The organism is Nostoc sp. NOS(2021) (assembly GCF_017115025.1).
In the GTDB taxonomy this organism is placed as follows: domain Bacteria; phylum Cyanobacteriota; class Cyanobacteriia; order Cyanobacteriales; family Nostocaceae; genus Nostoc.
The window spans coordinates 1-57,671 of sequence record NZ_JABXKM010000340.1 but is presented as its reverse complement, the minus strand read 5'-3'; the positions used below and the strand labels follow the sequence as shown (position 1 = coordinate 57,671).

The following is a 57,671-nucleotide window of genomic DNA, read 5'->3' as shown; positions in this document are numbered from 1 at the left end:
GCTGGCGGTAGACAAAAATATTATTGATCCGGCGATCGCTAATTTAATTATCAGTTGTGCCAAACGGCAGTTCTTCAGTCAACGACATTTGAGCCAAGCAGTGGCTGATGCCGAGGTGCAGGGGGGCGATCGCCAGATTTTAGCCCAGTTTTGGGAATTTGTGCAAAATGGCGGGTATGTGGATCAGAAACAGTCAGATGCCATTGAACTGCTGAAACATCTGGCCGCTATGGTTGGAGAAAGTGGTGGTACTGCTGCCAATAAGCAGGTAAACTTTCAACTCAACAAGTCCATTTTCATAGAAGAACTTCAGGCTAGAGTTGCTATCCGTCCAATACGGACAGCATATTCCTGGTTGCCTCTGACTGAAAAAGTATCCCAAGAAGCCCGATTTCTAGGCAGGGTTTACATTCAATTGCGTAATCTCGCTGGGCTAATTCGTTGGTGTGATGCTGTAGCCCAACACCAAAATCTGCAACCCTCGGCTGCTGATTTAACTGACGTTTACAGTTCTCAAATATTGGGTTCGAGTTCTGATGTTAATGAACTAGAGTTAGATGTGGATGCATCAGCAATACCAGTCTTAGTTGAACGTTTGGGTCGTATTCAGGCATTGCTCAAACTTCATAGTGCATACGATACCTTTGCCAAAAAGGTTGAGCAATTGCATCAATTTATCTTGATGATTGTTGGTAAGAATATCTCCTCAGATCAGGAAGAGACAACTAACGCAGATACAGATATTGTTACTGCATTAGCGAGTTGTGAATGTAGATTGTATCGTCAGGTTGCCATCCTCTGGGCTTTAGCCGAACAGACAAACAGCCAATCGGAAGCGAGTTTGAGGATTAGCATTACTCAAAAAATTACGCAACATTTTTTCCAAGAAAGGGGAGTTACTAACGAGGCTGAATTTCCGGCTTGGCTATCCAGCAATTCCCTCACTCAAGGTGAATTTTCTCAGATGATGGAAGCGATCGCGCGGCTAGAGGGATTTGTCAATGTACCCCGATGGTGGGGGCGAGGTATGAGCAACTATTTCTCAGTGAGTGAGTGCTTTCTTGCCGATGCCTTAAGGCTGTCTGGATTTTATCCAATTTTAAGCAAAAGAGTTCAGTTATCTGAACAAACACAAAGCTATTCTTGGGAAGCTGATCTGAGAAACTGGCGTCAGGTAAATGCCTTTCCGCAGGCATGTAACATTACCCAAGTGGCTTTTTGGCTAGATTTTAGCGAACCAGAAGAATTTGTGAAAGAACTAAGTATAAGGTAAAAGACAGAGGGGCAGAAGGGAAAAGCCGGAACAGCAGCGGGTTTCTTTGGTTGAAATTTTACATTGTTTATCTAGGGAACTCCAAAAATGTTTAGCACTAACTTTGATTTTGAGAAATTAATTCAACCTATCGATACCGTAACCTTCTTCAAAGAATACTGGGAGCGGCAGTCCCTGGTTGTTTCACGAGGAGAAACAGATTACTATTCCGGTCTGTTTTCCATGAACGACCTTGACTCGCTCATTCGCTTTAGTGGCATTCGCTATTCTGACTTTAATGTATCGAAAGTGGCAGATGATTTGTCCAATCAAGCGAATAAATCAGGGGGGAAAGGCTCTATCGATCCCAATGCATCTCCTAGTATTTATCAATTTTATGATGCCTATCATCAAGGCAATACCTTATGTATATTTCATCTGCAACAGCACTGGGAAGCGATCGCCACACTTTGCAGAAATCTGGAACAATATCTCAATCATCCAGCGAATGTCAATCTTTACCTGACCCCTAAGACTGCTCAAGGATTTCCTCCCCACTTTGATACACACGATGTTTTTGTTCTTCAGCTTTCGGGAACTAAACTTTGGCGCACCTATGATTCCTACTGGGATTTGCCAATGCCAGAAGATGCTCGGCGATTACCACAAGAAGTACTACGGGAGCAACTGAACGCACCCACTCATGAAGTTGAACTCAAGCCAGGTGATCTGTTATATATCCCGCGTGGTTTTGTGCATGAAGCCAAGACGTTGGATACTTCCTCACTTCATATCACCGTAGGTATCCCTGTTTATCGCTGGATTGACCTGATTCAGGAAGCTCTCATATCGATTGTGCAGCAAAATGTCGAATTTCGCAAAGCAGTTCCCGTTAGCTTTTTGCGTGACAATGATGCCAAGACGCAGACCAAAAATCAATTGACAGATTTACTCAAAACCTTCGCTAGTAGCGCCGACATTGACGATGCGGTTGAACGACTGACTATTAAGTTCATTGGCTCACTGTCTCCACTCGCAGATAGCCATTTCAGTAAATTAGACGAGTTGCAACAGATTGACTTGGATACCCACGTTGTCAAACGCCAAGGAATGATTTGTACAACCGTCAGGAAAGGGGATGTGGTGATGATTCAATTTCCCCAAAACCGAGTTGAAGGGCCAGCCTATGTCGAGCCAGCTTTCCGCTTCATTGCTGAGTCGGAAGCCGCATTTGAGATCAAATCGCTGCCCGATTTTGCCAGCGACAATAGCAAGATCGTGTTGGTACGCCGTTTGCTCAAAGAAGGATTGTTAACGATTGTTTGAAAAGGAAATAGGGCGTTGCTGAATCAAGGGATAAAATTTTATGTATTGAAATTTAAAACTCCTAATACTCGAATGGCACTAAGTTAAGATACAGCCCTTGTCCTGACTGGTTAAGAGCCTCTAGGCTGGGAACCCATCCTGGGGGGCTGCCGCCTCCAGTGGCTTGACCAGAGGCAGCAGCCCTCTTTTGAATACATTCCCAGTCTTCAGACTGGGAACGAGGCTAGATAAGCCTTTGGGCTTTTCTTAGTGCCATTCCTCCTTATACTCCAATACGCTTGGGTTAAGGCTAAAACTCTTTGTCAAAATCAATTTTTTTTAACGAACCGCATTCGCGCAGCGTCTCGTTAGAGAAGGACGCAAAGAGAAGGAAGAAATGTTTAAGTGAACCGTATTGTCTTATACTCTCTGCGTCTGAGCGCCTCTGTGTGAGCTAAATCATCCCGCAAATATGCAAGCCAAGGTTTATTACTTTTGCCTTGTTGTACTAGGCAGGAAGCCAGGTGTGTAACCAACTATCTCGGCGCTTTACGAAGTCGTAAAGCAAATCTTGCCGTTTCTCACGCAAGCAGGAGAGGGCTTGATGTTGGGGCATCGCAGTGCTAGCCAGCCCTTTGAGAATTGCGAGTTGGCGTTGCCAAGTGGCTAAATCTTCGACGGGTTCCACAAAGCGGGCGGATACCTGTTGCCCAGCTAATAATGTGTCATAGGAGTGATCGTCAGAGAAAAACTCTGGCGGATGCAGTGTATAAAACAGGGAATTTCGATAAGATAAGGGCGCCCGCTCACTAAACAATGCTAATCGCTCTGCTGCGCCAGAGATATCTGTGTCTCTATTGGCTGCTTGCCAGAAGGGAGTAGATAGACGGCGATTGAACTTGTAGTGAATTCCCAGAAACCAACGCAGGGCATCCCAACGATCGCTAATTTTGCGGTTGAGTACAGATTTCACCCCCTCATCTTGCTTTGATGCGGGAAAGTTGGTCAGTAGGAGTTCCAATTCGAGAACGATCATGTGAATCGCTGTCGATTCTAATGGTTCGACAAACCCGTATGAATTGCCGATCGCCACAACGTTGCCTTTCCAAAAATGCTCATGCCGCCCAGAACGAAATTTCACAAGCCAAGGATCACCCATCCCCGGATTTTTGGCACGCATTTCCTCTAGGGCTTGGTCAACACTACAAAATGCTGAAGAAAATACATACCCCCGATGATCGGCATCCTCAAAAGGAATATTCCAGCACCAACCATTGTTCATGGTTTCGGCGAGAGTGTAAGGTTTAATGGTGCCATTATGAGGGACGGTAGCAGCGATCGCTTGATCGGTGCTGAGGGTATCTTGGTAACTCACGAATTTTGAGCCAAGTTTTTGCTCTAGCAACAACGAGCGAAAGCCTGAAGAATCAATATATAAATCGTAGGTTAGTTTACGCCCATCCTCAGTAATTAGATGGCTAATGGTTTCACCATCGGCAGACATCTGGGCATCAGAAATTTGCACATCAATATGCTGTATGCCGGCAGCGATCGCTTCCTCTTTTAGATAACGAACAAACCGCCGATTATCGAGGTGATACGCCCAGCGAATCTGGTGAAGTAGAGACAAGGGAGTACCATCGCCCCGATCAAAAATGGGAGCGCGATCGCCACTCATCAACATTGCCCCTAATGACTGATTGTTTAGCGTTGACTCATAGAGAAGCGATTCTAGCAAGCGTCCGCGCTGAAACGGAAACGTAAATTCATAATCATCGGGCAGTCCCCACTGAAACTTAATCCCCAACTTCCACGTAGGAAGCACGCGCTGATAAAAATCAACGATGTCTAGCCCTAAAAAGCGGGGACTATGGAGAAACTTGACGAGTTCTGGAGTAGTTGCCTCGCCCACACCAATCACCGGGATGGCACTCGATTCCAGCAAAGTCACCTTGATGTCTGGTCTGAAAGCGCGAAAGGCTAAAGCCGTCAGATAACCAGCTGTACCACCACCCAAAATGCCTACTGTTTGGTAAGGATCGGCTGCTGCACGGATTGTAGCATTGGGTGAGTTCGGCCAGATCCGACCGATTTCTTCCGCCGCCGCCGCGATCGCATTTCGTTGCAGCACTCCCAGCGGTTCATCTAATTGCGATGTACACTGCTGACATTCGCCACTAGGAAGCAGCCGCTTGACGGTGCGTAGGCATAGCCCGCCGTAGGCATCGCCTTGCCGGTTAATTTTCACAACGCTGGTGGCGCGAGTTGCTGTTAAGTTCAAACCTAAAATGGCAATCGCTTCTTCAATACAAGCCTGCGCTATGGAAGGCAAAAGTGGACTATCTGCCTGGGCAAGGATGGGGGTTGACAGTTGCGGCAATATATGATTTAAAACTGATGGAATAGCTTCCAAGGTGAGAACTCGACAACCAAAACAAGCGGTTGCACCCCGAATCACTGTTGGGCCGATGAGTGCTGTTTCTGGGGAGGCAGTGACAAATAAACACGGTGTGCCACTGGCTAGGGCTGACTTGTTGATATCGAATAGGGCTTGATATGGTACACCTTCCAAAGCACAGATTACAAAGTCGAATTCTTGAAAGAGTTCACATAGCCCAGAAACACTCACAGCGTCTAGACTATTTTCAGACACTTTGAAAGAACCATTGAGGAGTATCCGTTCTTGCTGGAGAGCGAGAAATTCCGGTGTTTGACAGGAAGCAAAATCTTTGAAGGAGAAAGTGCGGTGATTTTGAAAACCTGCGGTAGCAAAGGTTTTATTGAGAGTATCGAGTAACTGGTGATTGCCTAAAATAGCGATCGCCTTTTGGTGTACTTGCTCAGGGACGATTGGCAATTCCGAGTCATAATTTGAGGGCGCAGTTTCGGTTACTACTTCCTCTAAGACATGCAACTTAGTTAAAGCCAAGATGATCTCATGTAAGTAGTTGCGATCGTAAGAATCTGCAAGTTCAGCATAAATTGCCTGAAGCGATCGCCCGCCATCGATCAGCGCCAGCAGTTCGCGGATGGTGCCAGGGCCAATGCCTTCGAGTCCGAACACTTCGCTGCCCACCCAGCTACAAACTTCACCCGTCTCACTGAGGATTAAATGGGCATTGGGGTTAACGCGAAGCACCTGGGGAATGGTATTTATGAAGTCAGCCATTGACATTTTCTTTCTTTAACAACCTGAATCGCCTCATGGATTGATAAGGCGTTAGCACACTGCTTCGTGAAATAGTTTTTGACTTGTCGCCAATGATCTAAATCCCAGGTGTCATTGTAGCTTTGATACTTCGTAGCCACTCGTTGACCGATGAGCAGATTCAGATAACCGTTGTATCCAAAAACACTATTGGGGCGGAGCAGAATTTGACCAATGCTTGATGGGCCATTGTTTTGAAAAAAGTCTACTACTGCTTCTGCATCACCAATATCAGTTTGATGCCAGCAGTGTCGCCAGAATTCTGATTCTACTCGGCGATTGAATTTAAAGTGAATCGACAAAAAATCACGAATATCATCCCACTTTTGGGCGATCGCTCGATTCGCAAGATTAATTAATGCTGGGGTGGGTTGCTGGTCTGAATCAATCAACACATCGCACACAGATTTGATGGTTTCGCCAATCATGTGTAATCCTGTTGATTCTAGAGGTTCTACGAAACCGGAAGCGTTGCCCACAGCGACTACATTATTTACCCAAAATCGTTGATGTCGCCCTGACTTGAATCTTACAATACTATGGCGATCGCTCATCAAAGGATTGTGGCCTTTCATCTCTTGCAGAGCATCATCATCATTGATAAAAGCGGATGAATATACATAGCCACGGTTGACTTTATCCTGCAAATCAATTTGCCAACACCACCCACTCTGCATGGTTTGGGCAGTTGTGAATGGGTTGATTGCATCATCTCGCATCCATGTGCCTGTGACAGCAGAATCGCAAAACAAACTGTTGGCAAAACTGCAAAAGGGTTCTTGCAGAATCTCTCCTAGCAACGCCGAGCGAAAACCAGAACAATCGACAAACAGATCGCCAGCCAACATTGTGCCATCATCAAACTTCAGTTGGCGAATATAGCCATTTTCGGCGACTTCAATATTTACAACAGGTTGATCAATAATCTTGATATCAATTTCGGTTGCTCTTCTTTCTAAATAAGAAACGAAACTAACATTTTCAATATGGTATCCAAAGCGTTCATCAACTACGAAATCCCCATTTTCTCTACGGAAGCAAGGCGACTTGCACTGCTCCATCAACAGTGAGTAAATACTAGATTCTGTGGTTGAATCAAGACAATAGTAAGCAGTGCTTTTGCTCAAAACACTGAGTTTATCTGCCAGATGAGTCACAAAAGGATAGTTGAAGTGAGACTGACTAGAATCTCCCCAAATAAACTTAATTCCTAGTTTCCAAATAGGTTGTGTTTCTTCATAAAATTGCTCTCGATTTAATTCTAAGTACTTATGCAGAAACCAAGGTATCCAAGCGGTAGTCGCTTCACCCACTCCAATAATTGGAATGGTTGTGGAATGGACTACGACCACGTTCAAAGCTGGCATTTTCACCTTCAACGCTAAGGCAGAGAGAAATCCAGCACTCCCTCCGCCAAAAACTACAACATTGTGTATTGGCTTTTCCACACCTATGACTCAGAAATGTTAATGAAACTATCTAATCTCAGAGGATGTTTGAAAAGTCCTCTTGTCGGGATCAAAAGTTTTAGATCCCCCTAAATCCCCCGATAAATAGGGGGACTTTGATTCCGGTTCCCCCCTTTTTTCGGCTACGGTGTATACACAAGTCGTATTACCCCCCTTAATCCCCCCGATATATTGGGGGGAAACCCAAAATCTAGTTCCCTCCCCAATACATATGGGGAGGGTTAGGGTGGGGTAAAACCAGAGTCTAAACCCAGATTTCAAGAAGCTATTTCAGACTTGTGTATACACCGTAGCTTTTTAAGGGGGGTTAGGGGGGATCTAATCTAAAAGTGCCTAAAGTCACAGCGAAACACTTTTTAAACAACCTCTCAGTAATACTCTCTATTACAGTATGCAAGCCTAATGGAATTTAGGAATTATTTGCTACCAATCTTAGCAATTGATCTTTACTTCTTAAATTCTTTAAAGATTTCCATCTTTTGCTGTTTAAATCGGCTAGGATTTTCTGACAGTACCAGCTACGGAAAGAATTCTCATGCGTGTCACTATCTGTGGTCATGCTGCTTTATACATTGAAACTACCGATCAACGCATCTTGCTCGATCCATGCTTTTCGGATACACTCGTCGGGGGCACGCTTACGTACTATCCTGGTCGGGTATTTGAGTTGGACAAACTGCCAAACTTGACAGCTTTGGTGGTGACTCATGGGCACTTCGATCATTTTCATCTAGAAACGCTCCAGAAACTTCCGCGCGAACTGCCCGTAATTACTGCGGATGAACCGGCACTAGTCGAACAGCTGCAAAAGATTGGGTTCTCAAAAATAATCATCTGTCAACCTTGGCAAGCGATCGCTCTTGGACAAACTTACTTGCTCCCCACGCCTTCAGACCACGAAGAACCGGAGTTTGGGCTGTTAGTTCGAGATGCAACTGGCACATTCTGGCACATGGCAGATGCAGAAGTGACGGCGGAAATTGGCGAACGAATCACGCGAGAATACGGTGCTATCGATCTAATTTCAACCAAGTATCAGCCAGTAGTGCGTGCCAGCATGGGCTATCTGCACGGTATGGGAGCAACCTTTGACAGACAAGGGGTAGTTAGTTGGTTGGAAGCAGCATGTGCCTGCAACCCTGCTTTGGTTTTCCCTTACGCTTCCGGTCTGTGCTTTAGTGGTCGGCACGCCTGGTTTAACCGCTATGCGTTTCCCTTAAGTTCAGAGGAAACAGTTCGCTTGTTGCAACGTCGGCTTAGTTCCCCAGAGCGAGCGATAACGGTGCGTCCCGGTGATATGATTGAGCTTCGATCTGGGCAGTCCCCGCAGCGATATGAACAGTCATCCGATTTTGTCCGGGAAAAGCCATCTCCTGAGTTGCGTTGGGAACCAATCGATATCAGCACTCTTACAGGATTGTCCACACTTGAAGATCGGTATACCTTGCAACAAAAACTGGATACATTCCTGGCAGGATCTTTTATTTCCTGGCTCAAACAAAAGGTCAAACAAGCTGACAGCAGTTGGGCTAGTTTCCCTGCCGAGCAGGTTGTTTGGCAGTTGGTGGTTCATACCGGAGATGGAGAACGGCTAAATTATGCCATTGATTTTCGCTTACAGGATTTTTCCGTGTTAGCGGGTGAGCATCCAGAAGCAAACTTCTTTACCCACGTCGCCGGACAAGCTCTTGACGATGTGATGACGGGTAAAATGCCGGGGCTAATTTTTTGGCTGGCGGGTGAGGCTCGTAGTTATGAAAAGGTCATTTGTGTACGCAATGGTCGTTTCGAGTCTCCTAAGTGGCCGAAAACACCCGAAGATTTCCCATCAGACCCACTTACTTACTATCTCCGTCATTTTGGGACTGGAGAAACTTCTCCCGTTCAACCGGAATTAGCTGATGGCCAGTCGGAGAAAGCATCAAATTCCCCCGAAAGTAGCGATGATATTCAGATTCTCACCCGCTTAGGTGAGAACGAAGAAGTGATGAGTAAAAAAGTCCTACTGGCTTATTTGGCAGTTAAAGAAGCAGAGCGCTTGGGGCTGAAGATTTCTGATGCGGAAATTCAAACAATGTCTGACTCCTTTCGAGAGCAGTTTGATTTGCTCGATAACCAAGATACAGAGCAATGGTTAAGGGAAGCAGGATTGAGTCTTGAAGGATACTCAGCCGTGATGCGAGATTTCACCGCAGTAGTGAAGTTGGAGCAACATTACACTAGGGTGATTGAGCCACTGCTCACCAATCATCGCCGCGTGGCTACAGCTAGATATGCCCGCTCACCACGGGATATGAACGATTGATGAATTATCCCAGTAAACAATTTGAGCTTGCCCCCGTTGGGATCTTGCGGGCTGCTGCTTGGCCAATTGAGACTATTCAAGGTTTTGGCAATCAAGAACTCGCAAGCCTAGCGTTAGCAGCGAGTCATACAAACGATGCTCATATCTGGAAAGAATATACCACAGCCTATCAGCAGGTGCATGAAGACGATCGCGAACGGCTTTGGCAGATGACCGCAGCCGACTCATGGTTTATGAAAGCTCTGCTGTTATCTAATCCGTCCCTCGTCACGGAGGTGCAGTGTGGAGCTTTAGAAAGGCAGGGAAAACGAACTAAAAAAATTCGGCATCTGGAGACGGCGCTATATCGTTATCTAGCGCGGGCTGCGGGACGAACGACACCTTATGGTTTATGGGCTGGTGTGAGTTTAGTCGAGTTTGCCAAGACGGCGCAGCATGAGTCGGCAGCGGCTCAGTATTCATTTACACCTGACCTCCGTCCTTTTCAAACAATATTGCGATCGCTAGCTCAACGTTCAATTTATCGTCAAGGTGCAACTTGGCGATTGAATCCTACCTTGAGGCGACAAGCAGATGGTTCCTGGCGCTTTTGGGGTCGCACTCCAGAGGGGTTAGTTGAGCAGCGTGAAATCGAGTCTCAGGAAATTGTAGACATCCTCTTGGAAGAACTGACGAAATTGGATCTAGGGACATTAGACGAACTAGCCAAAACAGTGGCAGCCTCACCTCGCTGGAACCATGCAGCCGGACTAGAGGATATTCTACATCTCTTCATTGATGGAGGTGTGCTTTTAGGCGGACTCGACCTGCCCCAGCGATTTGAAAATTGTTGGGAAGCATTAGCAGTTGTGGCAGACAAGCTGATTGAGCCGGATCGCGGTCTTTGGAACAGTGCTATCCAAGAACTGCATTCCCTTTGCGATACTCTGGCAGCAAAGCTTGATTTCATCTCTCTGGATGCACTTGCGGATTATCTACAACAAGCAAAGACCTATATTCAAGAACTCGCCCAAGCCCTTGGTGTTTCACCCGTTGAGCTATCCGATCTAGTGCTGCACTGTGATTTGGGGCTACCGTTTCGGATTGGCATCAATGAGGCGCAGCAAAACATTTTGCTGCAAACACTTGCAGATTACGAGCGCTGCTGGATTCAGGGTGCGAGTCCAGCCTCGGCAATGCGGATGGCGTTTCGTGAGCGACTGAAACAGGAATTTGCGGCGGGTATTGCACTTGGCGATCTCAAATCCACCCTGGCTTCCGAAATGAGAACAGCTGATCGCCATCCTGAAGTCATCACCCGGTTGGAGGCGTGGGAGCGATCGCTGTCGCAAAATAAAGAGGTAGTCGTTCTCGAAACCAGCAGTAATTCGCCAAAGTCGGCTCTGTCCACAGCCCCTTTCGGTTGCTTGTTCGCAGGTCTATTTGAGTCTTTCCAACTAGTAGTTCACGGGATTAGTGACGATCCGGTGCCAATCTTTGCCCGATTTCAAGACTTATTCAATGGAAATAATTTACTACATTCTTGGTTTCAACAGAAGCTTGACTGTTTAGCAAGCCAACATCAAATTCAGGTTGCAGAATTACAAAGTCCCTTTGAGCCAAACCCAAATGTGCTAGCTCGTCCCAATTTCAACATTCTTCCCATTGAGTTGTGGGGCGCGAGTCAAGATAGTCTATCCCTAGTTGATGCAGAAATCTTTCTAGATCCCAAAACACAGCTGCCTTTTTTAAAACTGCGATCGGCTTCGCCCAACCCTGTTGCAGTGTTTTGGTTTTCTATGGCTGCGGTTAATGCCCGTGACCCCATTTCTGAGCAGTTACTTTGGACTACTTTTCAAGATAACCCGATGGCGATCTTTCGCGCTGCCACAGTACCGATGCCGATTGAACTGACTGCACCTCGTTTCACTCCTCGTATTCAGCTGCCAAAAGAAGCGATTTTACGTCCTCGGCGGACAGTTTTGAGTGGGCAAGTCTTAGTAGAACTTGCCAAATTGACTGGAATAGAGCGCTTTGCCAGATGGCAGCAATTAGCTGCTGAGTATGGCTGGCCGATGCTGCTCAATCTGCAAATAGAGGATAAGCCTTCACTCCTTGTACATCGGGACAGCCCTTTAGCCGTTGAATCCTTTTTCAAAAAAGACCTACAAAAATATACCCGATGGTTAATTGTAGAAGAGTTAGTCAATCAACCTTGGCTAGTAGACTCCAAAGGGCAGCATTATATGGCAGAACTTGCCTTACCCTTTGCCCGCACCGAACATGGTTGGTCGTCGCGTAGAGATGAAACATCGATTACAAGGGTAGCTGGTTGAAAAAGAAAGGAGGAACAGGCGCACATCTGCCATAAATCCGTGCTTTAGACCAGGGGTAACTTTAAGTTGTACAGGACTTACACAAAATCATGGCTTACGCAAAATACCTCTCAAACTCTTATTCCTCTGTGTTCTCTGTGCCTCTGTGGTTCGATTTTCCGTTACCTGTGCGTAAGTCCTAAAAATAATGAAAAAACGAACCGCAAAGGACGCAAAGGACACAAAGAAATAAGAGTTTCAGAGAGGAATGGCACTAAGATAAGTCCAAAGTCTTGTATTGCCTCGTTCCCAGCCTCTAGGCTGGGAACCCATTCTGGGAGGCTCCGCCTCCTCTTTCTTGACCAGAGGCAGCAGCCCTCTTGGAATACATTCCCAGTCTTCAAACTGGGAAGGAGGTTACACAAGCCTTTCGGCTTTTCTTAGTGCCATTCGTTTCAGAAAATTATTACATAAGTCTTATTGTATACTTTTGATTTTTAACTATTAACTTGCTTATGATACGTCAAAGATTAAGCAGCAGCATTAAATTCCAACTCATTTATCAGGACGAAACCAAGTTTGGTAGTGCTGTGACTGGACAATGTGACACCACAATCCGTCGCTACTGCGCCAGCATCACAGCCCACCGCAATCGATATGGTCTTGCAGATGTGGTGGCTCATGCGCGGGAATTACTGGCATCGACAATGGTTCCGGGTGGTCTGGCGGATTTGTATCAGAGTCCTAGTGTCCTCTGGGAAGATTGGCTATATCCCGATCGCAAAGCCGTTAAACCCGTTGCGCTTGAGCTGGAACGCAATATTGGCGAAACTATCGTCATCCAAGAATTATCTCCCAATCTTATATCCGACCTAGCTTTGTATCTAGGGGAATGGCAACAAGGAAGTAATGCTCCCACTACGACCATTGCTTGCGAGTTATGGAACGCATTGAGTGATTATGGCGCACTGGTTGAAGTCAACGAACTAGCCGTCAAGCCGCAACTGGGCCATGCCACTTTTGTCGGTCACTCCACCCTCCGGCTCAGTGATGGCAACTCTAGTATTCTCTTCGATCCATTTCTGTTGCCCAAGTCTGAAGTTTATCCGCCAAACTACCAACCCCTCAGCTTAGAGGAAATGGGACAACCCGATGCCGTATTTATCACCCATGCTCACCCCGATCATTTTGATTTAGGAACCTTGCTGCGAGTTGTTGCTAACACACCAATCTTCGTTCCCGAAGTTAAGCGAGAATCTGTACTGGCAATTGATATGGCGTTGCGGCTGCGTCAGCTTGGGTTCGAGAATATTCACACACTACGCTGGTTTGACGAAACTCGAATTGGTGGGATGCGAGTTATTGCCCTGCCATTCTACGGGGAACAGCCAACGGTTGCCCAAGCCCTCCACCCAGAGATTCGCAATCAGGGCAACACCTACCTAATTGAGTACTGCGATCGCCGTGTTGCGCTCACAGCAGATTCAGGGAGTGACTGTCTAGGAGATGTCAAAAAACTTGCAGCCACAGCCTTAGAGCGTTATGGTTCCCTTGATACTTTATTTGGTGGATATCGAGGTTTCGGACTGTATCCGATTCAGTATCTCTTTTCATCAGTCGCTCGCTATCTTCCTTTTGTGCCAGAGAAGAGCTGGCAAGTCCGCCAAAAGATGATGTGCGATGCCGATGATTTAATTGATGTAGCGGAAATCTGGAATGCCAAACGAATTGTACCCTACTCCGATGGGGGTGCGCCTTGGTTTTGGCAGCGCGGTCTTGGCCCTTGTCTTGATGGATCACAAGCACACATCATGGCAGTTGATCCAACCCCAGAGCATGTTTGTCAGGTAGCGACTGTGCGCTCTGGAACGCGCAAAGATGGAGCGATCGCTTCTCCTGTATCAATTTGCTTGCTTCGCCCTGGAGATGCCCTGGCCTTTGCCCAAGAGGATGCGCGAGTAGTTCAAAACCAATCTTGGCCATATAGCAGTCCTAAATGATTCGTAAACTTCTTTCCTTCTTCCTTGGCGCTCTTCTCTACGAGACGCTGCGCGTTGGCGAAGCCTCTCGCAGAGAAGGCGGCTTGGCGGTTCGATAATTTTTACAACTCAAATAGGATTGCTATATGTTATATCATGTCCGCTTGATTACTCCCTTGCCGCCAGAAGAATACCTAAATTTTTTTTACGAACCGCCAAGGACGCCAAGGACACCAAGTAAGAGAGAGAAAAATAATCCATAATAAGCATTGCCTAAATTTCCTAATGCTTGGGCTTCTTGAGATTGTGCTGTATTCTTATTTTGCTGGCGATCGTGAATTAACTGCCAATAATCATTTGTGAAATCTTCTCTTTATACACGATCAAATGAAATCAGAAATTTAGTTAGGAGTTAAGAAGTAGTAATTATTGTAAAATAGGATATTAGCCAAGACAAATTGGGAAATGATGTCGGATTTAAGAGCGGAATTAACAGAAATTTTGGATGAGGCAGAGTGGGAGTGGCTAATTCCTCATGTACAACGAGATGCAGTAATTTTGGTGGTACCTGAGTTAAACTTGCTGGATGTTGGAGTAGCGATCGCCAGTGATCACATTCCATCAGTGCAACAATGGATTGATGAGCTATTGATTACCAAACCCACGACAGTACAGGTGGGAGAATGGAATCTTGAGCGCAGTAAGCGATTTCATACCCTCATCGTCCAGCCTTACGTTTTGGTGCAGGAAATATTTGCTGCTTAATTAATTTCTGTGTTGTTTTCGATCGCAGTTGGTGTTAGAATAATTTATCAGTAAATATGGTTTGTTGTGTCAGTTATTACTAAAAACCTCTATTTTTTTCAGATATACAGCCGCATGATCTGGTTATATCGAGTCAACAAAAGTGTTTAACTTTTTTTGGAGATAAAAACTAAATTGATATTGAAGTATCATAAAATACATAAGTGTATAAGCAGATGAAGGGCAAAATAGCTCTCGACTATTGACTAAAGCAAAATTTTCTTCTTTAAGATTTATCCATCTAGGAGCTAGAATTGTTACGATAATTTCAGATTAGATGTTGAAACCTTGATCCAATCTGAAACCTTAGAACTACTAGAATGGCATCGCCTCTGCCAGCACCTTGCCACCTTTGCGGCAACTAAGCTGGGGGCGACAGCTGCGCGTCATCTGAAAATACCTGATTCTCAGACCGAAAGCGAACAGTTGTTAGAGCAAACTAAAGAAGTCTACCAACTGGAAACTCGCCTCACCACGGGGCTGTCATTTGAGGGAATTCAAGATATTGGCGATTCCTTAGAACGGGCAGAACGCGGCGGAGTTTTGACAGGGGATGAACTGTTAGCGATCGCTACCACCCTCGCGGGTGTCAGAAATTTGCGCCGTGTGATTGACAATCAGGAAGATTTGCCCATACTGACTGAGTTGGTTGCCGATTTGCGAACTTATCCAGAACTAGAACAAGAAATTCACCGGTGTATTGATGAACGGGCCCAGGTAACTGACCGCGCGAGTCAAAAACTGGGAGAAATTCGCACAGACTTGCGGCGATTACGCACTCAGATTACTCAAAAACTGCAAAATATCTTACAGGCAAAATCTGGCGCAGTTCAGGAACAGCTAATTACCCAACGGAGCGATCGCTTTGTCATCCCCGTAAAAGCACCCCAAAAAGATGCCATCCCCGGTATTGTCCACGATACCTCTACCAGTGGTGCCACGCTGTACGTAGAACCGAATTCAGTAGTACCTCTAGGCAACCAACTGCGGCAGATCATCAGGAGAGAGCAAGCCGAAGAAGAAGCGGTTCGCCGCGTTTTGACAGAACTTGTAGCCGCAGTCAAACCAGATTTGGAGAGGTTGTTAGCGATCGCTACCACTTTGGATTTGGCAACCGCTAGATCACGATATAGTTACTGGCTAGGAGCGAATCCCCCGCGATTTATCCAGCGTGAAGATAAGGAAATCATTACCTTGCGGAACTTACGGCATCCTCTGTTAGTGTGGCAACAACAGCATGAACAAGGGCAACCAGTAGTTCCTGTAGATTTACTGATCAGTCCGCAAATTCGGGTAGTGACAATTACCGGGCCAAATACTGGCGGTAAAACTGTAACCTTAAAAACTTTGGGGTTAGCCGCATTGATGGCCAAAGTGGGTTTATTTGTCCCCGCCCGCGAACCAGTGGAAATACCTTGGTTTGATAAAGTGCTGGCAGATATTGGCGATGAACAATCCTTGCAGCAAAGTTTATCCACATTCTCTGGACACATCCGCCGGATTAGTCGGATTTTGGAGGCATTAGGGAGTAAGGGAGATGAGGGAGATGAGGGAAAGTTCAATGCCCCATGCCCTATGCCCAATTCCCTAGTTTTACTCGATGAAGTCGGCGCAGGAACAGATCCAGTTGAAGGTAGTGCCTTAGCGATCGCCTTGTTGCAATATCTCGCCAACCACGCCCAGCTAACGATTGCCACCACTCACTTCGGTGAACTGAAAGCCCTAAAATACGAAGACGAGCGGTTTGAAAATGCCTCTGTAGAATTTGATGAAAGTACTCTGTCGCCTACTTACCGTCTACTGTGGGGCATACCCGGACGTTCTAACGCCTTAACTATTGCCCTGCGCTTGGGATTAAAACCAGAAGTGGTAGAAGAGGCGAAAACTCAAGTGGGAGAGGCCACAGATGAAGTTAACCAGGTGATTGCTGGCTTAGAAGCGCAACGCCGCCGCCAGGAAACCAAAGCTGCGGAAGCCCAAAGTTTGTTGCAGCAAGCAGAACGTTTATACAAAGAAGTATCCGCAAAAGCCGCAAGTTTGGAGGAGAGGGAAAGCAGTTTGCGGGCTTCACAGGAAGTAGCGGTAAAGCAAGCGATCGCTCAGGCAAAAGGTGAAATTGCCCAAGTAATCCGCCGTTTACAGAAAGGTACGCCCACAGCCCAAGAGGCCCAGCAAGCCACCAATGCTTTGAATCAAATTGGCCAGCAATATCAGCCAGCAACGCCAGCAAAACCAAAAGTTGGCTTTATGCCCAAAGTAGGCGATCGTCTCCGTGTTCCCAAATTGGGACAGACAGCAGAAGTGATCACCGCCCCTGATCAAGATGGGGAGTTAAGCGTTCGCTTTGGGCTAATGAAAATGACTGTGAAATTGGAAGACGTAGAATCTCTAGATGGTCAAAAAGCCGAACCAGTCGTCAAAGCCAAACCAGCCCCAGCAGCAGTAACCCCACCACCGCAAAGCATCCCAGAAATTCGGACTTCCCAAAATACCATCGATTTGCGTGGTAAACGGGTGGCTGATGCCGAATACATTTTAGATAAAGCTATTTCGGAAGCTACAAGCGCACTCTGGATTATTCACGGCTACGGCACTGGTAAGCTGCGCCAAGGAGTTCACGCCTTTTTGCAACAACATTCCAGAGTGAACAACTACGAACCAGCAGAACAAGCAGATGGCGGCAGTGGTGTTACCGTCGCTCACATCAAATAAAGTAGCAAAAACCTATCCCACTATTCTAAAAATTCCTACTTCTTTTTTTTCGTAAAATGTACTTGAAAATCTTGATTTTTAGTTTTCAGTTCTTAATAAGCTTAAGCTTTGTAGCACAAATATTATTAGTGGGATAGGTTCAATAAAGAGAAGGAAATTTGCTATGTTACTTGAACTCAATCAACTAATTGTTAGAGCCGGTCATCAGTTGTTGATTAAAGATATTTCCTGGTCGGCATACAAACGTATTTTGGCAGAATTGGGGGGCGATGTCTACGACGGGCTACGCCTACGCAGTTCTAGGATAGGTTACAGTCAAGGGATGCTGGAAATAATGGCTCCATTACCAGAGCATGAAGTAGCTAAAGTTATTATTGGGGACTTGGTAAAAGCTTTATTAGAAGAACTCGAACTGGAATTTTGGAGTTTGGGTTCTACGACTTTTGATCAGGAAAGTATGGACGCTGGGGTAGAACCCGATGATTGTTTCTATATCCAAAATGAAGCTATAATTAGGGGTAAAAATAGAATCAATTTAGAAACCGACCCGCCTCCAGATTTGGCTCTTGAAATTGATATTACCTGCCGTACTCGTTTTAATAATTATCAAGCCTTAAGAGTACCAGAACTGTGGCGATGGAATGGAAGCAAGTTGGAAATAAACGTGTTTTTTGATGATAAATATGTAGAATCAAATACCAGTTCTATTTTCCAAAATCTCCCAATTCACCAAGTAATTCCCGAATATTTTATGCTGAGTAAAACCAATGGCAGAAATGCAACAATGAAAGCATTTCGTGCGTGGATAAGACAGCAAATTAGTAGCACGATTTAGTTGAAATTGTTAGAACTGGCTACTCAAAAAGCTTGTGGGTAGTGGTATAAAAATAGTGATATTTGGCTATTTAGCTCTTATCAAACTAAACGCTTGACGGCTTTTATCTCATAGCTATGATTACCAGAAATTAATATTCTAATTAAATAAGATATATCATAAATTATATGGATATAGAAATAGAAACTTTACAAGAAGCTGAAGCAGTAATTGAAAGTGCCATTAGAGCCAAAGTCAAGAGATTAGATTTGAGTTTTTCTCATAAGTATAGAGATTCTGTTATTCCTGATTCTATCGGCGATATATCAAGCCTAGAAGAATTAACAATTTATAGTAAATCACTCAATATAGTTTATGGAATTGAACAAATACCAACAACGATTGGAAAACTAACTAACTTGAAAATACTTCAGATTTATGATTTATATGAATTAGAATATCTACCTGAAAATATCGGTAATCTTACCAATTTACAAGTGTTACACATTGCTGATTGTTCACGTTTGAAAGCAATACCAAATACTATTGGTAAACTCAAAAATCTTAGGCGGTTAGAGTTAATGGAATCAATGAGACCGCTTGCTAATTTTGAGAATTTACCTGACAATATTGGACAGCTTAGTTCTTTGAAAGAACTGATAATTACATCTACAGCTATACAGTCACTACCCAACACTATAGGCAATCTTAGTAATTTAGATTATTTAGAAATCAGCCGCAATCCCAAATTACATCAGTTACCAGATACTATTGGCAAATTACACCAATTAACAGTTATGATACTTGAAAGGGGATTTTTAACTTCTTTGCCAGAGAGTATTGGTGAATTGCGAAATCTTAGAGAACTAATTATTAATGACAATAAATTAACTCAATTACCAGGGAGTATAGGTGCCCTGACTAAGTTAGAAAAGTTAGAGCTTATAAACAATCAGCTAACCGGATTACCAGATAGTATTGGGAATTTATCTAGACTTAAGAACAGTATACTTCTCTATGGAAATCCTCTAAATTATCTTCCTGAAAGTGTCTTCAACTTACCATTAGAAATAGCCTGGTAATGATTATAGAGTGTTTATATAGGGCTAGTATTTGATTTTTTAAATACACGTAGGGTGCGTTACGCTCCGCTAACTACACCCTACAAGACTGCTGAGGTTTTTTCAAAAACAATTTACGATTCCTATAAATGAGTTCTGATATGTGCGTGGTTTGCGATTAGAGTTATAATACCAACTTAATTGGTATAAGCAATCGCCCAACATCTTCAAACGCTGACTTGATCAAATTTTCATAGAGGCATCAATCGTCCTGATGTTGCCCAGTCTGTGCTGAAATAACAGGCTGCACACAAAGGAAAATGGGATGGGATGATGTCCAGCAGCAAGAAGCGTCTTTAGCAAACAGGCAAAAGATTTGTATAGTAATTATGTATACATAAAGAGCAAGTAATAAACATCAAGAAATTTCAAAATTTAAAACCGCAGACAAATTAGGAGGTATTCTACATAATTAGTTAGCGATAATTAGCGGTTAACATTCAAAACAATAGTTTATTTATACTCTTGTACGGAGCTAGCAGCGAAAGTCGGGTAAACCTTAACTCGAATAGATAATTTTCTACTTTGTCCAAAATAAATTTTCATCTAGAGTAGGACAAAGATACCTGCTGTTTACCACATAGAAAAAAGCTAGCTGAAGCCTCTGGCTCATAGCTATGGGAAACCAAGCTTGACGCTTGAGAGTCTGGTTTCAAAATGGGTAACAGCAACATCCTCTATCAGCTTGATCACCTATGCTAAAAGTTATGCACTCGGCCGCCAACTCAGCCACTCCAAATTCCCAGTGGGAGGATTTAATCAAGCTTCCAGCCCCAAACACAGTCCAATGGGATAATATCAAAACCCAATTAGACTTGGTGCTGTTGGCGCTAGAAACCTTAACTGGGATTGGTTCAGAGGCAATGCTTTCGGCAGCAACTGATCTGAATTTAGAGTCAAGAGTGCCAGACCGCGTAGCTTTATGGCGACTGCGCCAATCAAATCCCCTACGCAAAGGTCAAGGAGGGCGAAAAAAGCTAGATGTCGAAGAAGCGCGATCGCTTGTTCTGATCATCTGCTACCTAGCCAAACAGCACCAGGAATTGATTCGCCGCGCTGTCGGCCTGTTGGAACAAATGGCAGAAAATAACCGGGAACCTCACCAGGCTGCTTTACTTGGAGACTATATTGATGCTTTTTGCAACACCTACCAAGAGCGGATGGAAGAGGACGAGCAAATCTCAACGGATTTACTAACCAACCTGGCACTAAAACTGCTTGTAGATTTACTTTTTTACAGTGCTCCTGGTGGGCATCGCCGTCTCTGGCTAGCACTTATAGACCGTTCAACAAAATTTTAAATTTTAGATTTGAAATTCCTCAACCAAAATTCGCTTGTGATTTGTTTGCTAGGTAAGGATTCCCTTTTGATGGTCGTTAGCTCTTGGGCGATGCACTACACAAGGAACCTGACAAAGTTCTGAGTACAGGAATCCGCCGTTTCAACTTTTCTTTGCAAGCAACTCGCTCAACTTTTTGCAAAATCCCAAATAGTCTTCCTCGCAGTTCCTGCCATGCCTCTATCAAATTCTGTCATTCGTTGCTACACACCTCCAACTTGCACGCTAGAAGTCTTCGCGCAAAGCTCACCTCTGTCTCGTTGGATGGGGAAAACTGTCCTCAAACACCTAAGCTTTGAGCTACGTTTTGATGATCCCCGACTACCAGAAGAAAACAGAGTTCCAATTCGGGGCGATCGCGATCAACTCGAAGCCTTATGTGATGCAGTCACAAGCTACGTACAGCAATTCCTCCAACAGTCTCCAGAAAGCTTTTGGGTCAGTTTCTCCGGTACCCAGGACTCAAGCACAGCACTGGATGAGCCGGAATTAAAGTCTTCAATAAAAACATTAAATTCCTTTAGTACCCAGATTTCCGGGGCAAATATCCACTTAGAACCAAGTAGCTATTTAACTCACAACTTATTTCTCGGTTCTCTCGCCAATCACTCATCTGGCCCCATAATTCAACTCAGTCTGCTGCAACTATTTGATTTGGCAAGTGCTTTAGATGAATACTCGACTGATGTTATGGCACTCCCAACTCTCAACAGCACGAGTTCGAGTCTAAGGTTCCCTGCTTGGGCGCCTGTTGCCGCAGTATTAGTATTAGGTGTAGGTTTTTTACCAGTTACTTGGCAATATGCTAACAACATTAGGGAAAAGCAACAGCAGACAGCCAAAACAGCAGATCCAGCAGCGGTAAAGGAGGCTTTACAACCTTCATCCTCGCTAAACTTTCCCACGCCTGAACCTGGACTCAGCACTCCATCAGATAATTTGCTAGGTTCCACCCCTCCACTTCCCACATCCAGTTTACCCCAAGCACCTCTAACAGCCCCTAGTTCCAGTTTCTCTACACCGCCACCTCTATTTCCAAATAATTCACTGACAATACCTCAGGGAACGACTGCAACCCTTCGCACCAATCGAGCGATCGCAGCACCATCCAGCAAAATCCCAGGTCAGGAAATTGCCATATTACCAAATCTTGGACAGAACCCTACAGGGTTAAGTCCGCAAGCTGATGCTCTGCCTCAGCGGCGGAATTTACCACCCAGGCTATCTTCTACCACAAGCAGCTTACCAACTAATATCTCAGCAGTCCCGCCGTCTCTTGGCACTATACCCAATAATAGTGTTAGTAATACCCTTACCCAACCCTCCCCACTAAACTCACAACAGCAGCTAGAGGAAAGAATCAATTCCTTACAGCCACCTTCTCCTGGAGAGAAACCTGCTTCACAACTTCCCTCCTCTAGAACTGCCGATAATAATCCATTTATCGATCAATTAGGAGACGGACGCAAAACCCCGACATCCACAGAAGTAGCTACTGGCACATTATTTGATACACCTCAAGTAGCAGAAGCTAGAGAATACCTAATAAAGCGTTGGCAACCACCCACTGGACTAGCACAAACATTAGAGTACAGTTTGATAGTCAGTGTTGACGGCACAGTGGAACGAATTTTTCCCCTTAATAAGGCAGCAAGAGAATTCGTTGATAGCGCTGGGATGCCTGAAGTTGGTAAACCTTTTGTTTCCGCCAATAAACGCGGACAAAATGTCAGAATTCGAGTTGTTCTCAGTCCTGATGGCAAGGTACAGACTTTTCCAGATGAATAAATAAACTAATCCGTTTGATACCACTTGTAAAACTGGTACAAATATTGTGCCAGTTTCTATTTACTCCAATTGCTCTTGAGCTTGCCTTTTGGAGTCCAGTTACCAAACTGGTCTTACTATTGATACCACTCGAACGCGAGTGCGTCTCCCCTTCTCACATTGGGAGAGGCTAGCGCCAACGGAGAAGAGAAGGCTTTACGCTGCGCTAACAAAATTAATAATTACCCCTGCATCACAAATTAACTATATATAGATATAGGACTCCTATTTAATTTTTGAACAAGACTCAGTACGTATCTATCCCTTTTTTTCTGTTCCCTGTCCCCTCTTCCCTGTTTCCTGTCCACGCAAGTAAATTCAGGAATCAAACCGGATTCCTATATGACGAAAAACAAAAGGACTGGATATACCAGTCCTTTATTATATTGATTTAACGTTTTTATCTTAATAACGGGATTTTTTGGTCTTTAACTTTTGCTTTTTACGCCGACGTTCGCTAGCAGCCACTGCATGTTCTACCGGATAACCCACTACAGGAATTACCTGATATTTGCGCTCTTCTTCTAACTTTTTCAGTTCAGTGTAATCAACCCAGTGAATGCAATCAACTGGACAAGTGTCAATTGCTTCTTGGATAATTTCCTCACCGTCCCCATCTTGCCGAACCACGCGCGATCGCCCGTAATCTGGTTCAATGTAAAAGGTGTTACGCGCAACATGAGCGCAGTGCTTACAACCAATACAGGTGAGTTCGTCAACATAAACACCATTTTGGCGCAGCACACCGCCCAATTCCGGTTCTAAACCAGAACGTTCTGGGGCATCCCGTAAAAAACCCCCTAATTCTGGTTCCAAACCCGAACGATTATCTTCTTGTTCTTCCGGCGACGGCAAAAAATCAGCCATTACGCACTCCAGCGTTGTACTACCAGGCGAATTGAACCATCTTCATTTTTTTGTTGTTCAGAGACTTGAAAACCAACACGAGCAGTTTCCTTCACAACAGTTTGATAAGCATAGCGCTGTGTTACCTGACGCAAAAATCCATCTACAGACAGGTCTTGCTGCCAATATTGCAAGTCAGCCACCAGTTCATATTCCTTGCCATTCCATCTAAAGCCGATATCGTAGCCATTTTCCTGCTCAATACTAACTTCCGCAGGATGGGTTTGACCGCGATAGCCACGTACTTCCCGTGGCCCTGGTTTCCAGTCTACGCCCAATTCAGTCAAAGCATCTTTCAAAGAATCAAGGTTACGGATTTGAGTCTTAATTTGGCTAAAGTGTGACATGGTGGTTTTGATTTAATAACACTAAACTACTCTGAAAACTTACCAATCGCTGTAAGTGGTGTGTGTACTCGCCACATTAGATTGCTGCACCTTAGCGGCGAAATACTCTGAGGTTGGCTCATGATTAAGTACTTGCCCCAGCTGTGCCTCTATTGCTGCTGTAACCTCAGCGCAAGAAGCACCCACAATGCCAGTGACTTTTTCTTGTACCCGACCGTCTGGATAGATTATGAACTCTAATGTCTCCATGCTCTTGGCCAACCACGATAAGTACGCTTGAATTGTACTGCCTTAGCAGAAGGCTATAAATATAGCCGTAGGAACATTTTTACTTAGCTCAAAACATTTGTTAACTAATGTTCCATCTTTCAACATATATATCTCAGAATCTTTACAAAAATTATTAATTTTATAAGCATATACATCAGTATGTAGTTAGTCTCTCTTAACCTCATCGATTAGTCAAGGTAACAACTGAGGTTGCTAAGTAAGCTGCAAAAGTCCTAAAAACAAGCATTAGGGCGTAGTCTAGCCAGCAAGACAATTCATAAAAATATAAAATCTATTGAAAAACTTCATCATTACCATTAGATTTAGCTTATTGTAGCAAGGATTGCTAATTAGGTTGGATGTAGCACTAGCTGCTCTATACCTTTTGAGTACGCGGTGGTAAGTAACCTCTGCGTCACAACTAATCTTTCATAACTATCCGGTGTATGTGATTGTTAAGCACATTATTCAGCAAACATTTCAGCCAAGGTATCTAAAACTGCTTTTTGTTGATCAGAGTCAATCTGACCTAGCTTTTTGACTAATCGAGTTTTGTTAACTGTACGAATTTGATCGAGAACTATTTGCCCATCCTTGCCCTGAAACTGACAAGCAACACGAGTCGGATAAGACTGTCCTTTAGTTGTCATCGGAGCAACAATGACCGTGGCAATATATTTGTTCATCTCATCTGGTGAAATTACTACACAGGGTCTTGTCTTCTGAATCTCACTGCCAATCGTTGGGTCGAGATTAACCAAAAACACATCAAATCGATTGACTACCACTCCCACTCTAGATGCTCCCACTCTGTAGTTACGGCATCATCGAGCAGTGCATCGTCGTGTTGTTTCGCCATTGTTGCAAATGCTTCCTCCCACCCCTGACGCGATTTAGAGGCAGCACGGACAATTAGGTAACAATCTTGAATTTCAATTTCCACCTCTTCACCAATACCACTTTGTTCCAGCAGAAGTTTAGGAATGCGGATACCTTGAGAGTTCCCGATTTTAACAATACGGGTTCTAATTGCTGTTCCCATAAGGATAATTTTCCTTTATTGTAATTACATTGTGATTACTAAGAAGGATTTTGTCAACAAACGTTCAATTTTTCAATAATTTTTAATGCGATACTTAGACATCGCTCTATACACTACAACAGGCGATCGCACAAACAAATTTTAGCTTCTATAGCAATCCTAAATCATTTGTGAAAAATCACAGTTGTTAATATGGTGAAAGTTGGAGGTCTTGACGGGTTTCTTGCTGCCAAATAACTGGTTCAATATCAGTCAAAGCTTGACTCACAGGAAGTTTTTCTAATATTTCAGCCATTCTTCGTCCCCGTGCTTGTTTATCTATAACTGATTCATTTTCCAGGAATGTAACATGAACTGGGATTTGTTCCTCTTCCAATGTAGGTACATGATCAATCCACTCTAAACGACTTCCTTTCAACCAAGCTCTGAATGTTTTTAGCATTATTTTGCTTTTTATTTTTATATCTATCTTGGTATCGCTCTCAAAACTACAATATACAATAAGCGATCGCTAGATTCTCTATATTTATGTGCGTCAGGGTAGCCCATCGTAATTACTTAATTATTCAAATCTGATAGCTGTATTATCTGTATTGGAGCAAAGCCTCTTGTTTTTTGGAATTTCATTCTACACAGGAAATTAGACATTGAATCTGACGGATCAAGTGTATCAAAATTAAGATTTTCCAGAATATTTCTAGAAATTACAATTGATAAAATTGGTTCTTGCTGTATATGGCCTGTTTGAGAATCAAACAATTCACCTATGCTTGTGATTAAAACTGTCTGAACTGGTAAAAGTGCAAATAATTCTCTAGCTATGCGTAATATACAACCGCAAACATAATCTTGATATATCTCATAAAATTTTGTTTTTGGCATTTGTTTACTTGAGAGTTTACCTGTTTTGCTTAAAATTTTTATTTCTGAAGGAATAGCTTTTTCACTATTAACGTGAACTGTAACACCCATAATAAATTTGTCAAGAAGATCGAATTCAATCAGACTTCCCAATTCGCTGATATCATCAAATGGTCTCTCCATATCAATTACATCGGTATATGCTTCGATATCCCCGGCAATAATCTGTTTTGATAAATCAACTAGACTTTGCCAATTTTTATAATCTTCAGTATATTCTGAAAGTGCATTTTGGTAATTTAATATATCTGTTTTTTTGCTTTCGTTTACTGCTTTCTCTAAGGCTGATTGCTTGGCTCTCACACGTCTAAATAACTTGTCACAAAGCGTAGCCTTAAATTGAGATAACTTAAGTTTAGCAGCACGTTCATTATCATTTAATTTCTCAGGCTTTACTGGTGGTTGGGAATCACGGATTAAAGACCATTCCCATTGTTCACCACACTCTTTATGGACTGACAAAAGGCAATCTATACGGTTATCGTAAACTTGCACTTCGTATGCAGCGAGTTCCAATTCTTGCATTTTTGCTCTCAGCTTTGCCTCTTTTGCAAGTTCTCTCATCTTAATTGCAGATTGTCGTTCCTGGCGACGTTGCTCTGCTTCCCGTTGATGTTGAACTTTCTCTAGGTGACGCAGACCCTTTATAATGTCATGGCCTAATCGTCGGGCTGCTAAATTGCTTGCTCTTGTGGCTCGCGTTGCTCCCCCTCTACCGTCGTAATACCATCCCATAAAGATCATCCTTTCATAAGAATAAATTTTCTATTTTCAATATGAAACAATATGCAATCGCTTTCTAGTTATGTTATTTATACAGCTTGAGCCTGTTCATAAGCTCCAAGATTATGGCAATGTGGGCTGTAAAGTTATAATTACCTTCAAAAAATTTCATAATCTAATATCGTCTATAAGCTAGGTATTATAGTTGACACATTTTACTTAGTTAATGAATAACATTACCACTGTATTACCACTGATACCCCATCGCGGAAGCCCAAACCACTAACCAAGAAGTTCCGGGAAAAAACGACTGTAGGAATCGAATAACCCAGGATAATGAACGATAATTAACCTCCATAGCTAAAAGCCATCAGCCACAAGCTGAGATGCTGAAGGCTTTCGATTCAACTCCACAAATTGAGTATGAATACAGAACAAGCGAACAAAACAATCCGTGTCGGTGTACTAAGTTTTGGGGGATTAGGACAAGCCACCGTCAAGGTACTTAGTGGTAAACGGAAATGATTTTAGCTAGATGCAAATCAATCTCACAGATCAATCAAGGCTACGCTTACCCTTGTGATGGTTTAAATACTGACTGCAAATTTACCTGATTATTACTTGGTGATCGCCAAGCTGCTTAGAATAGTAGTGATAGAGGGGATTGTAATTATGAGCGTCGTCATTCCTAATAAAATATTAACCGCAACTCGGATGACTGAAGGCGAAATAAAGCAGGAAATTGCGGTGATGCTCTTTCAAAAAGAAAAGTTAACCCTTGCTCAAGCCAGTCGGTTTGCAGGGATGAATCGTATAGCATTTCAGCATCTACTCGCAAGTCGTCAAATTTCAGTGCATTACGGGGTCGAGGATTTTGAACAAGATATCAAGAACTTGCGGGCGATGGGTAGACTGTGATCATTTTTGGTCTTTCGGCTCCAATGCTGTGTTAGACGGCTGGTTGCTACCATTTCTTGCAGCTTCTAACTTTTGACGAATAGCTACCTGAACCTTTTCATCAAAATCAGGGTCATTGAGAGATGCAATAATTCTGAGTGGACGTTGGTTAATTCTGTTTAAATACGCCTGAAATGCAGCTTCATCTTTACGATGTTTGAGAAAATACTCTCTCAACTCGACATTAGACATTGCATCATAGTTAACGTGGCTCATCAGCAAACTCCCCGTTGGGTAGAATTTGAAACTCCAGTTCTTCGCTATAGCCAGCTAATAAATATACATTGCAAGTGCGATTATCAACACAAACAAGATGTATGGGCTGAAGCATAACATACGTAAGTTGATAGGCGATGCGGTATAGACTCTCTAGCTGGGCAGCAGTAGGCATTCTGAACATTTCTTCACCTATTGACTATCCTAGCAAGTGTTTGATGAAAATTAATTTTTGATCCTGTCCAAGTAGCTTACATAAAAAAAACATCAGTCAGCCAAAAAACCCAAGATAATGAATCATAATTAACCTCTATAGCTTTGAGCTATCAGCCATCAGCCACCAGTCCCAAGCTGGAGGCTGAGATGCCGAATGCTAAAGGCTTTTAATTCAACTTAACTAATTGACTATGAATTCCGAAAAAGTCAAAAATTCTCTAAATATTTCGCCAGCTATCCGCGTGGGAGTACTAGGTTTTGGCGGACTAGGACAAGCCGCCGCCAAGCTACTTGCTGGCAAACGGGAAATGATTTTAGTCGCAGCAGCAGATCAAAAAGGCTACGCTTACGCTGCTGAAGGTTTAAATACTCAAGAATCCATTGCAACCTACCAGTCCCAAGGTTCGCTAGGTCATTTAGAGCCAGTTGGTACGTTAACAAATCAAAGTATTCAGGATTTAATCGAAATAGCTCAACCTGTGGATGGGTATTTTCTGGCTTTACCCAACTTGCCAAATGACTTTATTCCCACTGTAGCCAAGGAGTTTATTAAATCTGGTTGGCGTGGGGTGCTAGTGGATGCGATTAAGCGCACCACTGCTGTAGAACAACTACTGGCGATGAAAGAAGAACTAGAAGCAGCCGGGATTACCTACATGACAGGCTGTGGTGCAACACCGGGATTGTTAACCGCCGCCGCCGCATTAGCCGCCCAAAGCTACGCCGAAATTCATCAAGTCGAAATCACCTTCGGGGTGGGAATTGCTAACTGGGAAGCTTACCGTGCCACCGTTCGAGAAGACATTGGTCATATGCCTGGTTATACAGTGGAAACTGCCAGGGCGATGACTGACGCGGAAGTAGAAGCACTACTAGATAAAACTAATGGCGTGCTTACCTTGACGAATATGGAACACGCTGATGATGTGATGCTAGAAGTAGCGGGAATTTGCGATCGCGATCGCGTTACTGTTGGTGGTGTAGTTGATACTCGCAATCCCAAAAAGCCCCTCAGTACCAACGTTAAGGTAACAGGGCGCACTTTTGAAGGCAAGATTTCTACCCATACCTTTACTCTGGGAGATGAAACCAGCATGGCAGCCAATGTCTGCGGCCCTGCCTTTGGCTATCTCAAAGCTGGTAAACAATTGCACCAACGCGGCATTTATGGAATATTCACTGCTGCTGAAATTATGCCCCAATTTGTCAGGTAATAGGTAGGAGTGGGGAGTTAGGAGTTAGGAGTTAAACTTGAGACTTAAAAATCTCTGGCTTTGTTGAAAATTGGCAATTTAAAACTCTTAACTCCTTACTTTTAACTCCTAACTTTTTCTAATCTGGTGGAATTTGTGGAGAGAAAATATCTGTGAAATTCTCCTCAAACAGCGAATCTGGTGTTTGCAGAATAAATGGAAGTTCGGCTCCCACTAAACCTCTTTGGATGCGTTCTAAAGTATCACTAAAAACGACAAACAGAGGATATATGATATTAGAACCCTCACTCAAAATATGACTGTGGCGGAGAGGCATCAACCACTCATAATCATTGTCCAGCCAAACTTGGGTTTGTCGCCAACGTCCTAACAAATCAGAAAAGTCTTCGTGAGCGCGATGAATAAAGACTAAAATTTCGGCTTCAGTTTTGACTTTCCACTCAGGATCGCACATCAAAATTGCCACATCACAGGGTAAGCAAATCGTTTGTGGGGCTGTTGTAGCAGTGTTGCGAAGACGGACAATTGGCAAGGGAATCGTGATCACACTTTCATCTGGACGGCGCAAACTGGGAATCATCTCCAAGTATGGCCGATATTGCTTTAGTAAGGCGATCGCAGCTAGATGACTGCTGTACTCTGCCAAACTCGCTTCGTACTGAGATTTTTGCACAGTCATAATTTATTAAATAGTGAGTAGTTAGAAGTGATAAGTTAAGAATAAACTTTAGAAGTTAGAAGTTAGAAATACAAGTTTTAACTCCTAACTCCTAACTCCTAACTTTTAATCTTCTATCCCAACGTTTCAAATACCTTAAACATAGGTAGATACATCGCTAGCAAAATGGTTCCAACCATTCCCCCCAAAACTACAATCATCACTGGTTCCAAAATACTGGTCATTGCTTTTACTGCCTGCTCGACTTCATCTTCATAGAAATCAGCAACTTTCATCAACATTGCATCTAATTCTCCAGTTTCTTCTCCGATACTAATCATCTGAATTGCCATAGCCGGAAAAACGCTTTCACTTTGTTGTAAAGCAATGCTAATCATACCTCCTTGTTGAATCTCAAGGCGGGCTGCATCTATGGCATTGGCAATCACTTGGTTTCCTGATGTATCTCGGACAATTTCTAAGCAAGTTAAAATTGGCACACCTGAACGAGTCAAAGAACCAAAAGTTCTGCTAAAGCGGGCGACCGAAGATTTTTGAATTAAGTCGCCAAACAACGGCACCTTCAGGGAAAGACGATCAATTGTTAGGCGACCACCAGGAGTTTTACCGAATTGTCCATAGGCAAATTTAAGTCCGACAATAATAAAGAGAAGGATGACAGCCTTCGGACTTCTCAAAAATTTACTAGCATCCATCAAGAATTGCGTTAGAGGTGGTAATGTAATTCCAATTTGTTCAAAAATCGTGGCAAAAATGGGAATAAGAAAAATGGTCATGCCGAGAAAGATAGCAACTGCGATAAAACCCACGACCACTGGATAAGACAATGCTGATTTAATTTGGTTTTGTAAGCGGGCAACATCTTCTAACAACTTGGCTAAACGATTCAATACTTCGTCTAGAACACCACCAACTTCGCCAGCTTGAATCATACTCACATATAATCCATCAAAGCAGTCAGGATGCTTCCGCATTGACTCTGAAAGATTCATTCCGCTTTGAACATCGATGCTAATCTCTATAAGAGCTTGTTTCAGTTTAGGATTACTACACTGTTCAGAAAGTACCCCCAGACTTCTAACGATCGCAACTCCCGCATTCATCAAAACGGCAAATTGACGGGAAAAAACGGCTTTATCTTTCACAGAAACCTTAACTAAGGAATTCTGGAATTTTTTTATGGCAACATCTAGTTGAAATCCTTGAGATTGTTTGAGTTCTTGGACTACAAAACCTTGATCTCTGAGATTAGTACGAGCTTGTACCAAGGATTCGGCAACAACTTTTTCTGTTCGGGATTTTCCTTGAGAATCGCGAACACGGGCAACGTAGTTTGGCATAAATTAATTCAAAATGGGCATTGGGAAAGAAGAGGCAAGAGGCAGGAGACAGAAGTTCTTTAATTTTGTTAGCGCAGCGTTAGCGAGTCCGCGAGCGTCATTTTGAATTTTGAATTGATTTCCCCCCAGTTTCTTTAATGCGCTTTGGCAGCCGCACCGGGTTTTGCACCTGCTGCCTGGGGTGGTACAGAAGTACCGATGAGACGTTGGATTTCATCTGGCTTGGAAGTCTTAGACATAGCCGCTTCAAAGGAGATCGTTCCTGCTTTGTACATATCGGCTAAAACCTTCTCCAGAGTTTGCATTCCCAATTTGCCGCCAGTTTGAATAGCTGAGTAAATTTGAGCTGTTTTGCCTTCTCGAATCAAGTTGGAAATAGCGGGAGTGACAATTAGAATTTCTTGAGCCATCACCCGACCATATTCACCGGGTTTAGGGCTTTTCTTGGACACCAAGGTTTGGCTAAATACTGCCACTAAGGAGTTAGACAATTGCACCCGCACTTGGGTTTGTCTTTCATGGGGGAAAACGTCAATAATCCGGTCAACTGTCTGTGCAGCGGAACTGGTGTGTAGCGTGCCAAATACCAAATGTCCTGTTTCTGCGGCGGAAATTGCCAAAGAAATCGTTTCCAAATCGCGCATTTCCCCCACCAGAACAATATCTGGATCTTCCCGCAAAGCTGCTTTCAAGGCATTAGCAAAGCTCTTAGTATCTTCCCCTAGTTGCCGTTGGTGAACCAAGCTTTTAATTGGTTCGTAGACAAATTCAATCGGGTCTTCCACCGTCAAAATATGCTCTGCCTTGGTGCGGTTAATCAAGTCAATCATTGCCGCTAGGGTAGTTGTCTTGCCTGAACCTGTGGGGCCTGTCACCAGAATTAGCCCTCTGGGCTTATCTGTCATTTCCCGCACGATATCTGGCAAACCTAATTTTTCAAAGTTAGGAATTTTAGAACTTAATGCCCGTAAGCAAGCAGCATAAGAACCACGTTCTTTATAGACATTGACCCGGAAACGAGCCAAACCCTTAACACCATAGGAACAATCCAACTCCCAGTTCTGCTCCAAGGTTTTACGCTGGGTATTGTTGAGCATACTAAAAATCAGCCTTTGACATTGATCAGCTGTCATTACATGCTCACCTATGGGGGTGAGTTTGCCACTGATGCGGAAGTAGGGAGGCAAACCTGCGGATAAATGCAAATCCGAGCCACCCATTTCAATCAACTGCTCCATCAGGTCTTCAATCATCATTTCCATAGTTCTGCTTCCTTTTAATGTTTGTTATTTGTTCTTTGTCATTTGTCATTTGTTTAAAGTTACTAAGCATCGACTAATGACTAATGATCAATGACCAATGACTACTTTTGAAACCGAGATGTCATACAGTAGGGACAATCCAGCCATTCTGGTTTCAATGTGGCATCGCAAGTCAGGCAGGTAAGACCAGTCTTGCGTTTGGCTTTCAACTCGGCTTCCAAACCAGTATCAGTAAACGTCACTCGTTCTACTTCTTCTAGGGTGGTAGAACCTTGGCGCACTAAGTCCAAACTGTAAGACAGCAAGGTTTTCATGCCCTCTTCTATTGCCACTTCCTTGATACGTTCCGTGGGTGCATCTTCATTGATGAGAGTTTGCAGGTTTTCGGTGACTCGCATGACTTCATAAACACCACAACGCCCTTTGTAGCCGACGCCATTACACAGTGGACAAAGCTGATTTTTGGTTTTGGCTTCTGCGATCGCATCTAATGTCAAGGTGTTAGCCTTATAGAAGGTGACTTCGATATCTGAGGAAGCTGATAGACCATAACGAGCCAATTCCTGGACGGTAGGAGTGTAGGGAATGCGACATTCAGGACATACACGCCGTACCAAACGTTGAGCTAAAACGCCAATTAGGGAACTAGAAACCATGAATGGCTCAATACCCATTTCTCCCAAACGAGCGATCGCTCCTGGGGCATCATTGGTATGTAAAGTAGTTAATACCAAGTGACCAGTCAAGGCAGCCTCAATTGCTGTTTTTGCCGTTTCTTTATCCCGCGTTTCACCCACCAGCAACACATCTGGATCTTGCCGCAAGAAAGCCCGCAGAGCGGTAGCAAAATCCAGCCCTTTTTCCCGAATCACCTGTACTTGAGTAATCCCTGGAAGGCTATACTCAATTGGGTCTTCCACAGTACTGATATTAATACCGGGATCATTCTTTTCTGATAATGCAGAATAGAGCGAGGTTGTTTTCCCAGAACCAGTTGGCCCAGTCACCAAAATTAAACCAAAGGGACGGCTTACCATATCCTGGACAATTTGTAAAGTCTCAGGATCGGTAATTAACTTATTCAATCCCAGTTGGGTAGAGGAGTTATCCAAAATCCGTAGCACCACCTTTTCCCCGTAACGACTGGGTAAGGTGCTGACGCGGAAATCTACTTTACGTCCCTCAAACAGCCGCCGGATGCGTCCATCTTGGGGTATACGCCGTTCAGCAATGTCTAGATTGGAGATGATTTTAAATCGGGCTGTCACCGCCGGGATGATTTTTTTCGGTAGGGGAGGGAAAGCTTCGACCAGTATCCCATCCTTCCGAAAGCGAATGCGTAAGTTTTCTTCTTGCGGTTCGATATGAATGTCAGAAACGCCCTCATGCAAGGCTTTAGCTAGGATTCTGTTGACTAGGTTGATGACTGGGGCATCCTCTGCACCCTTCATCGCTGCCCCTAGATCAGCCTCCATTTCTTCAGGAGCATCCGAAAGATCGAGATTTCCGAGATTTTCTAAATCCTGATTAATATCTGTAAACTTTTCTTGTTCCAGGTGCTTTTGCTTAACAGCCATTTCATCCAGATATTGGTTGATTAGCTGTTGGTAGTCTTCCTGTGTAATTACCATCCGCTGCAATGCCAAGCCTTGGGGGCGCAAGATGCGGTTCAGGTCATCGGAAGCCTCTAGATTATCTGGAGCGACCATCGCCACTAAAACTGAGGGCGGGGTTTGGTCTTCGTGTTTCGACAGTGGTACTAAACGATGGCGACGACAGATATCCACTGGGATGAGAGTTTCAATCAGGTTCCCCATCATCGTGTTACCAACGGAGTTGACTTCGGGATCGAGGAATTCAACTCCGTATAGTATTTTCAGTTCAAATAGCTGCTGTTTTTTATATTGCCTGAGTAACTCAGGCGATAGTTGTTGACCAGTGATTGACTCTAGTACTTCCGTTAGGGGTCTGCCAGATTTACGGCTTTCAATTAGTGCCTGCCTCATCTGTTCGGTATTGACATAGCCAGATAGTACTAGCTTGTTGCCGAAGGGCGAAAACTCTGTTCTGGTAGTTAGAGCGGTACTGCGCCGGTGTGCTGACGAGTTCATAAATGAGCAATTGATTTGGGGAAACCTCTGCTTAAAGTATTCCCGTACTGTGAGACAGAATTCTCATTTTCCAAAAAAGTCCTGAGTCACCCAACTTCTGAGCGGTGGCTTGGGCTGCTTAGAGTTCTCGCTAAATGCTGAGTCAAAAAGAAGTAGTAGTGAAGAAAATAGAAATTTCTGACTCGCTCAATCCACAAACTTTCAGTCAGAGGGGAATGGCACTAAGAAAAGATACAGCCCTTGCCCTGACTGGTTAAGAGCTTATAGGCTCTTAACCAGTCAGGGAGGCGGAGCCTCCAGTAGCTTGACCAGAGGCAGCAGCCCTCTTTTGAATACGTTCCCAGCCTGGAGGCTCTTAACGAGGCTACACAAGCCTTTGGGCTTTACAAGCGTGCCATTTCAGTCAGAGGGTACAACCCAGGACTCAGAACCTGACTTTTCACTCTGATCTGCAAAACCTCTCTCTAGTAGGGAAAAGGCTTTGAATTTTCCCCGAATCCGCGGTTAGGTTTGGCGTTAGTTTTTCCACATGATGTGAAAAGTCAAGATTCAAAACATCTGACTCAGCACTCCCGAAGGAATGACAATATTTGATAAATGGTTAAATTTTAAGTAGTAATTCCTTAAAAAACTGACTCATGAATCAGATGAGGGGCGAATCACATTCAGCGCCACTCTTCCAAATTACTTACTCCTAGAGGTACACTACTCGTTCGGGTTCCCGCCTTAGTGGCGTCTGGGCTAACGTGTTCACCATTTGCCACAATAAGAGGACGGTTACATCACTTCCAGGAACTTGTCGGCAACAAAATCGGCCTCAGTGGCAAGTCGTGGATGACGACGGTTGCAAGCTGTGGAGATAGACTGCCATAAATAGCATCTGGAATGAGTAGACAATAATGGATGAAAATAAACAGATAAACAACACAAGCCAGCAATTGGGTGAACCAACAGAGGTAAAGCAAGCAATGAAGAGTGACTCCCCAGCCCAAATTAATTTCAATGAATCTGGTAGCGAGGTTACAGAGCAAGTGGCAGCCCAAACAAATGCATCGGGAGATCCGGCTACTCTCAATTCAGAAAATAGCGTCGCGGCAACCGAGAAAACTGGAGTGGAAACGGCAGCTTTGGCAGAACTGACTCAACAAATCGAGTCCCTCAAAACGCAACTAGAAGAGCGTAGTACTCAATATATGCGGATTGCCGCTGATTTTGAGAATTATCGGAAACGCACTAGCAAAGAAAAAGAAGAGCTAGAGGTGCAGATGAAGCGGAACACGATTTTGGAATTGTTGCCAGTGGTCGATAATTTTGAGCGAGCGCGATCGCACCTCAAACCGCAATCTGATGGCGAAATGACCATGCACAAAAGTTACCAAGGCGTTTACAAACAATTAGTAGATAGCCTGAAGCGCTTGGGTGTATCACCAATGCGTCCTGAAGGTCAAGAATTTGATCCTAACCTGCACGAAGCAGTAATGCGGGAACCTACGGATGAACATCCTGAGGGAACAGTGTTAGAAGAGTTAGTGCGCGGATATTACTTGGGCGATCGCGTGCTGCGCCATGCAATGGTCAAAGTAGCTGCTCCCAAGGAAGATACACCTTCTGCACCAGAAGATCAGTCGAGTCAAGCCTTCAGTTAAGCTGTAATCGCTCGCCTCGCTGACCAAAAGTGCCTGGGTTCTAGCAAGGACGAGCATCGCGTACCTAAAACTTGCACAAGGCTTTGGATAACTTTCTGTGTTTCAACTGCTGGCGTTGCTACCAGCAACAGGGGTTCCACAGACGTTATCCGCTAGCCTTGGTTCATAGCAGCAGAAAAGTTAGTCCGCGATATATTACAGCAGAAAGACTCAGTAAAAATACTGGCGAATATGGGAAAAGTTATTGGGATCGACTTAGGCACTACTAACAGTTGCGTCGCAGTTTTGGAGGGCGGTCAACCACTTGTGATCTCCAATTCTGAAGGTGGACGAACTACTCCAAGTATTGTGGGATTTGGGAAGAGTGGCGATCGCTTGGTTGGTCAATTGGCAAAGCGCCAAGCCGTAACCAATGCCGAAAACACAATTTACAGTATTAAACGATTCATCGGCCGGCGTTGGGAAGACACTGAAGTAGAACGCGATCGCGTTCCCTACAACTGTGTCAAAGGTCGAGACGATACCGTTGATGTCCAAATCCGCTCAAAAAATTACACGCCACAAGAACTATCCGCCATGATCCTGCAAAAGCTCAAGCAGGATGCGGAAAACTTTTTGGGTGAGGAAGTCACTCAGGCAGTGATCACGGTACCCGCATATTTCACAGATGCCCAAAGACAAGCAACTAAAGATGCTGGCACGATTGCTGGACTAGAAGTCCTGCGAATCATCAACGAACCAACAGCTGCGGCTTTAGCTTTCGGATTGGAAAAGCAAGACCAAGAGCAGCTAATTTTAGTATTCGACTTAGGAGGCGGTACCTTCGACGTATCGATCTTGCAACTTGGGGATGGCGTTTTTGAAGTTAAAGCAACTTGTGGTAACAACCACTTGGGTGGAGACGACTTTGATAATGCGATCGTGCTTTGGATGATGGAACGCTTCCAGCAAGAGGAAAAAATCAACCTTTCCCAAGACAAGATGGCACTGCAACGCCTGCGCGAAGCAGCAGAAAAGGCAAAAATTGAACTCTCCAGCATGGTGAATACCTCCATCAACTTGCCGTTTATCACGGCTGATGACACCGGGCCAAAGCATCTGGAGATGGAACTCAGCCGCTCTAAATTTGAAGAACTTGCAGGGAAATTAATTGAAGCGACCATCGAACCAATGATCCAAGCACTTAAAGATGCGGATCTCAAACCACCAGCCATAGATCGGATTATTTTGGTAGGTGGTTCTACCCGTATTCCCGCAGTCCAAAACGCGCTAATTAAGTTTTTCAACGGCAAAGCTCCCGATCGCTCTATCAACCCTGACGAAGCCGTAGCATTGGGAGCGGCTATCCAAGCAGGTGTGTTGGGTGGCGAAGTCGATAATCTCTTACTATTGGATGTCACCCCTCTGTCGTTGGGAATTGAAACCTTGGGTGAAGTGTTCACCAAAATCATTGAACGCAATACCACAATTCCTACGAGTAGGTCACAAGTTTTTTCCACAGCAGTTGATGGGCAAACCTCGGTGGAAATTCACATCCTCCAAGGTGAACGGGCAATGTCACGAGATAACAAGAGTCTCGGCAAGTTTCTGCTAGCAGGAATTCCCCCATCGCCCCGTGGTGTGCCACAAATTGAAGTATCCTTTGAAATCGATGTCAACGGCATCCTGAAGGTTTCTGCCCAAGACAAAGGTACAGGTAGAGAACAGAGTGTTCGGATTACCAATACAGGTGGCTTGAGTAACAACGAAGTTGAACGGATGCGCCAAGAGGCTGAACTGTTTGCCGAAGAAGATAGAAGACGTAAAGAACTGGTTGAACTCAAAAACCAAGCAGATAATCTGTTGTTCAGTTACGAATCCACCATCAAGGATAATGGCAACTTTATCGGCGAGCATATGAAAACCTTGGCCAGTGAAAAAGTTTCACAACTCCAAGCTGCCATGATTGACTCCAGTATTTCCACTGTGGAATTTAAGCAGCGCTTAGACAACTTCCAACAAACCCTGCTGGCAATTGGTGCTGATGTTTACAATCGAGCTAACAGCCAAAGTGATGAGATTGAGGAGGCTTCAGCTAGTCTCTTAACGCCAGAAATGGACTCACCAATGAATGGCACACTAATACCACAATTCAACTTTGATTTTGACGAAGAAAGTACCGCACAGGCTGATTACGAGGCGATAGATTAGGGATTGGGCATTGGGCATTGGACATTGGGCATTGGTTATTCTCTTTGTCTCCCTTGTCCCCCCTGCTCCTCTGCTCCTCATCCCCCACTCCCTAAGTTGTAAATTTTTATTAAGACATTTTAATATATCTAAATATTTAGTGAAGTTTCACAAGACCCCAGCGGTTTGCTAGATTGTAGAAGCAAATTACTTTGGGTTACGCAGTGTGCCAGTTCAGATGCATTTCCATTGCATATGGGTGGTTTTCCACACCTAATGGTGCGGCTAGCCCCTCTGGTTGATGGGCGAGGTTTTCCTCTCCTACGTAGCACAATTGTAAAAGAGACAGCGGACTCGGCAGTGAGAAGTCTGAGCAGAGGCTTACAACCAGCTCCTAACTTCTATAGCTTTTGTCGTCTCCCACGAGGAAAGCACCTGTTGCTCAAGATTTGTCGGTGATTTTTGTAAAAGGTAAAGGGTAAAATCAGTTATTAACAAAAATTAATTTTATCTTCTGCCTGACCTCCGGCAAGCTGCCCTCTGAAGGACATTTCGTTGCTCTTCCAGAGCTGTAGGCAAATACGCCTTCCCGTAGGGTAGCAAGTGACCGTGAGTGACGTTCTACTGCCCTTCGGGTGACGCTCCTAAGGTCGCTAACGCTGCGCTATCGCCCTTGGCGTCTCCCCTTCTCCCAAAGGGAGAGGCTACGCCAAGGGAGAAGACCGCGCAGGCTCACCTTCTGCTTTCTTCCTTCTAACTTTTACCTTTGCTATATGGCCCGCGACTATTATGAAATCCTGGGTGTCTCTCGTGACACCGACAAAGAAGAAATCAAACAAGCCTATCGCCGTTTAGCCCGGAAGTATCACCCAGATGTGAACAAAGAACCGGGGGCGGAGGATCGCTTTAAAGAAATTAACCGCGCTTATGAGGTACTCTCGGAACCAGAAACCCGCGCTCGTTACGATCGCTTTGGCCCAGAGGGTGTGTCTGGTGCTGCTGGCGCTGGCTTCCAAGATGTCGGCGATATGGGCGGTTTTGCCGATATCTTTGAAAGCATTTTTAGTGGCTTTGCTGGCGGTATGGGTAGTCCCACGCAACAAAGACGGCGCAGTGGGCCTGCGAGGGGTGATGACCTACGCCTAGACCTGAAGTTAGACTTTCGGGAAGCGGTCTTTGGCGGTGAAAAAGAAATTCGGATTTCGCATCTAGAAAATTGTGAAGTTTGTAGCGGTTCTGGTGCTAAACCAGGAACCCGCCCTCGGACTTGTTCGACTTGTGCCGGATCGGGTCAAGTCCGCCGTGTCACTAGAACACCCTTTGGCAGTTTCACCCAAGTCTCGACTTGTCCGACTTGTAATGGGACAGGGATGGTAATTGAAGATAAGTGTGATGCCTGTGATGGTAAAGGCGCAAATCAAGTCACAAAGAAACTCAAAATTACCATTCCCGCTGGGGTGGATAATGGCACACGCTTGCGGATTTCTAGTGAAGGAGATGCTGGTCAACGTGGTGGCCCTGCCGGGGATTTGTACGTTTACTTGTTTGTGAATGAGGACGAGGAATTCCAACGAGATGGCATTAATATTCTCTCGGAAATCAAAGTTAGCTACCTGCAAGCGATTTTAGGTTGTCGGTTTGAGGTAGATACGGTAGATGGGCCAGTGGAACTGATCATTCCAGCTGGAACTCAGCCCAATACGGTGATGAAGTTGGAAAATCGCGGCGTACCCCGCTTGGGTAATCCCGTCAGTCGAGGAGATCATATGCTGACCGTATTAATTGATATTCCCAATAAAGTGACCCCAGAGGAGAGGGAACTGTTGGAGAAGCTGGCTAAAATTAAGGGAGATCGTACTGGTAAAGGCGGTTTAGAAGGATTCTTGGGAAATTTATTTAAGTGATGAAGCCCTCTTCTGTTTTAACTCCTGATGCTCAACTTGATTTACGCGGCACCCCTTGCCCAATTAATTTCGTGCGGACAAAACTACGTCTGGAGAAAATGCCATTGGGAGGTTTACTAGAAGTCTGGCTAGACCCAGGTGAGCCGATTGAGCAGGTTCCTGATAGTCTGACAATGGCAGGCTATCAAGTGGAACAAATTACAGACTGCACTAGTTATTTTTCTCTGTTAGTGCGCCGTCCACTTGCTAGCCAATGATAGGGGAAAATTTTGCCGCAACTGGACAATTAATGGGTACGGTGGTGGCTGTACAGGCTAATTTTTACCGAGTACAGCTGGATCAAGAGGATGAGGAGATGAGGGAGATAAAGGAGATGGGGGAGCAAGAACCTCCTCATCTTCCTTATCCCCCTCTCCTGCTTTGTACCCGGAGAACACGTCTAAAAAAAATCGGACAACAGGTGATGGTAGGCGATCGCGTTGTGGTAGAAGAGCCAGATTGGGCTGGGGGACGGGGTGCGATCGCTGAGGTTTTACCCCGCCAAAGTGAGTTAGATCGTCCGGCGATCGCCAATGTGAACCAAATCCTCTTGGTCTTTGCCGTCGCTGATCCACCTTTGGAACCTTATCAGCTGAGTCGGTTTCTGATTAAGGCTGAGTCTACTGGCTTGGATGTGCTTTTATGCTTGAATAAAAGTGATTTAATTTCACCGCCAGAACAGCAAAAAGTTAGCGATCGCCTACTCGGTTGGGGCTATCAACCGATATTTATCAGTGTTAAAGATGGCATAAATACCGACCAAGCAGCCAGATATTTGAGCCATAAAATTACCGTAATCGCTGGGCCTTCCGGCGTTGGCAAATCCAGTCTGATTAATACGCTAATTGACTCTCTTCAGCTGCGAGTAGGAGAAGTTTCTGGCAAACTGGCTCGTGGTCGTCATACCACTCGCCATATAGAATTATTTGAGTTGCCTAGCGGTGGAATGCTTGCTGATACTCCGGGCTTTAATCAGCCTGATATGGATTGTAACCCAGAAGAATTAATCCGTTATTTCCCAGAAGCAAGAGAGCGGTTAGCAGTTGCTAGCTGTCGGTTTAGTGATTGTCTGCATCGAGATGAGCCTGAGTGTGTGGTGCGGGGAGACTGGGAACGATATGAACATTATTTAGAATTTTTGGACGCTGCGATCGCTCATGAAACCCATCTGCACCAACAAGCTGATCCAGAATCCACCTTGAAGTTAAAAAGCAAAGGCAAAGGGCAGAGTGAATACGAACCCAAGTTAGAAAGTAAGAAGTATCGCCGGATTTCCCGGAAAACTCAGTTACAGGACTTGCAGGAGTTATATCGGGATGAGGAATAAGTAGTGCGATGTCTACGACGGGCTATGACGCTCCTGCGTCGCTAACGCTACGCTATCGGTGACGCACTTCTATGCAAAGGTTTGTCACGATAGCATGGATACAAATAGAAAAAGTATCTTGTATGTCTCAGCCCCTTGCCACCACTCCTAGTTTACAAGATGTCACTGAGAGTATAATTTTCCCACCAGGCGACATCTATAGTGACGAACCCCCCTTGGAATCTGACTTACACCGCGAACAAATCGATTTACTTATTCGCCTGATTAAGTGGTGGTGGCGCGATCGTCAGGATTTTTATGCTACCGGCAACCTGACGATCTATTTCAGTCCCAAGCAGAAAAAATCAGCAGAATTTCGAGGCCCTGATTTCTTTGTGGTTTTAGATACAGAAAAAAAAGACCGCAAAAGCTGGGTTGTGTGGCAAGAAAATGGTAAATATCCCAATGTAATTATTGAGATGTTATCGGATTCTACTGCCTCGGTTGATAAAGGTTTGAAAAAGCAAATATACCAGAATACATTTCGCACTCCTGATTACTTCTGGTTTGACCCAAATAACTTAGAATTCCAGGGATTTCACATAGTTGATGGGCAATATCAAGAACTTGCTCCCACTGAGTTGGGTTGGTTGTGGAGTCAGCAATTAGATATGTATTTAGGAGTTGAGTCTGGTAAATTACGCTTTTTTACCCCAGATGGGCATCTGGTAATATTGCCAGAAGAAGAAGCAAACCAACAGTTGCAGCAAGCAAACCAACAGTTACAGCAAACAAATCAACAGTTACAGCAAGCGAATCAACAACTAGAACAAGAACGTCAACGGGCTGCAATATTAGCAGAACGCTTACGAGCCGCAGGTATTGATCCTGAGCAAATATTCTGAAAATAGAATTTTATCTCTAAACTAGGCATGGAAAAATAGTGCTATGAACCAAACAATATCTGATCAAGTCCGTTGGACGACCTCAGACTTAGAATTACTCCAAACTGACGAATGGAAGCGCTATGAAATTATTGACGGAGAACTATTTGTGACTAGAGCGCCTCACTGGAGACATCAAGGGACTGCGGGTAATATCTGCTTAGAGTTACAAATTTGGTCTCGCTCTAGTGGGCTGGGGGAAACCCGTCAAACTCCCGGTATAATTTTTACAGATGCCGATAATGTCATACCCGATGTAGTTTGGATTAGTCGTGAGCGTTTAGCACAATTACTAGATGACGAAGGGCATTTGAGAGGAGCGCCAGAACTGATTGTGGAAGTGCTTTCTCCTGGCACAACTAACGAACGTCGAGATCGAGAAGCCAAGCTGAAACTATACTCATCCACAGGAGTCCAAGAATATTGGATTGCAAATTGGCAATTACAGCAGCTAGAAGTTTATCGCCGAGAAGTTGCCCAATTAAAACTGATAGCAACCTTGCTAGCTGATGACGAAATTACATCACCATTGTTACCAGGTTTCGGCGTTCGAGTTCAGCGTTTTTTTGGATAGTTCTGGCGATCGCTTTTCAAACTCAAGTTCACCGGAGAAGGCAAAATTAACAATTAAAAATTCAAAATTAACAATTAAAAATTTAAAATTGTACCCTTACAGGGAAGCAACCTACGCACAGCATTTTGTAGAGAAGAAAATTTCAGACGTGGATTTAAACGCTGACTAAAACTGAAGCTAGGCGAACGTGGCTCAAAAATAATTATTAAACTGCCAAGGCGCAAAGGTCACAAAAGGACTGTAACTTAGAAACCCGATTTTTCTACTGCAACAAGCCAACCAACAACTAGAACAGGAATGATAACGGGCCCAAAGATTGACACAAGGCTTTTAACTCAATTGAAAACTGCTATAAAACTACTCTTACGATCCCCATAAAGTCTTAAAATATTGTTGATTTCTGCCAAACCTCTCGACCTTCAACTTACAAGTATCACCCCAAAATCACTATGGCTATCGGCTACGTCGCGCTTGTACTCCACGCACATCTGCCCTTCGTTCGTCACCCAGAAAGTGACTACGTGCTGGAGGAAGAATGGCTCTATGAAGCCATCACAGAAACCTACATTCCCTTATTGAAAGTATTTGAAGGCTTAAAGCGAGACGGTATCGACTTTAAAATCACGATGAGTATGACACCACCTCTAGTGTCGATGCTTCGTGATCCTCTGCTTCAAGAACGCTATGAAGCACACTTAGCTCAACTAGAAGAACTTATACAACTAGAAGCAGAACATAATGTCAATAACGGGCATCTTCGTTATTTAGCCGAACATTACACTACTGAGTTTAGCGAAGCGCGTCAGCTATGGAAACGCTACAACGGTGACTTGGTGACAGCTTTTAAGAAGTTCCAAGACAGTAACAACCTGGAAATCATCACTTGCGGCGCTACTCACGGTTATTTGCCGTTGATGAAAATGTATCCAGAAGCAGTGTGGGCGCAAATCCAGGTAGCCTGCGAACATTACGAGCAAACCTTTGGACAAAGACCCAGAGGCATTTGGTTGCCTGAATGCGCCTACTATGAAGGTTTAGAGCGGATGCTAGCCGATGCGGGGTTACGCTACTTCCTCACTGATGGGCATGGCATCCTTTACGCCCGTCCCCGTCCGCGCTTTGGCACTTATGCCCCAATTTATACAGAAACTGGTGTTGCTGTCTTTGGTCGAGATCAGGAGTCTTCCCAACAGGTATGGTCTTCTGAGGTGGGCTATCCTGGGGCGGCGGAATATCGAGAATTTTACAAAGATTTGGGCTGGGAAGCAGAATATGAGTACATCAAGCCCTATATCATGCCCAATGGTCAGCGGAAAAATACGGGCATTAAGTATCACAAAATTACTGGACGTGGCTTAGGTCTATCAGATAAGGCGCTCTATGATCCGTATTGGGCTAGGGAAAAGGCAGCAGAACACGCTGCTAACTTTATGTATAACCGAGAGCGGCAATCGGAGAATCTCCATGCTCTAATGGGGCGACCGCCAATTATCGTTTCGCCTTATGACGCAGAGTTATTTGGACATTGGTGGTATGAAGGCCCTTGGTTCATCGATTACCTATTCCGCAAGTCGTGGTATGACCAAGGAACATATCAAATGACCCATTTAGCAGACTATTTGCGAGATCAGCCGACGCAGCAAGTCTGTCGTCCTTCGCAGTCGAGTTGGGGTTTCAAGGGTTTCCACGAGTATTGGTTGAATGAAACGAATGCGTGGATTTATCCGCATTTGCACAAAGCCGCAGAACGCATGATTGAAATCTCGCACCTAGAACCAGAGGATGAGTTGGGGTGGAGAGCATTGAACCAAGCAGCGCGAGAATTGTTATTAGCACAATCTTCTGACTGGGCATTTATTATGCGGACGGGAACTATGGTACCCTATGCAGTCAGACGGACGCGATCGCACTTGATGCGGTTCAATAAGCTCTACGAAGACGTGAAAATCGGCAAAATTGACAGTGGTTGGCTAGAAAAAGTCGAGTTAATGGATAATATTTTCCCCGAAATCAACTATCGCGTCTATCGTCCGTTGTAGTACTAGGGTGGGCAATGCTCACCTTATATTAGTAGTGAGGAGCGTTTACTTCGGCAAAGCTCAGTACAAGTATTTTACCAACAACAAGTAATGGTAACCCTCTTTTGTCAGTTTGGGAGAACCAAATCGCTGAAAGCCTTTCGGGGCTTTAGTTTCCACTTTGAAGCCAGAAATTTTAGTTACTGTTAGAAAATAAAAGCTCAAAGCTTGATTAAATCAAAGTTTCAGAATCTCGCTTCCATTATTGTTTTCCGAGAGTGATAAAACAGGGTTATTTGGGATTTTGTCAATGAACCAGAATTATGAGCAAATGAGTTTTACAGAGTTGAGAGCTTACGTTGTGGAAAACCATGAAGACATTGAAGCTCTACGTTTTTTAATGAGCAAACGTGACCCTAATTCTAAAGGCTATCCTTAGAGGTTGTTTGAAAAGTGGTTGGCTGTAATTTTAGGCACTTATTGATCCCCCCTAATCCTCCTTAAAAAGGGGGGAACCGGAATCAAAGTCCCCCAATTTATCGGGGAGCCACTGCGTTGGGCGGGTTTCCCGACTTGAAGCACGTGGCGTGGATTTAGGGGGATCTAGAACTTTTTGCTACCGATAAGAGGACTTTTCAAACATCCTCTTAGTCAGCGGAGGTGGACGAGAGTTTGTGTAGCCGCGAATTCCATTTGCCCTGACTTAAGTTGACTTCTTATCTCCAACGCCGATTTAGCCGCAATAAACTTTTTATCCGATGACAAAATCTTTTTACCAGAGGTCTAGGTTTTGATGTATATCTAGGTGATCGTGATTTACGCGCAGCGCCCGGATTTCTTAACTCTTGTTCGATTTGTGCGGCTTTATTTAAATCTGAAGCGGCTCTATATTCGTATCCCAGTTGAGAGCAAACTAGCCCACGATATTTGTATGCCTCAATATAGTGAGGATTGAGACGAATTGCGTGGGTAAAATCTGCGATCGCATCCTCATATCTTTCTTTTGTAGCATTCTCTACTCCCAAAGTATAGAAAGTTTCTGCATCCCAACGATTGACAGATATTTTTGGGGGATTTGTAGGCGAAGATGTGGATGGATTTTCGCTAGGGGGAGGCTCAGATGGACTTTCGGATTTAAGCTTGTTGTAAGCTACGTTGATTGATTTGATTTTTTCCTCAGCTTCCTGCTTTTGCTTTGGCTCAAGAAAGCGATCGGGATGCCAAATTTTCACCAGTTTACGGTAAGCTCGCTTCACTTGTGCTGGCGATGCACCAGGTTCTAGCCCCAGAATTTCATAAGCATAATTGATATCGAGGCGATCGCGCATACTGAAAAAATCGGCAACTATATAAGTCTATGTTAACTATTCCCCTAAATCTTCTCCACTCAACTCAAACGCCCCATTCTGGTTATCACTGGGATAATAGTAGTCGCCGCTTCTTTGAAGGCTGGTATTACCGCGTCACGTTACCGGAAATTGGGCAAACATTCGCCTTTATGTACTCCATTGAAGACCCCATCGGCGGTAAACCGCACAGTGGCGGTGCAGCCCAAATCCTCGGCCCGGATGATGAGTATTTATGCCGTACTTTTCCTGATGTGAAGAAATTTTGGGGTAGTCGAGATGTCCTGGGTTTAGGTCATTGGGGTAAAACGGATTTGCAAGTTTCTCCCCTATACCTGCTGCCAGCAGAGTTTGAGCATCATGTTCAAGAAGGATATCAAGCCACAGCCACCTTGAATCAGGGAATAATTTGCGATCGCGCCACCAATAATTATTGCCGTTGGGAGTATGAAATTAAACCCGTATACGGTTGGGGCAATCAAAATAGCATTCAGCAATCAACCGCAGGCTGGCTGTCATTCTTGCAGATTTTTGAACCGGGATGGCAAATTTTGATGGCTCACGGTTTAGCCAGTGGAAAGATTGACTGGAATGGCAAAATCTACGAATTCACCAACGCCCCAGCCTACGGCGAGAAAAATTGGGGTGGTGCTTTTCCCCAAAAATGGTTTTGGATAAACTGTAATTGCTTCGAGGGCGAACCCGACTTAGCATTAACTGCTGGCGGTGGACGGCGAGGTGTGCTGTGGTGGATGGAATCTGTAGCGATGATTGGCTTGCACTATCAAGGCAAGTTTTATGAATTCGTTCCCTGGAATTCACAAGTAGACTGGGAAATTCAGCCTTGGGGTAGATGGCAAATGAAAGCTAGTAACTCAAATTACGAAATTGAGTTGACAGGAACCACCGATTTACCTGGTACACCTCTGCGTGCGCCTACAGAGGATGGTTTAAGATACTGTTGCCGAGACACCATGCAAGGAAAGTTAAATTTAGAGTTACGAGAATTAAATGGTAGAAAATCTCAAATAATCCTCAAAGCAGAAAGTTTTCTTTGTGGTTTAGAAGTAGGCGGCGGTTCTTGGGATAATTGTTGGCAATCTCGCTAAAACTACTGCTATGATTGTATATGCTTCCTATTTGGGGCTGTAGCTCAGTTGGATAGAGCGGACGCCTCCTAAGCGTCAGGTCGTGCGTTCGAGCCGCACTAGTCCCGTAAGTAAAAAAATCCGTAAGACCTTGACTAATAGCAGGTCATAAGGATTTTATTTTTTAGCATCTAAAATGTTGGATTACATAATATCATCTACCAGCACTGTCCCTCCCTCACAAAAATCGATGCTGAGATGATAATCTTCCAGGAGTGCTGTGCCAATCAGGGGACGACGACCCATCGCTAAAACTGGAATCACGCGTTCTGTGCCATTCCACAAAATAGTGGCTTGATGAACGTTGGTTATTATACGAGAGTTGTCCGCAAGGTTCGCTTTAATCGGCGCAACGTAAGGCAAATCAAGGTCTGTGACTACCGTAGGTGGCAAGGTTAAAAACCCTTCAAATCCTGTATCGACAACACATTCAATTTCTACTTCTGCACGCCCCGGAGGACAAATAATGATACTTATACCTGCCTGAAGCCCAACAACTGTTCCATGTATCACTTTGCTGTCCTGACCAATGTACCACCGACAGCATAAACAGCATCATAGCCAATTCGCTCTGTCCAAATGATTGCGTTTGGCTGTTTAGCTTGCAGCCGATGACAAGCCACGATGAAATCGTCATCGATTTCGTAATCACCTGTAGTGATATTAATTGCAATGATTTTGCCGATATTATCTGCTGTTTCGACTTGGGTACGGATACTCTGCTGGTAAAGTTCTTCCCCATGTTGAGCAATTTCTTCGCGGCTGAGGTTGGGATAAGGCATAGAAGCAACCTTTTCTGTATCCGATTTCTGATTCGATCTTAGAACAAAATCGAATGTTTCTAGCGAATTTAAATCTCCCCAAGACGATGTAATATTTGAAGTTGAAAATGATATCAATGCTTTTGAAGAATACTTGCGTGCTGCAATTTTTGAAGCAGCAGGCTTTGAATCGTACTGCATTCAAGAACTCAAGGGCTTGATTGATAGTTTTAGAGAAAAGCAAGGCACATGGACGGGGATTGCCCATAATGAATGGTTGCAAGAAAATCCGCTTTTGTTGGCAGAGATACCGCCAGAATTACGATCGCAGGAGTCAAACTTAGAAGTTAGCGATCGCTTGCGCCAATTATCTACTGTATTAAAAAAGACTCGAATGCAATAAGTGCCGCAGCTACGCCCGTCGTAGACATCCCTCAATCTACAACCTGTGTAAATAATGTAGCTAGCTACACCACATTTGATTACCGTTGGGCGATCGTGGCAAGAAGACGACAAGAATAAATTTCTTCGTTGCTAATCAGCGACTCATTGCAAAAATCTGTTCAGCTGTTAAGGGAATGTTCGGAAACAATCTAAAATCAATTCGATCCTGCCCTCGAAACACCTTTGGGGGTAAATACTCTCCATCTTCAAGTTGGTAGATTGTAATGGTTGGCTGCTTGGGAGAGCCAATGAACCGAATGCCACCAAAAGCAGCATAGTCCACAATGATGTACTCCAAAACGCCCAAGTCTTCATATTCAGCAAGTTTTGTCAGATAGTCGTCCTTCCAGTTGTTGCTAACGACCTCAATGATTCCGGGTGGTGGAATATATGCAGCAGCAGAACTAGAGCTAGTTTTCATCCTCTGCCATTCAACTCTTGCAAATATGACAATATCTGCTTTCCGGCTTTTTTCCTTTTCTGCTGGTGCTGTTTTGAGCTGAACCTGCTTGGACTGGCGCGACACGTAAGGCAGGTCATTTTCTTGGCAGTGATTTTCTAAGTAGGCACACAGTCGCTCGATCAAATCCTCATGATTTGCATTTGGTTCTGATAATGGCACGGGAATCCCATCCAATAGCTCAAACTCTCTGCCTGAACCATCGTCCCAGGCAAGAAACTCTTCAAAAGTCAGTGGTTGTGTGACGGTTGCATACATCGCCCTCGCTCCCTTGCTGACGGGTACTTCACTCAATGCTACCAAGATGTACAGCTTTGTCTATGAGTCCTGACTGATTTTCCTGTCGTAGTTCTGAAACAACAGCTTGAGGTTGGATAACAGAAAGCGATGTCTACGACGGGCTACGCCTAAGCGCTCTGCATCTACGAGACACCAGACGCGGAGATTGATTTGTTGCGAGATTTTAGAGAATTGGTATAACGCCAGCAGGCAAAAAATAGCCCCCTGTAATTTGGGGGCGTAAACAACTATTGCATCAAAATCGAACGTATCAAAATGCTCATTACCTCACCTGTGTTGCCAGTTGGCAAGAGAGGACTCCAATCACCAATGTCAGCGTACCTAAGTTGGTGCAGAACGCGAATAGTACTGGTAACAGCTTTGGCAGAACCAATCAGTGTGTGTTTGATGCATTCTCTTTCTGGAGATGCTTGAAAGTCAGTTTCATCTATTTTGGCTTTTACTTGTGTCATCATTTATTTGTCTCCCTATATGGGGGTTTAGAAAGCGATCGCTATTCCGGTTGGTTCTGGGAGCGATCGCTTTTGAGTATAGCAGTGTTAGGGGAACAGGGGAACAGGGGAATATTGATTCTGTTCCCTCTATGCCATGTCAGAATAATGAGATGGCAAAACCCGAAGATACAGTCAAACTGATTATTGGCAAAGAATTAAAAATCCGTTTCAAGTCCTTGTGTGTGCAGGCTGAAACGGATATGAGCAGTGTTGCTAAAGAGTTAATCGCTGTCTGGTGCGAAGAACAGGAACGTAAACAAGCTGCACAAAAAGGCAATTCCTGAAAAGAATATTGAATGAAATTTCAAAAAGATGTAATTCGCCCTTCTGCATCACCTACCAGAACACAAGGAGCCGCAGCTACGCCCGTCGTAGACATCGCGTTTTAATCGTCTCACAAGATGATTAAAAACGAACCGCAAAGGACGCAAAGGACGCAAAGGAAGATAAGGAAGATAAGGAAGAAATGCTTAACTGAACTGTATTGGGCTATCACCTACCAGAACACAAGGCGCGTTCGCCCCTGGCGTTGGCGGAGCCATCGCTCTTCATTACCTTCTGATTAGTCTGCAAATAATCGTGTAGTAAATCGCAACCCCGTGTAAGTAATTTTTCCAGTTGGATATCCGCCAAATTCTGTAAAATCACCGTACCGTTAGCACTACCCGCAGCCAGAGTTTTGCCGTCATGGCTGAAACTGACGCTGGTTAATTCATCCTTATAACCTTTCAAAGCAATCAGCAACGTCCCTTCTCGGTTCCAAATCCTCACTTTGTCATCACTGCTAGCTGCCAGAGTCTTGCCATCGGGGCTAAAGCTGACACTAATGAAACTATCACCATCCCCAGCGAGATTATTTAGCAAATCACCGTCTCGGCTCCAAATCTTCACTGTGCTATCAATACTAACTGAAGCGATCGCCTGACTATCAGGTGTCCAAGCAACCCCATTTACCCGGCGACTATGACCCTGTAAGGTGTATAGTAATTTACCATCTACACTCCAGATTTTCACGGTTTTGTCATCACTGGCTGAGGCTAGCAACTTGCCATCAGGGCTAAAGCTTACCCAATTCACCGCATCTTGATGTCCCTGCAAGGTGTTAAGCAGTTTACCGTCCCGACTCCAAAGTTTTACTGTTTTATCTTTACTAGCCGAGGCTATTACTTTACCATCAGGCGACCAAGCTACACCCAAGACGGCATCATTATGACCCTGTAAGGTGTTGAGTAATTTACCGTCGAGACTCCAAAGCTTCACCGTTTTATCTTTACTAGCCGAAGCGATCGCTTGACCATCTGGGCTGAAACTAACGCCCCAAACTTCACCCTGATGCCCCGTGAATGTACGGATTAGTTTACCGTCTCGACTGAAAAGTTTTATAGTTTTGTCTCGACTCGCTGCTGCTAAGGTGCGATCGTCTGGACTAAAACTGATGCTAGTTACCCAGTCATCATTATCGGCTTTGGGCTTTCGCAGCAGCACATCATCCCAATGCCAAAGTTTAATAGTTTTGTCCCGACTTGCAGAAGCCAGGGTGCGACCGTCTGGGCTGAAACTGACACTATTCACCCAATTATTATGTCCCTTCAGGGTTCCGAGCAACACACCTTCAGAACTCCAAAGTTTAATTGTCTCATCGGTACTTGCGGAAGCGATCGTCTTACCATCAGGGCTAAAACTGACGCTGGTAACTCCAGCACTATGCCCCGATAAGGTTCGCAGTAGCTTGCCCTCCAGATTCCACAGTTTGATTGTTTGGTCTAAACTAGCAGAAGCGATCGCTTTTCCATCGGGCGACCAAGCTATACTTTTGACTGCATCCTCATGTAAGAGCAAAGTTTTGAGCAGCTTACCATCCCGACTCCACAATTTCACTGTCTTGTCAGCACTCCCGGAAGCAAAAGTTTGACCATCAGGCGACCAAGCAACACTTAAGATTGCACCATTATGTCCCTGCAAAGTTTTGAGCAGCTTACCATCCCGACTCCAAAGTTTTATTGTCTTGTCTGTACTCGCCGAAGCAATAATTTGACCATCTGGGCTGAAACTAACACTATTCACTACAGCTTGATGCCCTAATAGAGTAGCAAGCAGTTGACCGTCCCGACTCCACAGTTTTACTGTCTTGTCTTGACTGGCGGAAGCAAGGATTTGACTATCGGGACTGAAACTGACGCTATTAACTACATCTTCATGCCCCGACAAAGTTTTGATCAAGCTACCATCGGGATGCCAGAGTTTAATTGTATTATCCGCACTAGCTGAAGCAATTAAAGAGCGATCGCCACTAAATGTAACACTATTTACCCCAGAGATATGCCCTTCTAAGCGGTTATACTCTCTTACACCGGAAACTGCTTGATAGAGTGCTGTCTGTACTTGCTCTCTTGTATAAGAATCTACCCAGACTGTTTGTTGTAATTTTCTTCCCGCTTTTAAAGCTTCCATTAAAGCATCAATACCTTTTTGGGAGGCAAAGAGGGCTTCACTGGATGCACTGAGAGTTTTAATTTCGCTATCTACTGCTGTGACTATAGAAACACTTAATCCTAATATGGCAAGAACGCAAGCAGTTAGGGCAATTTTCAGCGAACGATTTAATTGAGCTTCACTGAGCCTTTGTTTCTTTTGACTTTCTGCGAGTTTAGCTGTTAACTCTTTTTCTTTAAGTTCAGCTCGCAAATGTTCAATTTCTAACTGACTCAATTCTTCCCGCTTGTGTAACTCTCGCAATTCTGTTAATAAGTCCAAACCCGGTTGGGGATGAGAATCTACCAATTTAGAACGCTGCTTATTTTGGCTAAGTTCACTCTTAAGTCGCTCAATCTCAGCTTGACTCTGTTCTACTTTTTGGCGTAGCTGGTTCAGTTGTACCTGTAAGCTCGATTCCTGTTGTTGCAGGTAGCGAATCAACTCTACTAAATAATCGTGAATCAGTTGATAGCGTTCTGGTACATCAGGGAATAGTACCACTAAACCGGAGCTAACTAAAATCTCTAAAACTAACTCTAAGTTACTCGCATCGTCCAACTCTGCTAGCTGCACCGCTAACTCAGCACGAGTTTTAAAAGGTCGGTTGTTACTTTCATCTGTTAATAAGTATAAGACGATTAAAGCGGCTCGTTCATTCTCTGGGCCGCAGTCTTTAATCAGTTCCTTAATATATCGCTCAATGAGTTTATTAGGTCGATATGGCTGATATTCTTCTAGTGTAGTAATGCGTTCATCTTGAATTTGCGCCCCCACAACTTGTAATTCAATCGGGCGGACTTCTCCAAATTCTGTTGATAAATCTTCGACTAAGGCATCAATTAAAGCAGGTTCTAAATTAAACTGCGATCGCTCTGTCAATTTTCGGATAATTGCTTTAGCATATTCTGGCGTAAAATTATTTAACTGGTAGCGAATATGCTTGTCGAGAATATTATTATTAATCGCTTCCAGTGCCGAAAGATGTTTAAAGTCTAATAAACGATGTAAATAATCTTCTCGCAAGGAAAGAATGACTTTGACAAAGGGGATTTTGAGGCAGTCACTAATAAATTTATCAAATTCTTGCTTTTGATTGCGATCGCTATTACCAAAGAAAAATTCTTCAAACTGGTCAAAAATTAAAACTGTGATCAAATGGTGATCGGCATTTTCTTTTAGTTGTTGTAAAATACTAACGATGGTGATCGGTGTGCCAGAGTAAGCCAAAGCCTGCGATTCAATCGCTGCTTCTGACTTGATATCAGCATACACCGCAAGGGATGCGTCACTAGACATCGCCTCACTTAAAGATTTCCCTAATTCTCGCGCCCAATCGGTGTAAACTTGCAACACCACAGGTACGGCTATTTGATCGCCAACGGCTCGATTTTGCAATGCTGGAACTAAACCCGCCGTCACAGTAGAACTCTTACCCACCCCTGATTGACCGTGAATCACCGTCAGCTTTTGATCGGCGCGGCTGATTCTGCCAATTAAGTTATTAATATCACGCTCTCGACCAGAAGCCGCAATTTCTAAAGCAACGCTGCTACTCCCAGAAGGTGACATCAATGCTGGGTTTGTCGCCTGTCTTTGCGGTTGCAAGCGTCCCGCACCGATAAAAGCTCGAAAACCGTACTGTTGCTCAACAGAACGCCGTTTCTGTCGAATATAATAGGCTTCTAGATAGCGCCCTTCTTCAAAGTAGAGCGATCGCAATCTCCGCAATAAGCGAATATAACGATGGGCATCGTATTGATGAGCGCTGCTTTCTAAAGCTGCTGGTAGTTCTTTTGTCGCCTTATCCAGGTATTCACGCGCAATTTCTAATTCACCTAAATTTCGTTGGGCTTTCGCCAAAACTAAATAGTAAATTTGCCCCAATAATAATGGAAATAAGCAGTTGTAAGGATCGTTGTGCTTTTGCGCCTCACCTAATTTCAGCAGTGATACGTGTGCTAATATACTCGCCTGTACCCACCGCGACTGTTGTACGGCTACTTGCGCCAGAAAACCGTAGTCACAAGCTAATTCAATTTGAGTACCATAAGTTTGATGTAACTCCAGAGACTTTTGAGCAACCGTCTGCAACTCTTCCCACTCTTGCAGATATTGCAAAACTTCAGCGAGTTGATTGATAAATCCAGCAACTATATCTAAACGCCCAGCCACTTCTAAAACATTTAAGCATTGCTGAAAATAAGATTTAGCTGTGTACCAATGGCGGCGGTTTTCGGTTTGATTTTGCTCTGCAAAACGGCAATAACACAGCCCAATATAAAACAGTAAAATTCCCTCTCGCAAAAGTAGAGGAGATGGCCGACTAGGAGGCATAGGCAAAGAAAATACCCCCTCATCCCCCTCATTCCCCCCAGTCTTTCTTTTTGCCAACTTTTGCCAAACTTCCAAGCTTTGCTGAAAATGGTTTAAAGCTGGATGAATGCGATCGCTAATATAATCATCTAGACCAAAAACAAATTCTAAACTAGCGTCTAATTCTGGCTCTAAGCTAATACCACGATTGTGTAACTCTTTAATGGCAAAGTGGAGTTCATAGCTATGTTTCCAGACTTGCTCCACAGTGGAATAATGCTTTGCAACTTCAGGAGGTTGCTGTTGTGCAGCATCGGTTGGTAACACCGTGGCAAACAAAGAATCAGTTTCCTGTTGCAGAAATTGCAGTAATGAGTCAGTTGTCATTTCAAACTGAATCGGTGTCGCCGCCCAACTAGCGAAATCTGGTGCTAAACGCACTACCTTTTGCAACACTTCCTCATTCACCCAGACAATCATCGGAAACGGATGACGTTTGCGAAATTCATCACGAATATGATTGATAGACCTAAGTAAATCATCAAGTCCATCTACTAACTCTAAACCTAAGATCATCAACGCCGATGGCGGATTCTTTTCGGTTAGCAGTTGTAAATGAATACTTGTGTAAAGACTTCTAGCATTATGCGGCAAAACTACCTTTTGAATTTGGTGTACTCCTGAAGAGAGTTCTTCGAGTCGTTGCAGCATTTGCTCTTGCAAGACTCGATAATTGCAGCACACCAAAACCAGGGAGAATTGACCGTTAGAAAGGGCAATTGCTCTCCCCAAACTCCGTAAAGCACGCTCGTTAGCTGCTGTTACATCTGCTTGTGGGTGTCGTTCAACCATGATTTAAATTTTTCTGTCTCTGCTAAAACTGGGTTGACGGCAAACCAAGCTCCCTGATGATCGCGGTATTCAAATACAAATAAACTTCGCAATAGGGTGTAGTATTCTATATCACCTCTAACTCTCTGCTGCTGCACCACCTGAAAGATTAATTCCCACTCATTGGGGTCGATAGCGTTAGTTCGGTAATCACGCTGTCTTCGGATCACCAATTCAACACACTCCCGATCAAAGGGTGGATCTTGTTCTCGCAGACAGTCAAACAGCAAACCTAGCAAGTCGCGTACATGACCACCACTAATCAGGCACAATCGATCTAAGGTTTCCAAACTATCAAACACTTCTGTAATTAAGCCTAACCGATCGCTAGCCAAAATGTCGGGAAAAGCTCTAGCTAGTACCATTTGCCGCAACATTGTTAGCCCTTGCGGGAAAATCTCCCCAGAGCGCAAACGCACAGGTATCATCGGTAACACTTTTGGCGCGACTCCTCCCCCCAAACGATGCTGAAGTTCGGCGCTATCGTTGGAGAAAGTCAGCGCTAAGGGAATAGTATAGACTACATGACAATTTAGTTTGCGTAACTGTTCACCACGCTGAATAAATAAGTATTCTGGCAGCGATCGCCCCGATGGTAAAGGTCGAATTGCAACTCTATCCAAGTTATCAACAATCACCACCAATCCTTTTTTACCCCTGGCTTTCAATTGCTTGGTGGCAGGTTCTAGCAATTCTTGATTAATTGACTGTAAAATATTTGCTGTTCGCGGTTCCAAGTAATCTCTTAACCGCCGCCGCAATTGAGGACTTTCTTTAGCCTTAGCTGTAATTTTGGCAATCCCCACAGACAACTCTGCTTCTACCCCAAGATCAATTGGCGTTTGCAGGAAATCCACGAGTTCACCAAATAACTTAGTAAAGTAGCTAGGCTTAAACCTAATTTTCATCGCTTCTAGGCTTTCGCTTACCTGTCCAGCGATCGCTAATAAAATATCAGTCACATCCACATCTGCCATTTCTAAGACATGGGTAGACTCAAAATAAACTACATGAAATTGCTGTTCCTCTAACTCAGCTTTGAGGCGCAACAACTCCGTTGATTTTCCACAGCCGAGATGTCCTGTAAATAGCTGACAGGTTGGAGCATCCGGGGAGATGCGAGCGATCGTGCGTTGCAAAGCCTCAATGATTTTGCCACCCCGCACCGCAGCAAAATCGATATAGTATCTGCGATCGCTGGCATTTCCTATAATTAGAGGTCTGCTGGGATTGCAAGCCTGATAAAATCTTTCTAAATCTAGGAGCATAACTAATCGAGTTCACTCAGGAATAGGGATGAAAAAATCTGCTAAATAAATATATTTGGTTTTAGGGAATTTCTGCCTTAATTTAATTACATCTCAATCAAAATACTAACTAAATTAGCGGTATTCAGGATGATTTTTCATATCTAGGTTTCAACTAGCACAAGGCAAGGCTGATATTTGATTTTAAGTAAGCAGAAATACTACTATAAGTACATTTAGGAGAAACACTCGATCTTAAATAAGGTACTCTTATCAATATTAAAAATATCTAGCACAAAAAAAGGTACTGTTAAGTACAATTTTGTCGCGCTCTTGAATATATAGCGGTTCTCAATTGCATAAAATATAGACCACCCATAGGGAACATTTTGCACCAAGCCCAAACGACTGGAAGTCGCGGCTATACAAACAAAGTCCACCGACCTGGACTAAGAGAAAATTAAATAAGTCGGAAGCCGGAAGCGATGCCCTGAGCTACGCCGCTACGGTGTACACACAAGTCGAATTACCCCCCTTAATCCCCCCTTATAAAGGGGG

At 44.2% G+C, this 57,671-nt stretch carries 47 protein-coding genes and 1 tRNA gene (1 of these 48 running past the window's edge); 26 read left to right on the top strand and 22 right to left on the bottom strand.

Translation table 11 applies throughout. The features are described from left to right. Together HWQ41_RS33350 and HWQ41_RS33345 are read left to right on the top strand one after the other, a co-directional pair. On the top strand, positions 1 to 1,273 hold the 3' portion of the coding sequence (locus HWQ41_RS33350) for a TfuA-like protein (protein ID WP_292772418.1). Its footprint begins 437 nt before the window's first position; the window shows 1,273 of its 1,710 coding nt (coding positions 438-1,710); the start codon falls outside the window, past its left edge; it ends in the stop codon at positions 1,271 to 1,273. Between the two features lie 87 nt (positions 1,274 to 1,360). Then, positions 1,361 to 2,578: a cupin domain-containing protein gene (locus HWQ41_RS33345; RefSeq protein WP_292772416.1), complete on the top strand. Its 1,218-nt coding sequence runs from the start codon at positions 1,361 to 1,363 to the stop codon at positions 2,576 to 2,578. A 487-nt stretch (positions 2,579 to 3,065) separates the two neighbouring features. Here HWQ41_RS33345 and HWQ41_RS33340 read toward each other — a convergent pair whose 3' ends face one another. Both HWQ41_RS33340 and HWQ41_RS33335 read right to left on the bottom strand, forming a co-directional pair. Beyond that, complete coding sequence (locus HWQ41_RS33340) at positions 3,066 to 5,726, bottom strand: tryptophan 7-halogenase (protein WP_292772414.1); 2,661 nt, start codon at positions 5,724 to 5,726, stop codon at positions 3,066 to 3,068. Beyond that, on the bottom strand, positions 5,711 to 7,213 hold the full coding sequence (locus tag HWQ41_RS33335; protein ID WP_292772412.1) for a tryptophan halogenase family protein: 1,503 nt from the start codon (positions 7,211 to 7,213) through the stop codon (positions 5,711 to 5,713). Before HWQ41_RS33335 ends, HWQ41_RS33340 begins: the two co-directional genes overlap by 16 nt. A gap of 556 nt (positions 7,214 to 7,769) precedes the next feature. Between HWQ41_RS33335 and HWQ41_RS33330 the strand changes: the two genes are divergently transcribed. From HWQ41_RS33330 to HWQ41_RS33290, 9 genes are all read left to right on the top strand, one after another. Beyond that, positions 7,770 to 9,539 carry an MBL fold metallo-hydrolase gene (locus tag HWQ41_RS33330; RefSeq protein ID WP_292772409.1) on the top strand — a complete coding sequence of 590 codons (1,770 nt, stop codon included), beginning with the start codon at positions 7,770 to 7,772 and terminating at the stop codon, positions 9,537 to 9,539. After that, positions 9,539 to 11,854, top strand: a complete 2,316-nt coding sequence (locus tag HWQ41_RS33325) for a lantibiotic dehydratase (protein ID WP_292772407.1) — start codon at positions 9,539 to 9,541, stop codon at positions 11,852 to 11,854. The genes HWQ41_RS33330 and HWQ41_RS33325 overlap by 1 nt, the downstream gene beginning before the upstream one ends. 494 nt (positions 11,855 to 12,348) lie before the next feature. Beyond that, complete coding sequence (locus HWQ41_RS33320) at positions 12,349 to 13,833, top strand: MBL fold metallo-hydrolase (RefSeq protein WP_292772405.1); 1,485 nt, start codon at positions 12,349 to 12,351, stop codon at positions 13,831 to 13,833. A 447-nt stretch (positions 13,834 to 14,280) separates the two neighbouring features. Continuing rightward, positions 14,281 to 14,577, top strand: a complete 297-nt coding sequence (locus tag HWQ41_RS33315) for a DUF2288 domain-containing protein (RefSeq protein ID WP_292772448.1) — start codon at positions 14,281 to 14,283, stop codon at positions 14,575 to 14,577. Between the two features lie 327 nt (positions 14,578 to 14,904). Further along, a complete protein-coding gene (locus HWQ41_RS33310; protein ID WP_292772403.1) occupies positions 14,905 to 17,328 on the top strand; it encodes an endonuclease MutS2 in 2,424 nt (807 codons plus the stop codon). 163 nt (positions 17,329 to 17,491) lie between these two features. Next, entirely contained in the window at positions 17,492 to 18,163 is a 672-nt protein-coding gene (locus HWQ41_RS33305) for a Uma2 family endonuclease (protein WP_292772401.1), read from the top strand. 167 nt (positions 18,164 to 18,330) lie between these two features. Next, a complete protein-coding gene (locus HWQ41_RS33300) occupies positions 18,331 to 19,224 on the top strand; it encodes a hypothetical protein (protein ID WP_292772398.1) in 894 nt (297 codons plus the stop codon). Between the two features lie 734 nt (positions 19,225 to 19,958). After that, the gene (locus HWQ41_RS33295; protein ID WP_069069205.1) at positions 19,959 to 20,564 is read left to right on the top strand and encodes a DUF3038 domain-containing protein; all 606 of its coding nucleotides are present in this window, start codon (positions 19,959 to 19,961) and stop codon (positions 20,562 to 20,564) included. Positions 20,565 to 20,777: 213 nt separating this feature from the next. Further along, on the top strand, positions 20,778 to 22,391 hold the full coding sequence (locus HWQ41_RS33290) for a DUF4335 domain-containing protein (RefSeq protein ID WP_292772396.1): 1,614 nt from the start codon (positions 20,778 to 20,780) through the stop codon (positions 22,389 to 22,391). 444 nt (positions 22,392 to 22,835) lie between these two features. Here the strand turns inward: HWQ41_RS33290 and HWQ41_RS33285 are convergent, their stop codons facing one another. The 7 genes from HWQ41_RS33285 to HWQ41_RS33255 form a co-directional block, all read right to left on the bottom strand. Continuing rightward, positions 22,836 to 23,297: a ferredoxin gene (locus HWQ41_RS33285; protein ID WP_292772394.1), complete on the bottom strand. Its 462-nt coding sequence runs from the start codon at positions 23,295 to 23,297 to the stop codon at positions 22,836 to 22,838. Continuing rightward, entirely contained in the window at positions 23,297 to 23,683 is a 387-nt protein-coding gene (locus HWQ41_RS33280) for a DUF1257 domain-containing protein (RefSeq protein WP_012406942.1), read from the bottom strand. Before HWQ41_RS33280 ends, HWQ41_RS33285 begins: the two co-directional genes overlap by 1 nt. 39 nt (positions 23,684 to 23,722) lie before the next feature. Further along, entirely contained in the window at positions 23,723 to 23,932 is a 210-nt protein-coding gene (locus tag HWQ41_RS33275; protein WP_292772391.1) for a DUF2997 domain-containing protein, read from the bottom strand. Positions 23,933 to 24,417: 485 nt separating this feature from the next. Next, positions 24,418 to 24,741 (bottom strand): type II toxin-antitoxin system PemK/MazF family toxin, encoded by a 324-nt coding sequence (locus tag HWQ41_RS33270; protein WP_292772389.1) that lies wholly within the window; start codon positions 24,739 to 24,741, stop codon positions 24,418 to 24,420. Continuing rightward, entirely contained in the window at positions 24,735 to 24,995 is a 261-nt protein-coding gene (locus HWQ41_RS33265; protein ID WP_292772386.1) for an AbrB/MazE/SpoVT family DNA-binding domain-containing protein, read from the bottom strand. The genes HWQ41_RS33270 and HWQ41_RS33265 overlap by 7 nt, the downstream gene beginning before the upstream one ends. 187 nt (positions 24,996 to 25,182) lie before the next feature. After that, positions 25,183 to 25,437: a hypothetical protein gene (locus HWQ41_RS33260; RefSeq protein WP_292772383.1), complete on the bottom strand. Its 255-nt coding sequence runs from the start codon at positions 25,435 to 25,437 to the stop codon at positions 25,183 to 25,185. 116 nt (positions 25,438 to 25,553) lie between these two features. Continuing rightward, positions 25,554 to 26,651, bottom strand: coding sequence for a hypothetical protein (locus HWQ41_RS33255; protein WP_292772381.1), 1,098 nt, complete (start codon positions 26,649 to 26,651; stop codon positions 25,554 to 25,556). A 660-nt stretch (positions 26,652 to 27,311) separates the two neighbouring features. On the opposite strand from HWQ41_RS33255, the gene HWQ41_RS33250 reads away from it, so the two are divergent. Then, positions 27,312 to 27,557, top strand: coding sequence for a UPF0175 family protein (locus HWQ41_RS33250; protein WP_292772379.1), 246 nt, complete (start codon positions 27,312 to 27,314; stop codon positions 27,555 to 27,557). On the opposite strand, the gene HWQ41_RS33245 is transcribed toward HWQ41_RS33250, so the two are convergent. After that, complete coding sequence (locus tag HWQ41_RS33245) at positions 27,558 to 27,812, bottom strand: hypothetical protein (RefSeq protein WP_292772377.1); 255 nt, start codon at positions 27,810 to 27,812, stop codon at positions 27,558 to 27,560. Next, the gene (locus tag HWQ41_RS33240; RefSeq protein ID WP_292772374.1) at positions 27,799 to 27,987 is read right to left on the bottom strand and encodes a hypothetical protein; all 189 of its coding nucleotides are present in this window, start codon (positions 27,985 to 27,987) and stop codon (positions 27,799 to 27,801) included. Before HWQ41_RS33240 ends, HWQ41_RS33245 begins: the two co-directional genes overlap by 14 nt. A gap of 232 nt (positions 27,988 to 28,219) precedes the next feature. Between HWQ41_RS33240 and HWQ41_RS33235 the strand changes: the two genes are divergently transcribed. Continuing rightward, positions 28,220 to 29,242 carry a saccharopine dehydrogenase-like oxidoreductase gene (locus HWQ41_RS33235; protein WP_292772371.1) on the top strand — a complete coding sequence of 341 codons (1,023 nt, stop codon included), beginning with the start codon at positions 28,220 to 28,222 and terminating at the stop codon, positions 29,240 to 29,242. Between the two features lie 118 nt (positions 29,243 to 29,360). On the opposite strand, the gene HWQ41_RS33230 is transcribed toward HWQ41_RS33235, so the two are convergent. From HWQ41_RS33230 to HWQ41_RS33215, 4 genes are all read right to left on the bottom strand, one after another. After that, on the bottom strand, positions 29,361 to 29,921 hold the full coding sequence (locus tag HWQ41_RS33230) for a hypothetical protein (RefSeq protein ID WP_292772369.1): 561 nt from the start codon (positions 29,919 to 29,921) through the stop codon (positions 29,361 to 29,363). A gap of 113 nt (positions 29,922 to 30,034) precedes the next feature. Then, on the bottom strand, positions 30,035 to 31,261 hold the full coding sequence (locus HWQ41_RS33225) for a type II secretion system F family protein (RefSeq protein WP_292772367.1): 1,227 nt from the start codon (positions 31,259 to 31,261) through the stop codon (positions 30,035 to 30,037). A 134-nt stretch (positions 31,262 to 31,395) separates the two neighbouring features. Beyond that, on the bottom strand, positions 31,396 to 32,523 hold the full coding sequence (locus tag HWQ41_RS33220) for a type IV pilus twitching motility protein PilT (protein ID WP_292772365.1): 1,128 nt from the start codon (positions 32,521 to 32,523) through the stop codon (positions 31,396 to 31,398). Positions 32,524 to 32,624: 101 nt separating this feature from the next. Beyond that, positions 32,625 to 34,634: a type II/IV secretion system protein gene (locus tag HWQ41_RS33215; RefSeq protein WP_292772362.1), complete on the bottom strand. Its 2,010-nt coding sequence runs from the start codon at positions 34,632 to 34,634 to the stop codon at positions 32,625 to 32,627. Positions 34,635 to 34,768: 134 nt separating this feature from the next. On the opposite strand from HWQ41_RS33215, the gene HWQ41_RS33210 reads away from it, so the two are divergent. The 9 genes from HWQ41_RS33210 (at position 34,769) to HWQ41_RS33170 (ending at position 45,255) form a co-directional block, all read left to right on the top strand. Next, positions 34,769 to 34,891, top strand: coding sequence for a hypothetical protein (locus HWQ41_RS33210; protein ID WP_292772360.1), 123 nt, complete (start codon positions 34,769 to 34,771; stop codon positions 34,889 to 34,891). Between the two features lie 639 nt (positions 34,892 to 35,530). Further along, positions 35,531 to 36,280 carry a nucleotide exchange factor GrpE gene (grpE, locus tag HWQ41_RS33205; protein ID WP_292772446.1) on the top strand — a complete coding sequence of 250 codons (750 nt, stop codon included), beginning with the start codon at positions 35,531 to 35,533 and terminating at the stop codon, positions 36,278 to 36,280. A gap of 231 nt (positions 36,281 to 36,511) precedes the next feature. Continuing rightward, positions 36,512 to 38,470 (top strand): molecular chaperone DnaK, encoded by a 1,959-nt coding sequence (gene dnaK / locus HWQ41_RS33200; protein ID WP_292772357.1) that lies wholly within the window; start codon positions 36,512 to 36,514, stop codon positions 38,468 to 38,470. Between the two features lie 752 nt (positions 38,471 to 39,222). Then, positions 39,223 to 40,353, top strand: coding sequence for a molecular chaperone DnaJ (dnaJ, locus tag HWQ41_RS33195; protein WP_292772354.1), 1,131 nt, complete (start codon positions 39,223 to 39,225; stop codon positions 40,351 to 40,353). Continuing rightward, a complete protein-coding gene (locus HWQ41_RS33190; protein WP_292772444.1) occupies positions 40,353 to 40,610 on the top strand; it encodes a sulfurtransferase TusA family protein in 258 nt (85 codons plus the stop codon). Before dnaJ ends, HWQ41_RS33190 begins: the two co-directional genes overlap by 1 nt. Further along, positions 40,607 to 41,719 (top strand): small ribosomal subunit biogenesis GTPase RsgA, encoded by a 1,113-nt coding sequence (gene rsgA / locus HWQ41_RS33185; protein WP_292772352.1) that lies wholly within the window; start codon positions 40,607 to 40,609, stop codon positions 41,717 to 41,719. The genes HWQ41_RS33190 and rsgA overlap by 4 nt, the downstream gene beginning before the upstream one ends. Positions 41,720 to 41,841: 122 nt before the next feature. After that, positions 41,842 to 42,603, top strand: a complete 762-nt coding sequence (locus tag HWQ41_RS33180; RefSeq protein WP_292772349.1) for a Uma2 family endonuclease — start codon at positions 41,842 to 41,844, stop codon at positions 42,601 to 42,603. Between the two features lie 43 nt (positions 42,604 to 42,646). Next, complete coding sequence (locus HWQ41_RS33175; protein WP_292772347.1) at positions 42,647 to 43,216, top strand: Uma2 family endonuclease; 570 nt, start codon at positions 42,647 to 42,649, stop codon at positions 43,214 to 43,216. Between the two features lie 449 nt (positions 43,217 to 43,665). Next, entirely contained in the window at positions 43,666 to 45,255 is a 1,590-nt protein-coding gene (locus HWQ41_RS33170; protein ID WP_292772345.1) for a glycoside hydrolase family 57 protein, read from the top strand. A gap of 695 nt (positions 45,256 to 45,950) precedes the next feature. Here the strand turns inward: HWQ41_RS33170 and HWQ41_RS33165 are convergent. Continuing rightward, positions 45,951 to 46,562, bottom strand: a complete 612-nt coding sequence (locus HWQ41_RS33165) for a DnaJ domain-containing protein (protein WP_292772343.1) — start codon at positions 46,560 to 46,562, stop codon at positions 45,951 to 45,953. A 29-nt stretch (positions 46,563 to 46,591) separates the two neighbouring features. On the opposite strand from HWQ41_RS33165, the gene HWQ41_RS33160 reads away from it, so the two are divergent. Both HWQ41_RS33160 and HWQ41_RS33155 read left to right on the top strand, forming a co-directional pair. Next, a complete protein-coding gene (locus HWQ41_RS33160) occupies positions 46,592 to 47,689 on the top strand; it encodes a tocopherol cyclase family protein (RefSeq protein WP_292772341.1) in 1,098 nt (365 codons plus the stop codon). Positions 47,690 to 47,722: 33 nt separating this feature from the next. Further along, a tRNA-Arg gene (locus HWQ41_RS33155) sits at positions 47,723 to 47,796 on the top strand. A gap of 76 nt (positions 47,797 to 47,872) precedes the next feature. On the opposite strand, the gene HWQ41_RS33150 is transcribed toward HWQ41_RS33155, so the two are convergent. Further along, positions 47,873 to 48,241, bottom strand: a complete 369-nt coding sequence (locus HWQ41_RS33150; protein WP_292772339.1) for a clan AA aspartic protease — start codon at positions 48,239 to 48,241, stop codon at positions 47,873 to 47,875. After that, complete coding sequence (locus HWQ41_RS33145; RefSeq protein ID WP_292772337.1) at positions 48,238 to 48,510, bottom strand: hypothetical protein; 273 nt, start codon at positions 48,508 to 48,510, stop codon at positions 48,238 to 48,240. The genes HWQ41_RS33150 and HWQ41_RS33145 overlap by 4 nt, the downstream gene beginning before the upstream one ends. Positions 48,511 to 48,643: 133 nt before the next feature. Here HWQ41_RS33145 and HWQ41_RS33140 point away from each other — a divergent pair, with 133 nt between their 5' ends. Continuing rightward, positions 48,644 to 48,892: a hypothetical protein gene (locus HWQ41_RS33140; protein WP_292772335.1), complete on the top strand. Its 249-nt coding sequence runs from the start codon at positions 48,644 to 48,646 to the stop codon at positions 48,890 to 48,892. Between the two features lie 135 nt (positions 48,893 to 49,027). On the opposite strand, the gene HWQ41_RS33135 is transcribed toward HWQ41_RS33140, so the two are convergent. Beyond that, positions 49,028 to 49,651, bottom strand: a complete 624-nt coding sequence (locus tag HWQ41_RS33135) for a Uma2 family endonuclease (RefSeq protein ID WP_292772332.1) — start codon at positions 49,649 to 49,651, stop codon at positions 49,028 to 49,030. A gap of 269 nt (positions 49,652 to 49,920) precedes the next feature. Further along, positions 49,921 to 50,148: a hypothetical protein gene (locus HWQ41_RS33130; RefSeq protein WP_292772330.1), complete on the bottom strand. Its 228-nt coding sequence runs from the start codon at positions 50,146 to 50,148 to the stop codon at positions 49,921 to 49,923. Here HWQ41_RS33130 and HWQ41_RS33125 point away from each other — a divergent pair. Next, complete coding sequence (locus tag HWQ41_RS33125; protein WP_292772328.1) at positions 50,139 to 50,471, top strand: hypothetical protein; 333 nt, start codon at positions 50,139 to 50,141, stop codon at positions 50,469 to 50,471. The genes HWQ41_RS33130 and HWQ41_RS33125 overlap by 10 nt on opposite strands. Positions 50,472 to 50,679: 208 nt before the next feature. Here the strand turns inward: HWQ41_RS33125 and HWQ41_RS33120 are convergent, their stop codons facing one another. Both HWQ41_RS33120 and HWQ41_RS33115 read right to left on the bottom strand, forming a co-directional pair. Beyond that, entirely contained in the window at positions 50,680 to 55,827 is a 5,148-nt protein-coding gene (locus HWQ41_RS33120) for a hypothetical protein (protein WP_292772325.1), read from the bottom strand. Further along, complete coding sequence (locus HWQ41_RS33115; RefSeq protein WP_292772323.1) at positions 55,797 to 57,134, bottom strand: P-loop NTPase fold protein; 1,338 nt, start codon at positions 57,132 to 57,134, stop codon at positions 55,797 to 55,799. The genes HWQ41_RS33120 and HWQ41_RS33115 overlap by 31 nt, the downstream gene beginning before the upstream one ends. Positions 57,135 to 57,671: the final 537 nt, after the last annotated feature.

Coding starts and splice junctions, on each gene's coding strand:
- HWQ41_RS33215 (WP_292772362.1), bottom strand. CDS start 34,634: ATGAACTCGTCAGCACACCGGCGCAGTACCGCTCTAACTACCAGAACA.
- HWQ41_RS33135 (WP_292772332.1), bottom strand. CDS start 49,651: ATGTATGCAACCGTCACACAACCACTGACTTTTGAAGAGTTTCTTGCC.
- rsgA (WP_292772352.1), top strand. CDS start 40,607: ATGATAGGGGAAAATTTTGCCGCAACTGGACAATTAATGGGTACGGTG.
- HWQ41_RS33210 (WP_292772360.1), top strand. CDS start 34,769: ATGCTGAGTCAAAAAGAAGTAGTAGTGAAGAAAATAGAAATTTCTGAC.
- HWQ41_RS33255 (WP_292772381.1), bottom strand. CDS start 26,651: ATGGGATGGTATTACGACGGTAGAGGGGGAGCAACGCGAGCCACAAGA.
- HWQ41_RS33245 (WP_292772377.1), bottom strand. CDS start 27,812: ATGAGCCACGTTAACTATGATGCAATGTCTAATGTCGAGTTGAGAGAG.
- HWQ41_RS33250 (WP_292772379.1), top strand. CDS start 27,312: ATGAGCGTCGTCATTCCTAATAAAATATTAACCGCAACTCGGATGACT.
- HWQ41_RS33330 (WP_292772409.1), top strand. CDS start 7,770: ATGCGTGTCACTATCTGTGGTCATGCTGCTTTATACATTGAAACTACC.
- HWQ41_RS33160 (WP_292772341.1), top strand. CDS start 46,592: ATGTTAACTATTCCCCTAAATCTTCTCCACTCAACTCAAACGCCCCAT.
- dnaJ (WP_292772354.1), top strand. CDS start 39,223: ATGGCCCGCGACTATTATGAAATCCTGGGTGTCTCTCGTGACACCGAC.
- HWQ41_RS33170 (WP_292772345.1), top strand. CDS start 43,666: ATGGCTATCGGCTACGTCGCGCTTGTACTCCACGCACATCTGCCCTTC.
- HWQ41_RS33120 (WP_292772325.1), bottom strand. CDS start 55,827: ATGGTTGAACGACACCCACAAGCAGATGTAACAGCAGCTAACGAGCGT.
- HWQ41_RS33295 (WP_069069205.1), top strand. CDS start 19,959: ATGCTAAAAGTTATGCACTCGGCCGCCAACTCAGCCACTCCAAATTCC.
- HWQ41_RS33345 (WP_292772416.1), top strand. CDS start 1,361: ATGTTTAGCACTAACTTTGATTTTGAGAAATTAATTCAACCTATCGAT.
- HWQ41_RS33165 (WP_292772343.1), bottom strand. CDS start 46,562: ATGCGCGATCGCCTCGATATCAATTATGCTTATGAAATTCTGGGGCTA.
- HWQ41_RS33240 (WP_292772374.1), bottom strand. CDS start 27,987: ATGCCTACTGCTGCCCAGCTAGAGAGTCTATACCGCATCGCCTATCAA.
- HWQ41_RS33265 (WP_292772386.1), bottom strand. CDS start 24,995: ATGGGAACAGCAATTAGAACCCGTATTGTTAAAATCGGGAACTCTCAA.
- HWQ41_RS33225 (WP_292772367.1), bottom strand. CDS start 31,261: ATGCCAAACTACGTTGCCCGTGTTCGCGATTCTCAAGGAAAATCCCGA.
- HWQ41_RS33260 (WP_292772383.1), bottom strand. CDS start 25,437: ATGCTAAAAACATTCAGAGCTTGGTTGAAAGGAAGTCGTTTAGAGTGG.
- HWQ41_RS33235 (WP_292772371.1), top strand. CDS start 28,220: ATGAATTCCGAAAAAGTCAAAAATTCTCTAAATATTTCGCCAGCTATC.
- HWQ41_RS33115 (WP_292772323.1), bottom strand. CDS start 57,134: ATGCTCCTAGATTTAGAAAGATTTTATCAGGCTTGCAATCCCAGCAGA.
- HWQ41_RS33305 (WP_292772401.1), top strand. CDS start 17,492: ATGTTACTTGAACTCAATCAACTAATTGTTAGAGCCGGTCATCAGTTG.
- HWQ41_RS33315 (WP_292772448.1), top strand. CDS start 14,281: ATGTCGGATTTAAGAGCGGAATTAACAGAAATTTTGGATGAGGCAGAG.
- HWQ41_RS33285 (WP_292772394.1), bottom strand. CDS start 23,297: ATGGCTGATTTTTTGCCGTCGCCGGAAGAACAAGAAGATAATCGTTCG.
- HWQ41_RS33325 (WP_292772407.1), top strand. CDS start 9,539: ATGAATTATCCCAGTAAACAATTTGAGCTTGCCCCCGTTGGGATCTTG.
- HWQ41_RS33220 (WP_292772365.1), bottom strand. CDS start 32,523: ATGGAAATGATGATTGAAGACCTGATGGAGCAGTTGATTGAAATGGGT.
- HWQ41_RS33320 (WP_292772405.1), top strand. CDS start 12,349: ATGATACGTCAAAGATTAAGCAGCAGCATTAAATTCCAACTCATTTAT.
- HWQ41_RS33175 (WP_292772347.1), top strand. CDS start 42,647: ATGAACCAAACAATATCTGATCAAGTCCGTTGGACGACCTCAGACTTA.
- HWQ41_RS33190 (WP_292772444.1), top strand. CDS start 40,353: ATGAAGCCCTCTTCTGTTTTAACTCCTGATGCTCAACTTGATTTACGC.
- HWQ41_RS33145 (WP_292772337.1), bottom strand. CDS start 48,510: ATGCCTTATCCCAACCTCAGCCGCGAAGAAATTGCTCAACATGGGGAA.
- HWQ41_RS33275 (WP_292772391.1), bottom strand. CDS start 23,932: ATGGAGACATTAGAGTTCATAATCTATCCAGACGGTCGGGTACAAGAA.
- HWQ41_RS33340 (WP_292772414.1), bottom strand. CDS start 5,726: ATGGCTGACTTCATAAATACCATTCCCCAGGTGCTTCGCGTTAACCCC.
- HWQ41_RS33290 (WP_292772396.1), top strand. CDS start 20,778: ATGCCTCTATCAAATTCTGTCATTCGTTGCTACACACCTCCAACTTGC.
- HWQ41_RS33300 (WP_292772398.1), top strand. CDS start 18,331: ATGGATATAGAAATAGAAACTTTACAAGAAGCTGAAGCAGTAATTGAA.
- dnaK (WP_292772357.1), top strand. CDS start 36,512: ATGGGAAAAGTTATTGGGATCGACTTAGGCACTACTAACAGTTGCGTC.
- HWQ41_RS33180 (WP_292772349.1), top strand. CDS start 41,842: ATGTCTCAGCCCCTTGCCACCACTCCTAGTTTACAAGATGTCACTGAG.
- HWQ41_RS33130 (WP_292772330.1), bottom strand. CDS start 50,148: ATGATGACACAAGTAAAAGCCAAAATAGATGAAACTGACTTTCAAGCA.
- HWQ41_RS33280 (WP_012406942.1), bottom strand. CDS start 23,683: ATGTCACACTTTAGCCAAATTAAGACTCAAATCCGTAACCTTGATTCT.
- HWQ41_RS33230 (WP_292772369.1), bottom strand. CDS start 29,921: ATGACTGTGCAAAAATCTCAGTACGAAGCGAGTTTGGCAGAGTACAGC.